This is a genomic window from Allobosea sp. R86505 (assembly GCF_042466375.1).
Lineage (GTDB): Bacteria > Pseudomonadota > Alphaproteobacteria > Rhizobiales > Beijerinckiaceae > Allobosea.
Genome location: NZ_JAXHPY010000001.1, coordinates 4416299 through 4473969, shown reverse-complemented (window position 1 = coordinate 4473969; position 57671 = coordinate 4416299). Strand labels below are relative to the sequence as shown.

Sequence of the window (57671 nt, the reverse complement as noted above, 5' to 3'; positions counted from 1 at the left end):
GACCGGCGGCAATCGGTCACCAGCGGCCGCAAGGGCGGTGTCTTCATGCGGGCCGAATTCACCGGCAAGCCGGCCCATTCCGGCGCGAATTACGAGAAGGGCGCCTCGGCCATTGTCGATCTCGGCCACAAGATTCCCAAGCTCCAGGGCCTCACCGATCTGGCGAAGGGCGTCACGGTCAATGTCGGGCTGATCGGCGGTGGCCAGACGGTCAACACCGTCGCCCCCCATGCATGGTGCGAGATCGACCTGCGTTACGTCACCGCCGCCCAGCGCAGCGAACTGGTCGACGCCATCCGCAGCTTCGTCGAAACGCCGATCGTCGCGGGCACCGGCGCCGTGCTCTCGATCAAGGGCGAGTTCCTGCCGCTGGAAGGAACACCGGACTCGCAGAAGCTGTTCGAGACCTATCGCTCGGCGTCCGCAGGTCTCGGCATCGCGACCATTGCAGAGTTCACCGGCGGCTGCGCCGATTCGGGCTTTACCGCGGCCCAAGGCTGCCCGACGCTCTGCAGCGTCGGCCCCATCGGCGGCATGGCGCATACGCCCGACGAGTTCCTCGAGGTCGAGAGCATCGTGCCGGCCGCGCAGGTTCTGGCGCTGTCGGTGATGCGCGCGGCCAAGCTGATGGAGTGAGGCCGGTCGGGCGCCTCCTCTTCGTCATGGTCGCCCTTGTGGCGACCATCCACGTCTTCGCTGGTCGAGCCCCGAGTGGAAGACGGGGAAGCTCGAGACAGGCCCGAGCATGACGCTTGTAGCCTTTGGGGGGATCTTCGTCAGAACGCCTCTTCCCAGTTGCGGCTCAGCCGCATCGCCGAGTTGATCAGGCCGACATGGGAATAGGTCTGCGGGAAGTTGCCCCAGAGTTCGCCCGTCTCCAGATCGGCATCCTCCGACAAGAGGCCGAAGCTGTTGCGCCGCTGCAGGATGCGGCCGAACAGGGCCTTCGCCTCCTCGCGCCGGCCGATCGCGTGCAGCGCATCGACATACCAGAAGGCACAGATCAGGAAGCCGGTGTGCATGTAGCCGAAATCGTCTTGCGTCGCGTAGCGCAGCAGCAGGTCGCCGCGCGTCAGGTCGCGGCCGATCGCCTCGACGGTCGCGACATAGCGCGGGTCGTCGGCCTTGAGGAATCCCAGCTCCGCGATGAGCAGCAGCGTCGCATCGAGGTCCTCCCCGCCGAAGGTCGAGACCAGATGGCCCTTTCCGGCATTCCAGATGTTGTCGAGGATGACCGTCTTGAGCCGCGCGGCCTGCTCTTCCCAGTACTCGCTCCGATCGGCGCGGCCGAGCGTCGTCGCGATGCGGGCCAGACGATCGCAGGCCGCCCAGCACATGACGCTGGAGAACGCATGGACCGCTTCCTTCTCGCGCAGTTCCCAGGGGCCGGCATCGGGCTTGTCGAAATAGGCGATGGCCAGTTCGCCCATCCGCTCGAGCTGCGCGAACAGCGATTCCTTGCCGGGCTGGATCAGGCGCTGGTCGAAGAAGGCGTGGGTCGCTGCCAGAACGACCGCTCCGTAGCCGTCGTTCTGGATCTGGATCGCCGCCCCGTTGCCGAAGCGCACGGGCTGATGCCCGCGATAGCCAGACAGCGTCGGCGCCTCGAATTCGCGCAGCGTGCCGCCCCGTGTGATCGGGTAGAGCGGCGGCAGATGCTCGGCGCCGCTTTCGGTGAAGCTGTCGACGATGTTGGTGATGAAGCCGAGATAATCCTCCATCGTCCGGGTCGTGCCGAGCCGGTTCAGCGCATGAACGACGAAATAGGCGTCGCGCAGCCAGCAGTAGCGATAGTCCCAGTTGCGCTGCGTTCCCGGCGCCTCGGGGATCGAGGTGGTCAGGGCTGCGACGATCGCACCCGTCTCCTCGAAGGCGCAGAGCTTCAACGTGATTGCGGCACGAATCACCTCGCGCTGGTATTCGAAAGGCAGCGAGAGAGAGCGCACCCAGTCGCGCCAGTAGTCGGTCGTCTTGTCCAGGAACTCGCGCGAGGTTTCCTCGATCTCGGCGCGCAAGGCCTCGTCCGAGCCGATGAAGAAGGAAAAGGGGCGCTCCACGGCGAAGGGCACGCCGTCGACGACATAGGAGATCGGCGCGTCCGTCGTCAGCCGGACGGTCTGGTCGGCTCCGACGAAGCGCACATGGTTGGAACCGCGGGTGACCTCGTCGGCACCCTCGCCGAGACCGAGCGCCGGCTTGACGACGACACGAATGCGGGGCCGTCCCGAAATCCGGCGCACACGGCGCACGATCTGCGGCGGTCGAAAGAAGCGCTCATAGCGCACGAAGCGCGGCGCGAAATCCAGGATCTCGATGGCGTTGCCGTGATCGTCCGACAGGACCGACGACAGGATCGCCGTGTTGTCGAGATAGCTCTGCTCGCAGCGCGTCATACCGACCAGCTCGATCGCGAACACGCCCTTGCGCGGCATCGCGTCGCCATCGTCGGGCTGGTTGTCGATCAGCGCGCAAAAGACGGGGTCCCGGTCGAAGCGCGGGAAGCAGCCCCAGACGATCCGGGCGCGGCGGTCGATCAGCGCGGCGATCGAGCAATTGCCGATCACGCCGAGGTCGAGCGAGGCCGAATGGGGCCCCGCAGGCATCGTCGAAACAGTCATCGTCATCCTTGAAAGAAACTGGAGGCCGTCAGGCTGCCGCGCTCGGCGGCGCCCAGCAGTATGGCACGAAGCGCGGTCGGCGAGGCCAGTCGCAGATCGGCGCGCGTCTCGCCATCGCCGATGCGGATGGAAAGGCCGCCAAGGGCGTTCACCGCCTCGAAGCCGTGTTCATCGGTCACGTCGTCGCCGATGAAGACGGGCACGCGGCCGGCATAGGGCGGCGTCGCCATGAGCTGCGCGATCGCCGTCCCCTTGCTGGCGCCCGCGGGAACCAACTCGGCAACGGCCTTGCCTTCCTGCAGCCTGACGAGGGGGGCCATCCGTTCCGCGATGGCGCGCATCAGGTCGAGCGCCTCGTCATGCGCCTGCGGTGCCAGGCGCCAGTGCAGGGCGACCGAGATGTCCTTGTCCTCCACGATGATGCCGACATGGCTGTTGGCGAAGCGAACCAGATCGCGCACGGCCTGCCGCATCTCGGGCGACGGCCCGACCTGCGCCTGGACCCGGCCCCCGAGACGGATATCGGCGCCGTGCAGCGCCGCGATGTCGAATCTGTAGGGCTCGAGCACCGAATCGAGGAAGGAGATCGGCCGCCCGGATACCAGCGCCAGCGCGCCCGACAACCGGCTTCGGAGCGTGTCGAGCGCCGCTGGAACGCGACGGTCCAGCCGCACATCCGCAGGCGAGGGGGCAATCTCGACGAGCGTCCCGTCGAAGTCGAGGAACAGGGCGATGTCCCGATCGTCCAGGGCCCAGGGGGCGAGATGCTGCTCGGGAGGGGGGTCGCTCAAGATCATTGCAATAGCCTGCTCGAATTAAAGAGATTTTGGCCTCTGGGCGAAGTCCGCTGCATTCCTGCGTCGGCTATTGGTAGGCGTGAGACGCGTACCTTATCAACATTGCGATTTGACATTTCGTCGATCGCGCCGCCTTCTTCTGTCCACAGCTTGGCCGTCGCGATGCCGGAATCGTCCGCGGTTCGATCGAAACATTACGCCGCGGCAGGCGTTCTGTTCCTGACCCTCCTGCCGATTTCGGATCATTGCGGCAGCAGGGAGAACCACCACAGGAGACCACTGCCACCATGCGCCTCGTCATCGTCTCGAACCGTGTCACCATTCCCGAGCGGAGCGAGAAGGCCGCCGCCGGTGGATTGGCGGTGGCGCTGCGCGAGGCACTGGAGAAGCATGGAGGCCTCTGGTTCGGCTGGAGCGGAAACGTGAAGGAGGCGACGGCGGCACCGACGGTGGTCGAGCGTGGCAACGTCACCTATGCGGTGACCGACCTCACGGAGGCGGAACGCCAGTCCTACTATCTCGGGTTCTCGAACCGGGCCCTGTGGCCGCTGATGCATTATCGTCTCGGCCTTACGGAGTTCTCGCGGACGGACTATGCCGGCTATCTGGCGGTCAATCGACGTTTCGCCAAGACGCTGATGGGGTTGCTGAAGCCGGACGACATCATCTGGATCCACGATTATCATCTGATCCCGCTGGCCGCCGAACTCCGCCGTCGGGGCGTCACCAATCGGATCGGCTATTTCCACCACATTCCCTGGCCGCCGGCCGAGATGTTCGGCGCGTTGCCCTTTGCCTCCACGCTGGCGAGCACCGTGATGGCCTATGATCTCGTCGGCCTGCAGACGGCGACCGACGTTTCGAACCTGATCGGCTGTCTTTCGGCGATGAGCGGCGCCCGCAGCGATGGGCGCAAAGTCCGCGTCGGGCGACGCGAGACCATCATCCAGGCCTTCCCCATCGGCATCGATGTCGAAGCCTTCCGCAAGCTCGCGGCGGCCTCTGTTCGCTCGGCGACGACACCACTGAAGACGACGCGCCAGTCGCTGGGCGAGCGCAAGCTGGTGATCGGTGTCGATCGCCTCGACTACTCCAAGGGCATTGTTCAGAGACTGGAGGCTTTCGGTCACTTCCTGCGCAGTCACCCCGACCAGCGCGGTCGCGTCGGTCTGCTCCAGATCGCGCCGCCCTCGCGCACGGACGTGCCGGAATACGCCGAACTCGACAGGCAGTCGGATGAGGTCGCCGGCCGCCTCAACGCGGCGCTGGGCGAGTTCGACTGGACGCCGATTCGCGTGGTGAAGAAGGCCTATTCGCGCAACGCCTTGGCCGGCTTCTACCGCCGCGCCCAGGTCGGCCTCGTCACGCCGATGCGGGACGGGATGAACCTGGTCGCAAAGGAATATGTCGCGGCGCAGGACCCTGCCGATCCCGGCGTTCTCGTGCTGTCCCGCTTTGCGGGCTCTGCCCACCAGATGGGCGAGGCGCTGATCGTCAACCCCTACGATCTGCACGAGGTCGCCGAGGCCATCCGCACCGGGCTCGCCATGCCCAAATCGGAACGGATCCGTCGCTTCGAGCGGCTTTATGCGACCATCGAGGCGACGGATATCGAATGGTGGACGCAGCGCTATCTCGACGCGCTGTCGGGCATCGACATGGCGCCCCTGGAGATCGTGCCGCCGGGAATCGGAGCGAAGAGCAGGGCCAGATCACGGCCTGCGGCGGCGCCGTCTGCGAAAAGCGGCCGGCCCAAGGCGACGCTGCGCAGCGTCGGCACCCCCGAGGAACCCGTCACGACCCGCCGACCGGCGAGCGACCGCGCTCCGGCAAAACCCGGCCGCTCCTCGGCTTCGGCGCGGCCCGCCCCCCCTCCGGCTGAGGCGCGCCACCCCGGCCCTTGCCGAACCCCGCAGCCGGTGGCTAGAAGGCCCCGAGGCGGGAGCGCTTGCGACTCGGCCATGACGGGTGTCAGGTCTGCGATGCATGGCGGCCGTGACGGCCAGGCTGGCGGAGGACGATAGATCGATGCGAGGTGCTCTCGGAGGATCGGGCGTTCTGCTGCGCCGCCTTCGTGAGGTGATGGCGGCCTCGATCAGCCCGCAGGAGCGGCTGGATCGGCTCGTCGTTCTGATCGCCGGCAATCTCGTCGCCGAGGTCTGCTCTGTCTACGTCCTGCGCGAGGACGGCTCGCTCGAACTCTACGCCACCGAAGGTCTGAACCGCGAAGCGGTGCATCTGACCACCATGCGCGCCGGCGAGGGCCTCGTCGGCCTCATCGCGCGCGAAGCCGAGCCGCTGGCGCTGTCGGACGCGCAGAACCATCCCGCCTTCTCCTACCGGCCCGAGACGGGTGAAGAGATTTACCGCTCCTTCCTCGGCGTGCCGATCCTGCGCGGCGGCGCGGTGATGGGCGTGCTGGTCATCCAGAACCGCGCCTCGCGCCTCTACAGCGACGAGGAGATCGAGTCGCTTCAGACCACCGCCATGATCATGGCGGAGATGATCGCCGCCGGCGGGCTGAAATCGCTGGCGCGGCCGGGCGCCTCGATCGGCCTCGACCGTCCGATCCACAGCGTCGGCGTCTCGCTCGCCGACGGCGTCGGCCTCGGCCATGCCGTGCTGCACGAGCCCCGCGTCGCGATCACCAATCTCATCGCCGAGAACCCGGCCGCCGAGGTCAAGCGGCTGGAGGACGCCATCGCCGAGATGCGCGCCTCGATCGACGAACTGATCGAGCGCGGCGACATCGCCCATATCGGCGAGCATCGTGACGTGCTCGAAACGTTCCGCATGTTCGCTCATGACCAGGGCTGGCTGCGCCGCATGCGCGAGGTCGTGCTGACCGGCCTCACCGCCGAGGCGGCCGTCGAACGTGTCCAGTCCGACACGCGCGCCAAGATGCTGCGCCAGACGGACCCCTATCTGCGCGAGCGCCTGCACGATCTCGACGACCTCGCCAACCGGCTGCTGCGCACTCTCGTCGGCAAGGCCAACGGCGTCGCCCGCGAGGAGATGCCCGAGAACGCGATCCTGATCGCGCGCTCGATGGGCCCGGCCGCGCTGCTCGATTACGACCGCGCCCATCTGCGCGGGCTCGTTCTCGAAGAGGGGGGGCCGACCAGCCACATCGCCATCGTCGCCCGCGCGCTCGGCATTCCGGCTGTGGGCGAGATCGTCAATGCCACGGCGCTGATCCAGTCGGGCGATGCGGTCATTGTCGATGGCCAGGCCGGCGAGGTCCAGATCCGGCCCCAGCCCGACGTCGAAAACGCCTACAAGGACAAGGCGCGGCTGCGCGCCCGCAAGCAGGAACAGTATCGCAAGCTCAAGAGCCAGCCTGCCGTCACCCGCGACGGCGTGCCCATCGTGCTCCAGATCAATGCCGGCCTGCTGGTCGACATGCCGAATCTGGAAGCGACGGCGGCCGCCGGCATCGGCCTGTTCCGCACCGAACTGCAGTTCATGGTCGCCGAGCACATGCCGACGACGGGCGAGCAGCAGGCGCTTTATACGGCCGTCCTCGATCAGGCGCAGGGGCGCCCCGTCACCTTCCGCACGCTCGACATCGGCGGCGACAAGGTGCTGCCCTATATGGAGCGCGTCGAGGAGGAGAACCCCGCGCTGGGTTGGCGGGCGATCCGGATCGGCCTCGACAAGCCGCGCCTGCTCCGCGCCCAGATCCGGGCCCTGCTGAGGGCTGGATCGGGCCGCGACATGAAGATCATGCTGCCGATGATCGCGACGGTCGACGAGTTCCAGCGCGCCCGCACCATCGTGCGGCGCGAGCAGGCGATGCTGGAAAAGCAGGGGCATGTGCCGCCGCTGAGCCTGCAGCTCGGCGTCATGGTCGAGGTGCCGTCGCTCCTGTTCGAATTGCCGGAGATCGTGCGCGAGGCTGATTTCCTGTCGATCGGTACCAACGACCTGATGCAATTCCTGTTCGCGGCCGACCGCGAGAACAAGCGCGTGGCCGACCGGTTCGACCCCCTGGGGGCCGGCGCCTTGCGCGCGCTGCGCAGCATCGTCGAGGCGGCGTCCGAGGCGAACTGCCCTGTCACCGTCTGCGGCGAGATGGGCGGCAAGCCGCTCGAGACGATGGCGTTGATCGGGCTGGGCTACCGCGCCTTCTCGATGTCGGCGGCCTCCATCGGCCCGGTCAAGGCGATGCTGCGCGCGCTCGACGTCGCCAGGTTGACCGAACGGATCGACTGGATGCTGGCGTCGGGAGATGGGGCTGCCAGCCTGCGTCCGCAACTCGCTGCCTTCGCCGCCGAATGCAAGGTGCCGGTCTAGCGGGCCATCGTCCCGCGTGTACCGAGCCCTCCGATCGTCGTTTCGAGTTTCCCCATGTCGCTTCAGCTTCCCCAGGATCGCCTCGACGCCATCGTCGCCCGCCACGCCGCGGCGACGGCCGAGATCAACACCGCCACGGATGCGGCCCGCACGGTCGAACTCGCCAAGGAGCTGTCCGAGCTCGATCCGGTGGTGGCGGCGATCGCGGTCTGGCGCCAGGCGCAGACCGATCTGGCCGAGGCTGAACAGTTGATCGCGGACCCCGCGACCGATGCCGAGTTCCGGGACCTCGCCTATGAGGAGCGCGACGCGGCCCGTACCGAGATCGACGCCCGCGCCCGCGAAATCCTGATCGCATTGCTGCCCAGGGATGCCGCCGACGAGCGTGGCGTCATCCTCGAGATCCGGGCAGGAACGGGCGGCGACGAGGCCTCCCTGTTTGCGGGCGACCTGTTCAGGATGTACCAGCGCTATGCCGCCCAGAAGGGCTGGAGCGTCGATCTGCTCTCCGAAAGTGAGGGCACGGTCGGTGGCTTCAAGGAGGTCATCGCCGAAATCTCCGGCCGCGGCGTCTATGCCCGGCTGAAATACGAATCCGGCGTGCACCGCGTCCAGCGTGTGCCGGACACCGAGACCAGCGGCCGCATCCACACCTCCGCCGCGACGGTGGCCATGTTGCCGCTCGCCGGAGATGTCGACATCGTCCTCAACGACAGCGACATCCGGATCGACACGATGCGCGCCGGTGGCGCCGGCGGGCAGCACGTCAACAAGACCGAATCGGCGGTGCGCCTGACCCACATGCCGAGCGGTGTCGTGGTCGTGGTGCAGGACGAGCGCTCCCAGCACAAGAACAAGGCGCGCGCCTATGAACTGTTGCGCGCCAAGCTCTACGATCTCGAGCGAATCCGCCTCGATTCCGAGCGCTCGGCCGACCGGCGCTCGCAGGTCGGCTCGGGCGACCGATCCGAACGCATCCGCACCTACAACTTCCCGCAGGGGCGGATCACCGACCATCGCATCAACCTGACGCTCTACAAGCTGGACGAGATGATGCAGGGGCTGGTGCTCGACGACATCATCGATGCCCTCACCGCCGAGCATCAGGCCCGCCTGCTGGCCAGCGAGGGCATCTCGTGACCCAGGATCCCGCCGAGGCGATGAAACCTCCGGCCGCCGCTGGCGTTGTCCGGTCATCGACAGTGCAACAGGGGGGAGCCTCCCATGATCAAGATTCTATCAACTGCCGCTATCGCGGGACTGATGGCGACGATGGTCGCCGCGCCGGTTCAGGCCCAGGGCACGGCGGAGCGCATCGAACGCTCGATGGAGCGGGGCTTGAAGGGCATCACCAGCGGCCCGCCCGCGCGGATGAACAAGGCCATGACCCAGTCCCAGGCGCGCCGCGTTTGCCAGTCGGAGATGCGCGGTTCACGCGAGAGCCGCTCGTCGATCCGGACCAAGATGCGCTTCTGCATCAACGAGAAGATGCAGGGCAACTGACGGTTTCGCTCATCTCTGACGTCGCGTCGTCGTTGCCGGAGGCGCGGCGTCATGCTGTGCGGCGTCTGTTGAAGGCGGGCATCGACAACGCAGCTCTCGAAGCGCGATGGCTGGTCGAGCATCTCGTCGGCGGCGAGGCGGCGGCCGGCTGGACGCCCACAATGGCCGCCGCCTTGGACCAGGCGGTCGATCGCCGGCTGGCGGGGGAGCCGTTCTGGCGCATTCTGGGCGAGCGCGAGTTCTGGGGCCTGCCGTTTCGCCTGTCTCCCGCGACCCTGGAGCCGCGGCCCGACAGTGAAACAGTGATCGCGGCCGCTCTGGAGCAAATCGGAGCGAGACGGCAGGATCCGTTGCGCATCCTCGACCTCGGAACCGGGACCGGGTGCCTGCTGGTCACGCTCCTGACCGAATGCCCCGCCGCGACGGGTGTCGGTATCGATCTGTCGAGCGAAGCCTGCGAGACGGCGCGTTCCAACGCCGCGCTGAACGGCGTTGCCGGGCGCACCCTGTTCCGCGAAGGCTCCTGGACGATCGGTCTCGATGGCCGCTTCGACCTGATCGTCTCCAATCCGCCCTATATCCCCAGCGCCGACATCGCGATGCTCGACGCCGTGGTCCGCGATCACGATCCGCTGCTCGCGCTCGACGGCGGGTGCGACGGACTCGATCCCTACCGCATCTTCGCGGGGACGCTGCCCGACCGGCTGGCCGATGGCGGCCTCGTCCTGCTCGAGATCGGCGCCGGGCAGGAAGAGGATGTGAAGGCGATCATGCGGGAAGGTGGCTTCACCTGGCTCGGATCGCGCCGCGATCTCGGCGGCCACCCCCGCGCGCTGATCTTTGCTCTGCACTGAAAAGCGAGGGCATCGGTGTGATTTTGCTTGGAGCGTCCGGTAAAATCCTCTATGCACCTGACTAGCCGACGCTGGTGTCGTCAGGCCGGAGCCTCGGGTTGAGTCCTGTGGCGACCGATCGTTTCTTCCGGACATGTCCGTGAATCGACGGAACTGACCAGCCAGATTGGATACCGAAGGCGCCGCGGCGCCCATCGGCTCATGGGACCAAGAGGTCCCTTTTGGAAAGAGCGCGTGAAGACCAGGATCGGCGCGACGCCACTTCAGGTCAAATCTTCCCGGTGCAGCGCCGCAACCCGCTGTGCGCCGGCCCACGCATGATGACCCCACGGTTGCCTTGAGCACAGAGCGCGAGATTCACGCGAATGAGACCAGGTCAGAACCGGCGCATGCGCGGCCGTAACAACAACAATAACAATAACAACAACAACGGTAACCGGAAGGCGCCGAATCCGCTGCAGCGGAGCTACGAGTCGAACGGTCCGGACGTCAAGGTGCGCGGGACCGCGCAGCATGTCGCGGAAAAGTATCTGCAGCTCGCGCGAGACGCCCAGTCCTCCGGCGATCCGGTCTCGGCTGAGAACTATTTCCAGCATGCTGAACATTATTATCGCATCCTTCTGGCTGCCCAGGAGCAGATGGCCCAGCAGTTTGGCCACAGCTTCCCGCCCAATCGCGCCTTCAACGAGGACGCCGATGACGGAGAGGAAGAGGGTGACGAGGACGGCCAGGGCATGCAGCCGGGTGGGCCTCAGCCTGACGGTCGCAACGCCCAGGGCGGTGCTGTCAACGGCAACGGCTACAACGGCAACGGCGCCGCGCGGCAGGATGGCGAAGGCCAGGACGGTCAGCGCTTCGATCGCCCGCCCCGCAATAACGATCGCCCGCCGAACGACCGCTTCGGCAGCGACCGCCCCGGCAATGACCGCAATGGCAACCGGCGCTTTGACCGCAACGATCGGCCCGAGCGCAATGACAGGCCCGCCCGCGATGGCGAGCGTCGCTTCGACCGGCCGGAGGGCGGCCAGCCCGTGCAGGGCGGCTACGCGCCCCGTCCCGATGCGCCGCGCTCCGACATCCCCGTGACCGGCGAGCAGCCCGAAACGGCGCCGCAGCCCGTCCAGGGCGAGCGTCGCTTTGATCGGCCCGAGCGTGGCCCGCGGCCTGAGCGCCGCCCCCGCCGCGAGCGCGAGGCTGAACTCGACGCAGACCAGCCGGGCGATGTCGCCGCGGCGCTGCCGTCCTTCCTGACCACGCCGGTGCGGGTGCCGTCGGCCGAGCCGGCTCCCGCCGCCATCGAGCCGGTCGCCCCGGAGGGCGGCGATTCCGCTCCGACGGAAGGGGCCGTGAAGCGCCCGCGCCGCCGCCGCTCGCCCCGCGAGGTCATGGATGCGCTGGGGTCCGAGACGGACGGCTCTCCCGAGTGAGCCGACCGGCGACTGAACAACAAGAAGGGGCCCGTAAGGGCCCCTTTTCCTTGTCAGGAAGGATGAGCCCGGCCTGCGTCAGGCGATGCCGAGCGGCGCCGGCCTGTCGATGAGGTCGAAGCGCTCGCCCTCGGCCACCCGGCCCCCCGCCATGATCTGGCAGTAGATCCCGCAATCGACATGCCCGAAGGCGGTCATCAGCGCCTTCGGCAGCTGCAGGTCGCGGGCTCCGGTTTGCGGATCGACATTCGTGGCCGCACAGCGCTCGATCCGCTTGATGACCTGCAGCTTCACACCGGACGCGGTGGTCAACTCGCGGCCGACGAGGTCGAGTTCGCTCCAGGGGGCCAGCCCCTCGATCATGATGTTGCCGCGGAACCGCAGCGGATCGACGGCTGAGCCGATACGCTTCTCAAGATCGGCGACGCTGGCGAGGTTGATCAGCGAGACGAAGCCCGAGCGCGAATCGGTGAAGCGGTAGCCCGCCGGCGCCCGCAGCAGACGCGGCTGGCCGCGCAGAGCCTCCGGCATGAACGTCTCGAAGAACGCGCTGATGGCGCCTTGCCCCGCGGCCGTCTGCGTGTCGGCCCGCAGCACCTCCTGGCCGTCCCGGGCAATGACAAGCTCGCCGCTGGGGTCGTCATAACGGGTGCGCAGGGTCGCCAGCGCCTCGTGCCGCATCAGCATCAGATACTTGATCTTGGGCTGATGGACGGGCTCGGCCGGGTCAAAGCCCGAAGGCCCGTTCTCGATCGCAAACAGCCGGTCGCCGGGAAAATAGGCGTTCGCCTCGAGCTGCGCCGAGGTCAGGCGTTCGGGCGACAGGCCCTTGACGGGATAGCGGTACAGCGAGGCGATGCGCATGGGGAGGGACCTGAAGCAAGACGGATCGCGAGACTAGCGCGACCGAGCCGCGGAGAGCGATGAATTCCTGGCATGGCAGCGATCAGCCCCGCGAAATGCGGGTCCGGACAGCCGCCTCCTCGACCTCGGGCAGTTCCGCGACCGAGCGCTGGCAACCCCAGCCCGCCAGCACGGAATCGGTCTCCTCCACGACGAAGAAACGGGCCGCCTCGCGGTCGTAGCCATCGGCCAGCAACTGCTCGTAGTCGGTGTGGACGTGGCGGACATGGCTCCCCAGCGCGAGCCAGAGCGCGGTGGAGGGCGGCAGATCCTTCATGTGACGTCGCTCGGCCAGTTCCACCACCGCCTCCGCGTCGGCGAGCGGAATGCCCGGCGCCAGAGCCCGGAGCGCCCTGCGGATCGACTGCTGTCGCTGAGTGCCTGCCATGGCCCATGGTGCCCGCGGGATTTGACCCAGGTCAATTCGGTTTCACAGCCTCTTCCGTTGCGGGAATGCCACACTATCTAAGTCGCGAGGGGCGGCCCGAACGGGCGCTCCATCCTGACGAAAGGCGACCGGTCGACGCTGCTACGGGGCGTGCCGGTGGGCGGAGTGAACAGATGAACATCGAAAAATACACCGATCGCGCCAAGGGCTTCCTGCAGGCCGCGCAGACCATCGCGCTCCGCGAGGGCCATCAGCAGTTCACGCCGGAGCATCTGCTCAAGGCGCTGCTGGACGACAATGAGGGCATGGCGGCCGGGCTGATCGACCGCTCGGGCGGCAATGCCAAGCTCGCACTCCAGCTCACCGATGCCGCGCTGGCTCGGCTCCCGAAGGTGAGCGGCGCCGGTGCCGGCGGGGTCAGCCTGACGCAGGGCCTGGCGCGTGTCTTCGACACCGCCGAGAAGGCGGCCGACAAGGCGGGCGATTCCTTCGTGACCGTCGAACGGCTCCTGCTTGCTCTGGCGATCGAGAAGGACAGCGAGGCCGGCAAGGCGCTCGGCAAGGCCGGTGTCACGCCACAGGCGCTCAACGCCGCCGTCGAGGCGATCCGCAAGGGCCGCACCGCCGACTCCGCCAGCGCCGAGCAGAGCTATGACGCCCTGAAGAAATACGCGCGCGACCTCACCGCCGCGGCCCGCGAGGGCAAGCTCGATCCGGTCATCGGCCGCGATGAGGAGATCCGCCGCACGATCCAGGTGCTCTCGCGTCGGACCAAGAACAACCCCGTCCTGATCGGCGAGCCCGGCGTCGGCAAGACCGCCATCGCCGAGGGGCTGGCGCTGCGCATCGTCAATGGCGACGTGCCCGAGGGCCTGAAGGACAAGGACCTGCTGTCGCTCGACATGGGCTCCCTGATCGCCGGCGCGAAGTATCGCGGCGAGTTCGAGGAGCGGCTGAAGGCCGTGCTGAACGAGGTCTCGGCGGCCGAGGGAGGCATCATCCTCTTCATCGACGAGATGCACACCCTCGTCGGCGCCGGCAAGAGCGACGGGGCGATGGACGCCTCGAACCTGCTCAAGCCCGCTCTGGCCCGCGGCGACCTGCACTGCATCGGCGCCACCACGCTCGACGAGTACCGCAAATATGTCGAGAAGGACGCCGCCCTGGCGCGGCGCTTCCAGCCCGTCTTCGTCGACGAGCCCTCGGTTGAGGACACCGTTTCGATCCTGCGCGGGCTGAAGGAGAAGTACGAGCAGCACCATCGCGTCCGCATCACGGATTCGGCACTGGTCTCGGCCGCGACGCTGTCCAACCGCTACATCACTGACCGCTTCCTGCCCGACAAGGCGATCGACCTTGTCGACGAGGCCTCGGCGCGCCTGCGCATGCAGGTCGATTCCAAGCCCGAGGAGCTGGACTCGATCGACCGCGAGATCGTCCGCCTCAAGATCGAGCAGGAGGCGCTCAAGAAGGAGAGCGATACCGGCTCGAAGGAGCGGCTGAAGCGGCTCGAATCCGAGCTCGCCGATCTGGAGTCGCGCTCGGCCACGATCACGGCGAAGTGGAAGGCCGAGAAAGACAAGCTCGGTGCCGCCGCCGAGCTGAAGACCAAGCTCGACAACGCCCGCACCGAACTGGCCCAGGCCCAGCGCAAGGGCGAGTATCAGCGCGCCGGCGAACTCGCCTATGGCGAAATCCCGCAGCTCGAGAAGACCCTGGCCGAGATCGAGGCCATCGGCGACAATTCGGGCATGGTCGAGGAGGCCGTAACGGCCGACCATGTCGCGCAGGTTGTCAGCCGCTGGACAGGCGTTCCGGTCGACCGGATGCTCGAGGGCGAGAAGGACAAGCTCCTGCGCATGGAGCAGGTGCTGGCCTCGCGCGTCGTCGGCCAGCGCGAGGCGGTCGAGGCCGTCTCGACGGCCGTCCGTCGCGCCCGCGCCGGTCTGCAGGATCCCAACCGTCCGATCGGCTCATTCATGTTCCTGGGGCCGACCGGCGTTGGCAAGACCGAGCTGACCAAGGCGCTGGCCGCGTTCCTGTTCGATGACGACACTGCGATGGTGCGCCTCGACATGTCCGAATACATGGAGAAGCACTCCGTCGCCCGGCTGATCGGCGCGCCTCCCGGCTATGTCGGCTATGAGGAGGGCGGGGCGCTCACCGAAGCCGTCCGTCGCCGGCCCTATCAGGTCGTGCTGTTCGACGAGGTCGAGAAGGCGCATCCCGACGTGTTCAACGTCCTGCTGCAGGTCCTTGACGACGGGCGCCTGACCGACGGCCAGGGCCGCACGGTCGACTTCCGCAACGTGCTGATCATCATGACCTCGAATCTGGGCTCCGACTATCTGGTCAACCAGCCCGAGGGCCAGGATTCCGAAGAGGTCCGCGACGAGGTCATGGGCGTGGTCAGGCAGGCCTTCCGGCCGGAGTTCCTGAACCGCATCGACGACATCATCCTGTTCCACCGGCTACGCCGGGAGGACATGGGCGCGATCGTCGACATCCAGATGGCCCGGCTCGCCAAGCTCCTGACCGACCGCAAGATCGTGCTGGAGCTGTCGAAGGATGCTCGACAGTGGCTCGCCGACAAGGGCTACGATCCGGCCTATGGCGCGCGCCCGCTCAAGCGCGTCATCCAGAAGTCGGTCCAGGACCCGCTGGCCGAGATGCTGCTGGCCGGCAAGGTCCATGACGGCGAGACGGTGCCGGTCACGGTCGGCCCCGCCAGCCTGATGCTGGGCGATATCGCGGCCGTGAAGGAAAAGCGGCCGGCGGGCGTGCCGTTGAACTGACGGGCGTAATCCACGTCTTCCTCGGGCGGCGCGCAGCGCCGACCCGGGGATCTAGCGCCGACCCGGGGATCTCCGGCGGGATCAACCTTCGCCCGAGCATGACGGCGGCGAGCTATCCCCGCTTCAGCAAAAACACCGCCTGTGCGCCAAAGAGGTTCCAGAACCACCACGGCGCACTGACGCCGACGCGGCCGCCCGCCGCGTCGAGCGCCACCGCGCGCTCCTTTTCCGCGCCGATCGTGTCGCACAGCGTCACGAAATCGCGGATCGTGCAGAAGTGGATGTTGGGCGTGTCCCACCACGCATAGGGCAGCGAATCCGTCACCGGCATGCGCCCGAGGAAGAAGACCTGGCTGCGCATCTTCCAGTGTCCGAAATTCGGGAAGGAGATGATCGCGCGCCGGCCGATCCGCAGCATCTGCTCCAGCACGAAGCGCGGGTTGCGCGTAGCCTGGATCGTCTGGGACAGGATGACGTAGTCGAAGGCGTCGTCGGGATATTCCGTCAGGTCGGTGTCGGCATCGCCCTGGATCACCGAGAGTCCGCGCGCGACGCACCCGGCCACGCCCTCGCGCGATAGTTCGATGCCGCGCGCATCGACATTGCGGGTCTCCGCCAGCAGCGCCAGCAGCGCGCCGTCCCCGCAGCCGACATCGAGCACGCGCGAGCCGGGCGTCACCATTTCGGCGACGAGCTTCAGGTCGATGCGGTTGGTGTGGGTGTCCATCGTCGTCAAGCGAATCTCCACCTGTCATTCCGGGGCGGCCCGGAGGGCCGAACCCGGAACCCACGACCGGGCGAGCCTGATTGCTTGAGGATGAGGCCGCTTGGAGCCCGGTCGTGGGTTCCGGGTTCTTCGCTGCGCGAAGCCCCGGAATGACAGGGAAGGCCGCCGGTCATCAGATCCCCCGTGCCCGCGCCGCCGCGCCGATGAAGCCGCGCGTCGTGGCGAACAGGTTGGGCTCCTCCAGCAGAAAGGCGTCGTGGCCCTTGTCGCTCTCGAGCTCGACGAAGGAGACCGAGGCGCCCGCCGCGTTGAGCGCATGCACGATGGCGCGCGAATCCGCGGTCGGGAACAGCCAGTCGGAGGTGAAAGACGCTACGCAGAAGCGCGTCTTCGTGCCGGTGAAGGCCTTGGCGAGCACGCCGTCATGGTCGGCGGCGAGATCGAAATAGTCCATCGCCCGCGTCACGTAGAGATAGGAATTGGCGTCGAAGCGCTCGACGAAGGACAGCCCCTGATAGCGCAGATAGCTCTCGACCTGGAAATCCGCGTCGAAGGAGAAGGTCGGCGCCTCCCGGTCCTGCAGCTTGCGGCCGAATTTGCGGTGCAGCGCCGGCTCCGAGAGATAGGTGATGTGAGCGCCCATGCGGGCCACCGAGAGCCCCTTGGAGGGGCGCGTGCCCTCTTCGAGATAGCGCCCGGCCCGCCAGTCGGGGTCGGCCATCACGGCCTGGCGGCCGACCTCGTGGAAGGCGATGTTCTGGGCCGAATGCTTGGCCGCCGTCGCCAGAGGCAGCGCCGCGAAGACGCGCTCGGGATAGCTCGCCGCCCATTGCAGCACCTGCATCCCGCCCATCGAGCCGCCGGCGACGCAGAACAGGGTTTCGATCCCCAGGCTGTCGATCAGGTGCCGCTGGGCCCGCACCATGTCGCGGATCGTCACCATCGGGAAACCGAGCCCCCAGGGCTTGCCCGTCTCGGGGTTGGTCGAGGCTGGGCCGGTCGTGCCGGTGCAGCCGCCGACGACATTGGCGCAGATCACGAAGAAGCGGTCGATGTCTACAGGCTTGCCGGGGCCGACCATGGCCGTCCACCAGCCGCCCTTGCCGGTGATCGGGTTGCGGCTGGCGACATGCTGGTCGCCGGTGAGGGCATGGCAGACCAGGATGGCGTTCGACCGCGACACGTTCAAAGTGCCGTAAGTCTGGTAGGCGATCTGCCAATGGCCGAGGCTGACGCCGCAATCCATCCGCAACGGCGTATCGGGGCCAAAGCGCGCCACCGCGCTCGTCGGCTCGTTCGCTTCCTTCAGGGGGTCGGCCAGGTTCGCGGAAAAGTCGCTCATTCTTGTCCGTTTCGACGCGATAATCTGTCTTGCCGGTCAGCTCGTTCGGAAGATCGAACCCTAGCGATGCCGCGACGCGTGCGTCATGTCAACGCGGCGTTGCGCCCGCGGCTTTGCCAAGGGCGGGTTGCGGCGCTAAGAGCCTCCATCCACACCAGGTCCTCGGGACGAGGGCCGTTCCTCGCGATCGCGCTGCCATCATGACTGAAGCCGCCCCGACCACCCTTGCTGATCTGCGCGCCGAGATCGATCGCATCGATACGCAGATGCATGGCCTGCTGATGGAGCGGTCCGCAATCATCGAGACGCTGATCTCGGTCAAGAAGACGCAGGTGTCGGGTTCGGCCTTCCGCCCCGGCCGCGAGGCCGACATGATGAAGCGCCTCGCGCTGCGCCATCAGGGCCTTCTGCCGCTCGATACGATCGAGGGCATCTGGCGCATCATCATCGCCACCTTCACCTATGTGCAGGCGAACTACGCCGTCCATGCCGACGTCTCGGGTGGCGATGCGGCGATGCGCGATTCCGCCCGCTTCCATTTCGGCTTCACCGTGCCCTTCGTCACCCATGCGGATGCGCGCGCCGTCATCCGCGCGGTGGCGGATTCGGCCGGCGATCTCGGCATCTTCCGCATGGACCAGGGCGCCAGCGCCGGCATCTGGTGGCGCGATCTCGTGGGCGCCGACGCCCCCAAGATCATCGCGCGACTGCCCTTCATCGAGCGGCCGAACCACCCGGCCGGCACGCCGGTCTACTGCATCGCCAAGCCGCTGGCGGATGCCGCCGTGCGCGAGATCGTGCTCTATGCCGCCCGCGTCGAGCGCTGGTCCGAGACGCTGCGGGCCGGGCTCGCCCAGCATCTCGCCGAGGTCTCGGCCTCGGCCGCCGACGGCTCGCATCTCTCGCTGCTGGTGGCCGCCTCGGGCGAGGTCGACCAGGCCACGATCCGCGCCTCGCTGGAACCCGCCGGCCTCAGCGACTTCGCCGAGATCGGCAGCCACGCCGCCCGTTTCGCCTTCAAGCCCGTCCGTTCGTGAACCCGATTATGTCTCTCGCCTGATCCACCACCGTCATCCCGGACGAAGCGAAGCGGAGCTCCGGGATCCATCGTAGAGTGCGGTGCCCTCCGATGGATTCCGGGTCTCCCTCCGGTCGCCCGGAATGATGGAGAGGGTCGTCAACGCCGAAAGCCAAGACCATGTCCGCAGCCACCCGCCCCATGCCCCGCCCCGGCGTCCTCGACATCGAGGCCTATGTTCCCGGTAAATCGGCCGCTCCGGCCGGCGTGAAGCTGCACAAGCTCTCCTCGAACGAGACGCCGCTGGGCCCCAGCCCCAAGGCCGTCGAGGCCTATGGCAAGATCGCCGGCAAGCTCGAGCTCTATCCGGACGGCTCCTCGACCAAGCTGCGCGAGGCGATCGCCGCCCGCTACGGGCTCGACGCCGGCCGCATCCTCTGCGGCACCGGCTCGGACGAACTGCTCCAGCTCATCACCAAGGCCTATCTCGGCGACGGCGACGAGGGCGTCTTCACCCAGCACGGCTTCCTCGTCTACCGCATCGCGATCCTGGCGGCCGGCGGCAAGCCGGTCGTGGTCGACGAGACGAACTTCACCGCCGATGTCGACGCCATCCTGGCGGCCGTGACGCCGCGCACCAGAATCGTCTTCCTCGCCAACCCCAACAACCCGACCGGGACCTACATTCCCTTCGACGAGGTCAAGCGCCTGCATGCCGGGCTGCCGTCGGATGTGATCCTGGTGCTGGACGCGGCCTATGCCGAATATGTCCGCCGCAACGACTATGCGTCGGGCCTCGAACTGGTCGCCGAGAGCGAGAACGTCGTGATGACGCGCACCTTCTCGAAGATCTATGGCCTCGCCAATCTCCGCATCGGCTGGATGTACGGCCCCGCCCACATCATCGACGCGCTGGAGCGCATCCGCGGCCCGTTCAACGTCAACGGCGCGGCGATCGAGGCCGGTGCGGCGGCAATCGCCGACGAGGCCCATGTCGCGGCCGCGATCGAGCACAATGACACATGGCTGGCCTGGACCACCGCCGAGCTGGAGAAGCTCGGCCTGATGGTCACGCCTTCGGTCGGCAACTTCGTCCTGGTCCATTTCCCCGCGACGCCCGGCCGCACGGCGAAGGAGGCCGACGCCTTCCTGACGCAGCGCGGTCTGATCCTGCGGGGCGTCGGCGCCTACGGGCTGCCCGGCGCGCTGCGCATGACCATCGGCACGCAGGAGCAGAACCGGCTCGTGGTCGCCGCGCTCAGCGACTTCCTGGCGGCGTGATGGCGCCGTCGCAGGACAGCTTCGCCCCGCGGCGGGACGCCCCGCTCTTCGGGCGGCTCGCGATCATCGGCATCGGGCTGATCGGCTCCTCGATCGCCCATGCCGCCAAGGCGCTGAACCTCGCCGGCCGCGTCGTGCTCTATGACCGCGAGCCGGAGGTGCGGCAGCGGGCCCGCGAACTCGGTCTCGGCCACGAGATCGCAGACACGGCCGCCGCCGCCGTCGCGGACGCTGACCACATCATCCTCTGCGTGCCGGTCGGTGCCTGCGGGCCGGTCGCAGCCGAGATCGCCTCTGCGCTGAAGCCGGGCGCGATCCTCTCCGATGTCGGCTCGGTCAAGAAATCCGTTGTCGATGCGGTGACGCCGCATCTGCCGCAGGGCGTGCATTTCGTCCCGGCGCATCCGGTGGCGGGCACGGAGAATTCCGGCCCCGACGCCGGTTTCCCCAGCCTCTTCCTCAACCGCTGGTGCATCCTGACGCCGGCGGAGGACGCCGATCCGGCCGCCATCGCCGCGACGCGCCAGTTCTGGGAGGGCATGGGCGCGATCGTCGAGGTGATGACCGCGAGCCATCATGACCTCGTGCTCGCCGTCACCAGCCATCTGCCGCATCTGATCGCCTACAACATCGTCGGCACGGCGGAGGATCTGGCGGCGGTGACGCAGTCGGAGGTGATCAAGTTCTCGGCCGGCGGGTTCCGCGACTTCACCCGCATCGCGGCCTCCGACCCGACGATGTGGCGCGACGTCTTCCTGCACAACAAGGATGCGGTGCTGGAGATGCTCGGCCGCTTCAGCGAGGATCTGGCGGTGCTGACCCGTGCCATCCGCTTCGGCGATGGCGACACGCTGCACAAGCACTTCACCCGCACCCGCGCCATCCGCCGCGGCATCGTCGCGCTCGGCCAGGAGAAGCCCGAGACGGAGAAGCTCCGCAAGGACTGACTAAGAAGCCGGATTTTCCGGCCCGCGCCCCGCGCCGTCGCCTTGCCAAGAATCGGCCGGGCTGGTAGAGGCTCCCGCATCGCCGCTTTAGCTCAGCTGGTAGAGCACCTCATTCGTAATGAGGGGGTCGGGGGTTCGAATCCCTCAAGCGGCACCACTCCCTATCTCGCGCAGCGTCATCTGACCGAGCCTTGCTCAGCGAGCGAGCACGCGCGATGCTGCCCATCTCTTCATCGCCGGACTGGCGCATTTTGCTGCGCGCCCCGCGATTGCCCGGAGATTTTTTTGATGCCATGAATTGGTTCCCGGAGGAACTAATTCCATGCCTAGCCTGCCCCACGCCGATCTTATTCTCCAGAATGGCCCGGTCTATCTCGGGCTGAAGGAGGGTTACGCCTCGGCTGTCGCGCTCTGGGCGGGCAAGGTTCTGGCGACCGGTACGCCGGCCGATATGGCGCCGCTGATCGGCCCCGGCACGCAGGTGATCGACCTCGCCGGCCGCATGGCGACGCCGGGTCTCTACGAGGCGCATCTGCATCTGCTGCCGCTCGGGCTGACGATGAAGGAACTCGACATCCGGCCGCGCTTCGTACGCACGCTCGACGGCCTGCTGGAGATGATCGCGCAGGCGGCGGCCAAGGCGAAGCCGGGCGAATGGATCCTGGCGCGCGGCTACGACCATTTCGAACTCGACGTGAAGCGCCATCCGCATCGCACGGAGCTCGACCGCGCCGCCCCGAACAACCCGGTCTACATCGTGCGCGCCTGCGGCCATCTCTCGGTCGCCAATTCGCGGGCGCTGAAGCTCGCCGGCGTCGACGAGACGACCCCCGTTCCCGCCGGCGGCGCGATCGAGCAGGTCAATGGCGTGCTGACCGGATTGATGGCCGAGAACGGCCGCGACGCCGTCAAGAAGGTCATCCCCGATCCGACCGACGAGGAACTCGTCGCGGCGATCGAGCGGGCCGGGCGCTACTGCAACTCCTTTGGCATCACCTCGGTGATGGATGCCGCCGTCGGCATGCGCTCGCAATACCGCGAGGTCGCGGCCTACCGCACGGCGCAGCGCACCGGCCGCCTGCCGGTGCGCACCAATATGTGCCTGCTCGGCGGGCACAACGGCATCGTCGAGCAGTGCTTCGCCGACGGGCTGGTGACGGGGGCGGGCGACGACTGGCTCAGCGTCGGCCCGGTCAAGATCTTCACCGACGGCTCGGCCGGCGGCAAGACGGCGGCGATGAGCCTGCCCTATCTCGGCGAGCCCGAGACCAAGGGCATCTTCTGCCTGACCGATGACGAGATGGACGCGCTGACCCGCGACTATCACGCCAAGGGCTATCAGCTCGCCGTCCACGCCATCGGCGATGCCGCGATCGAGCAGACGCTGAACGCGATGGAAAACGGCCTGAACGACCACCCCGATGCCGACCGCCGCCACCGCATCGAGCATTGCGGCTTCAACTCGAAGGATCAGATCGCCCGCATGGTCGCGCTCGGCATCGAGCCCGTGCCGCAGCCGGTCTTCATCTATGATTTCGGCGATCTCTACCTCTCGGTGCTGGAGGCCGAGCGCGTCGAGGCCTGCTATCCGATGCGGGACTGGATCGAAGCCGGCCTGAAGCCGGCCGCCTCCTCGGATGCGCCGGTCTGCGACGCGAACATCTGGCCCAACATCTACACCATGCTGACCCGCAAGACCGCGCGCGGCACGGTGATCTCGCCGGACCAGACCCTGACGATCGACGAGGTCATCTCCGCCTATACCGAGTTCGGCGCCTATGTGAACCGCTGCGAGGACAGCCGCGGCCGCCTCCTGCCGGGCATGGCCGCGGATGTCGCGATCTTCTCCCGCGATTTGTCCACCGCCACGCCGGAACAGCTCTTGCACGAGACCCGCTGCGACATGACGATCATCGCGGGCAAGGTCGTGTACGAGGCGGAAGCGTGATGGTGTTGAGAGCATTGTCGTCATTGCGAGCGCAGCGAAGCAATCCAGAAGTGCGTCGCGCGCGCGCTGGATGGCTTCGTCGGCTTCGCCTCCTCGCCATGACGATGACGGTTCGCCCATGCTGAATCACATCGCCCGGCGTATCGCCATGTCGGTACCGGTCCTGCTCGGGGTGCTGCTGTTCGGCTTCCTGCTGTTGCAACTCGTCCCGGCCGACCCCGCCGCCATCGTCGCCGGCCCCATGGCGAGCCCCGAACTGGTCGAGCAGATTCGCAAGGATCTCGGGCTCGATCGGCCGGTCTTCATCCAGTTCGGCATTTATCTCGCCCGCGTCCTGCAGGGCGATCTCGGTGTCTCGCTGATCTCCAACACCAGTGTCGTCGCCGAACTGGGCGAGGCGATCGGCCCCACGGCCGAGCTGATGTTCGCCTGCCTGGTCTGGGCCGTGCCGCTCGGTATTGCGCTGGGCACGCTTGCCGCGGCCTATCGTGGCCGCCTGCTCGACCGCCTCGTGATCGCGATCTCGGTCGCGGGCGTCTCGACCCCCGTCTTCTTCATCGGCCTGATCCTGATGCAGTATGTCGGCTACCATTGGGGGCTGCTGCCCTTCATCGGGCGCGGCGGGCCGCTCTGGAGCCTCGACGGTCTCGCCGCCATCGCGCTGCCGGCGCTGACGCTCGGCCTCGTCTTCATCGGCCCGATCGCGCGGATGACGCGCACCGCCGCGCTGGAGGTGCTGAGCGCCGACCATGTCCGCACCGCCCGCGCAAAGGGCCTGTCGGAGAGTGCGGTGGTGTTGCGCCATGTGCTGCGCAACGCGCTGATCCCGGTGGTGACGCTGATCGGCCTGCAGGCCGGCTACCTGCTCGGCGGCGCCGTCGTCACCGAGACGATCTATTCCTGGCCTGGCGTCGGGCGGCTGGCCGTCGGCGCGATCCTCGCCAGCGACTTCCCGCTGGCGCAGGGCGCCATCCTTGTCTTGGCGCTGGCCTTCCTGGTGATCAATCTGACCGTCGACATGCTCTACGCCGTGCTCGATCCGCGGGTGGAAAAACATGGCTGACATCGCCGTCACCGCACCGGTCGCAAGCCGCCCGCTCAAGGCCTTCGGCCGCCGCATCCTGCGCGACAAGCTCGCCTTGCTGGCGGCGGTCCTGCTGCTGCTGATCGTGCTGGCGGCGCTGTTTGCGCCCTGGCTCGCTCCCTTCGACCCCTACAACACCACGCGCCGCCCCTTCATCCCGCCGATCTGGAGCGAGGGCTCGCTGCCGCAGCACTGGCTCGGAACCGACGGGCAGGGCCGCGACATGCTCTCGCGCCTGCTCTACGGCACGCGGCTGACGCTGGTGATGGGCCTGGCCTCGATCGTCATCGGCGGGGGGCTGGGTGCTCTGGTCGCCCTGCTGGGCGTCTATTACCGTCGGCTCGACCCCTACATCATGCGCGCCGCCGACATCCTTCTGTCCTTCCCGGCGATTCTGCTCGGGCTGGCGCTCGCCGCCGTCGTCGGCCCTGGCCTGACGGCCATCGTGATCGCGCTCTCGATCGCGACCATCCCCGACGTCGCCCGCATCACCCGCAGCGCCGCCATCGTCATCATGGGGCAGGATTACATGGAGGCCGGCCGCGCCATGGGCCTGCCGGACCGCACCCTGATCTGGCGATATCTCGCGCTGAACTGCCTGTCGCCGGTCTTCGTCTTCATGACGCTGCGCTTCGGCCAGATCATCCTGATCGGTGCGGCCTTGTCCTTCCTCGGGCTCGGCGTGCGGACGCCCGAGGCCGAACTCGGCATGATGGCGTCGCTCGGCCGCGATGCGCTCTTCTTCGCGCCGCACATCTCGCTTTTGCCAAGCCTCGTGATCATCGCCATCGTGCTCTGCGTCAATCTGCTCGGCGATGCCCTGCGCGACCTGCTCAACCCGCGCATGCGGAACCAGTGAACCACCCAATCCAACCGCTCGTTTCAGAACAACAGGGGAGAACGATCGTGAAGCATCTGACATCCATCGCCACGGGCGCGCTGCTGGGCCTCGCGGCCCTCGCCGGCCCGGCGGCTGCGCAGGGGTCCAACGCTAGCCTGACCATCGTGCGCGAGGTCGACAGCGACCGCTACGATCCGCACCGCTCGACCGCGCGCGCGGCCTCCGAGGTCATCTTCATGATGGCCGACACGCTGGTCTCGCTCGACCATGACATGTCGACGATCAAGCCCGGCCTCGCCACCTCCTGGTCGGTTTCGCCGGACGGCAAGACCTACACCTTCAAGCTGCGCAACGACGTCTCCTTCTGCGACGGGAAGAAGATGACGGCGCAGGACGTGGTCTATTCGATCAAGCGCTGGGTCGATCCCGCGACGCGCTCGCCCGTGCGCTGGCGCGCCGGCAAGGTCGACGACATCGTTGCGGTCGACGACACCACGGTCGAGTACAAGCTGACGGCACCCTTCTCCGAGCTGCTCTACCAGCTCACCCAGAGCTTTGCGGTCATCGTCGACAAGGCCAATGTCGAGGCGCTCGGCGCCGATTTCGGCGTCAAGGGCTTCAACGGCACCGGCCCCTATTGCTGGGGCGACTGGAAGCCGCGCAACGAATTCCGCCTGAAGAAGCACGCCGCCTACAAGTGGGGCCCGCCGATCTACGAGAACAAGGGCGCCGCCCAGATCGAGGAGATCGTCTGGCGCATCGTGCCGGAGGAGAACACCCGCCTCGCCGCGGTGATGACCGGCCAGAGCCAGGTCACGCAGTATGTGCCCTATTCCGGCCTGTCGCAGATCCGCGCCAACCGCAACCTCAAGCTCGTCGACTCCAAGGAAGCCTTCTGGACTTATTTCGTCGGCTTCAAGATCGACAAGGACGGCGTCAACGATCCCGCCGTGCGCAAGGCGATGGTCATGGCGGTCGACCAGAAGGCGATCGCCGACAACCTCTATTTCGGCGAGGTCGAGCCGGCCTACAGCTACATCTCGACCGAGGCGCTCGACTGGAACAAGGCGGTGACGCCGATCAAGACCAATGTCGCGGAAGCCAACAAGATCCTCGACGCCGCCGGCTGGGTGAAGGGTGCCGACGGCTTCCGCGCCAAGGACGGCAAGAAGCTCTCCCCGGTCGCCTACGGCTTCACCGGCTCGACCTGGCAGAAGCTGATGGAGGCGATCCAGGGTGACCTGCGCAAGATCGGCGTCGATCTCAGGGTCCAGCTGTTCGATGCCACGATCGCTTGGGGCAAGCTGGCGACGCAGGAATTCGACATGTTCGGGATGAGCTTCCCCTACATCTCGGCCGGCGACGCGCTGAACCTCTACTTCCCCTCGACCAATGCGCCGACGCCCAACCGGATGAACTGGAAGGACGCCGAGACGGATGCGCTGCTGAGCAAGGGCATGACGGCGCTGAACGAGGCCGATCGCGCCGCCGCCTATGGCGAGGTGCTGAAGAAGGTTCACGAGGCGGCGGTCTGGCTGCCGCTCTATCACGAGCCGATGAAGATCGCGGCCTCGGCGCGGCTCGCCCCCTTCAAGGCCCACAACATCTATGGCTGTGGGCTTTATAAGGGGCTGGACCTGAAGTTCGTGCGCTGATCCGCCATTCCCCTCCCCCTTGTGGGGAGGGGCCAGGGGTGGGGGCGCAAAGCCAGAGCGAGCCCTGCAGCGTCCGCCGGGACACTCTTGCAACGTCGTCTGGCGATCGATCGCCAGGCGGGACCACCCCCATCCCTCTCCCTTCCCCACAAGGGGGGAAGGGAAGCACCATCTCCCTTATGGGCCGCCCAAGCCGGAGACTGCCATGCCCATCACCCTCATTGCCAACGCCAGCTGGATCGTCGCCTACGATCCCAAGGCCAAGGGGCATGTCTATCTGCGCGATGGCGACGTCGCCTATGACGGCGACCGCATCGTCCATGTCGGCGGCAGCTACAAGGGCAAGGCCGACGCGACCATCGACGGGCGCGGCAAGATGGTGATGCCGGGTCTCGTCAACATCCATTCCCATCCCTCCTCCGAGGCGATGACCAAGGGCTGGAACGACGAGCTCGGCTCGCCGAAAATGTACGGCACGGCTCTCTACGAGTTCATGCCGCTGTTCCGCTGCGATGCGCAGGGCATCAAGTCCTGCGCGCAGGTGACCTATTCCGAGCTCTTGATGTCCGGCGTCACCACGCTGGTCGACATGTCGGTGGCCTGGGATGGCTGGCTCGAGACCTTCAAGGCCTCGGGCCTGCGCGGCGTGTTTTCGCCGATGTACCGCTCGGCCCGCTGGTACACCGACAACGGCCATCTCGCGAAATACGAATGGGACGAGAAGGCGGGCGAGGCGGCGATGGCCGCCGCGATGAAGCTTCTCGACCAGGTCGCTGCAGACGACAGCGGACGCCTCTCGGGCATGGTCTCGCCCTCGCAGATCGACACCTGCACGCCCGAGCTGATCCAGGCGAGCTACGCCGAGGCCGAGAAGCGCAAGGTTCCCTTCCAGATCCACGCCGCTCAGAGCGTCGTCGAGTTCCACGAGATCACCCGCCGCCACGGCATGACGCCGGTCGAATGGCTGGAATCGCTCGATGTGCTCGGGCCGTTCTCGATCATCGGCCACGGCATCTTCCTCGACCACCACTCCTCGGTGAAATGGCCGGCGACCGACGATCTCGGCTGCCTCGTCGAGACCGGCACGAATGTCGCCCATTGCCCGATCGTGTTCCAGCGCCGCGGCATCGCGATGCAGAGCTTCGGCCAATATGTCGCCGCCGGCGTCAATGTCGGCATCGGCACCGACACCTATCCCCACCACATGCTGGAAGAGTTGCGCGCCGTCTGCATCGGCTCGCGCATGATGGCGGAGGACGTGTTCGACCTGCGCACCTCGGACGCCTTCAACGCCGCGACGCTGGGCAGCGCCAAGGCGCTCGGCCGCGACGACATCGGCCGCCTCGCCAAGGGCGCCAAGGCCGACATCGTGCTGGTCGACGTCACCCACCCGATGATGCGCCCGCTGCGCGATCCGATCCGCAGCCTGATCTATGCCGCGGGCGAGCGCGCCGTTACGACCGTCATCGTCGACGGCGTCACGGTCGTCGCCAACGGCAAGGTTTTGACCATGGACTACGCCGCCGCCGCCGCCGAACTCGAGGAGGCCCAGCGCCGCGCTGAGCCCAAGGTCAAGGACCTCGACTGGGCCAAGCGCGACCATCTCGAGATTTCGCCGCTCACCTTCCCGACGCGCAACTGATCGCACTCTGCTCCGCATCGACGGCGACGGCAGCCGAGAGGGCCGCTGCCGTCGCGACAGGGGCGGCCTGCGGCGGATCGCTTCTTGATCTCTCCGGATCGGCGCCCTACCGTCCGGTAGGTTGGTGCATCGGGAGAGGAGGCCGCCATGTCCGCAGTCGAAAGGATCGGAGCCGAGGGCGCGCCCGCTCGCTCGCCCTATTTCACCGAGGAGCACGAGGCGCTGCGCGACCAGGTCCGCCGCTTCGTCGAGACGGAGATCAAGCCGCACGCCCATGCCTGGGAGGAGGCGGGCTTCGTCCCGCGCGAGGTCCTCCGCAAGATGGGCTCGCTCGGCTTCCTCGGCATCCGCTACCCGGCCGAATATGGCGGCTCCGAGATGGACACGATGGCCACCGTCGTCTTCGCGGAAGAGCTCGGCCGCTCGACCTTCTCGGGCGTCGCGATCACCGCACTCGTCCACACCGACATGGCCTCGGTCCATATCGCCAACGCTGGCAGCAACGCCCAGCGCGACCGGTTGATGCCGGCGATCATCGCGGGTGAGAAGATCGTCGCCGTGGCCGTCACCGAGCCCGATGCCGGCTCCGATGTGAAGGGCATCCGCACCACCGCGCGCCGCGAGGGCGACAGCTATGTGCTGAACGGCGCCAAGGTCTACATCACCAATGGCGTCCATGCCGATCTCTACTGCGTCGCCGCCAAGACGGACCTCGCGGCCAAGCCCTCGCAATCGGTCTCGATCTTCCTGGTCGAGAAGGGCACGCCCGGTTTCCGCGTCGCCCGCGAACTCGACAAGCATGGCTGGCGGTCGTCGGACACGGCCGAACTCGTCTTCGAGGATTGCCGGATCCCCGCCGAGAACCTGCTCGGGCAGGAGGGCCGCGGCTTCTATGCGATCATGAGCAATTTCCAGAACGAGCGCACGGTGATCGGCGCCATGGCGATGGGCGAGGCGCAGGCTGCGATCGACCTGACGCTGGACTATGTGAAGACCCGGAAAGCCTTCGGCGCCCCGCTCTGGGACAAGCAGGCGATCCGCCAGAAGCTCGCCATGCTGGCGGCGAAGGTCGAGGCGGGACGGCAACTCGTCTACCACGCCGCCTGGCTCGACGCGCAGGGCGTCGATGCCACGCGCGAGGTCTCGATGGTCAAGGCCTACTGCGGCGAACTCGTCAACGAGGTCATGTATGCCTGCCTGCAGTTTCATGGCGGCATGGGCTATATGCGCGAAAGCACGATCGAGCGCATGACGCGCGACGCCCGGGTGCAGGCCATCGGCGGCGGCGCCACCGAGGTCATGCTGGAAGAGGTCGCCAAGCGGCTGTGAGCGCGGCGACCGACAGTCTCGCGCGGGACGCGGCCCCCGGCGGATCGCGCCGCCTGATCCTCGACACGGCGGCGCGGCTGCTGCGTTCGGGCGGTTATCATCAGACGACCTTGCGCGAGATCGCCGAGGCCGTCGGCATCCGCAAGGCCAGCCTTTATCACCACTTCGCCTCGAAGGAGGAGATCGTCGAGGCCGTGGTCAATGACGGCGTTCGCTTCGTGCATGACGCGGTCGTCGCCGCGCTCGCCGAGATGGAAGGCGCGCCGTCCCGGCAACGGCTCGAGGCGGCGATCACGGCCCATCTCACCGCCCTCCATGGCCAGCGCGACTACACCACCGCGAGCTTCCGCGTCTTCACCTTCGGCGCGACGCCGGTGCCCGACAGCGTGCGGGCGGCGAGGCGGGCCTATGAGGATGTCTGGCGTGGCCTCATCGCGGAGCTTCAGACCGCCGGAGCCCTTCGGCCGGAGCGCTCGCCCGATCTGATGCGCTATATGATCCTGGGCGCCATGAACGGCTCGATCGACTGGTTTCGTCCCGGGCGCTTCGTCATCGCGGATGTGGCACAGGAGTTTGCGAGCCTCGTCCTGGCGAACTGATGCAAATCGCAGTCGCATCGGAAGCGATGCGTCAATTTAACTCGCTTTTGAGGGGTTATCGCCGAAAAGCGCTGCATGGTTGGGGATAAACTGAAGTTCGGCGGCGAGTTTCGCGATGCCGCCATGGAGCGCGCCTTCAACATCGCACGCTTCGACGAGACGCTCCGGCAATGCCGGCTGCTGTTTCTGCTGTCTGCGGCGCTCAATACCCTGTTTCTGCTGAGCGACTGGCGCTTCGCCGGAACCCCGCATTTCTTCGTCGCGGTGCCGGCCCGGCTTTGCGTCGTCGCTTTCTCGCTGCTCTGCTTCGTCATGGTCAGGCGCGCGACCAGCGTCGGCCGCGCCCTGTCGGCGACGCTGCTCTGGGAGGTGACGACGGCGGTGGCCGTCGCCTTCCTCGTCAGCTCGCGCAGCGATCTGGCGCTCTTCGTCGTGTTGCTGCTGCCCTCGATCTTCTATCTCGTCGCACCCACACCTTTCCGCTTCACGCTGCTCATGGGCGTCGGGGCCAGCGTTCTGATGCTGGCGGGCTATCTCGGCCGCGGTCCCTATCCCTCTACATTGCTCGGCCTCGTGCTGGTGCTGGCCATGCTGAACTTCGCGCTCAGCCTCGTCGTCATCCACGCCAACCGCCTGCGTCGCCTGGAGTGGCTGGCGACCCGGTCGGAGCGGACGGCGCGCGAGGCGCTGGAAGCGAGCCAGGCCCTGCTGGAGCGCGTCTTCATGGCGGTCCCCATCCCACTGGTCGTCACGGCGCTCGCCGACGGCAGCTATCTGCGCGCCAACGAGGCGGCCATACGCTATCTGGCGCCGCCGGGCGCGACGGGGCTGGCCGGACACACGATCGCCGACAGCATCGGGATCGAGGACCGGCGCCGCGCGTTCGCCGCGTTGCGGGATCGCGGACGCATCGAAGCACTCGAGGTGCCCCTTCGGGATGGACAGGGCCGGATGCGGGACGCCGTCATCACCGCGGCGTCCGTCCCGATCGGGCCGAGCCAGGGATTCGTGGCGGGAATCGTCGACATCACCGAGCGCAATGCCGCCGCCGCGCAGATGCGCTGGCAGGCCACCCACGACTCCCTCACCGGCCTGCCGAACCGGCTGATGTTCCAGGAGAGGCTGACCGAGATGCTCGGTCGTAGTGCTTCTGGCGTCGTTGCCCTGTTCCTGATCGATCTCGATGACTTCAAGGCGGTCAACGACACGCTCGGTCACGACGTCGGCGACCAGTTGCTGGTCGCCGTAGGCGACCGGCTGAGCGCGGTGCTCCAGCCCGGCGAGGTGGTGGCACGGCTGGGCGGCGACGAGTTCGTGGTCATCGCCGAACTGCCGGACGGCTTCGACGCCGCCGCCAAGGCGCAGCAGCTCCTGCAGGCCGTGCGTCAGCCCCTGCTTGGTGTCGAGATCGCCGGCCCCATGCGGGCCAGCATCGGCTTCGCCCTTGCGCCGCAGCACCATGACGAGGCGGGCGAGTTGCTGAAGGATGCCGATCTCGCGCTGTATCGGGCCAAGGCGCTCGGCCGCAACATGGCCGTGGTTTACGAGCCGGCGATGCGTGAGGCGATGAACGCACGCGTCGAGATCTGCGGCGCGATCTGCGAGGCGGTTGCGCAGGGGCGGATCCTGCCCTTCTACCAGCCGCAGATCGATCTGAGCAGCGGTGCCATCGACGGCCTCGAGGTGCTGGCGCGCTGGGATCATCCCGACCGCGGCATCGTGCCCGCCGGTTCCTTCCTGCTCGCCCTGCAGGACCCCGAGACGGCGCGCCAAATCGGCGAGGCGGTGCTGGCGCGCGTTCTGGCGGACCGGTGCCGCTGGCGCGACGAGGGTCTGGCTGTGCCGCGGCTCTGGCTCAACCTGGCGCCCGGCGTGTTCCGCGACCCGCAATTCGCCGAAGGCCTGCTCGACCGCTTCCGCAGCGAAGGCCTCTCGGCGGAGCAATTCGGTGTCGAGGTCACGGAGAACGTGCTGCTGACCCGCAAGGGCGATCAGGCCGGACCGGCGCTGCACCGGCTGCGCGCCGCCGGGATCAGTGTCGCGCTCGACGATTTCGGCACGGGCTACGCCTCGTTGACCCATCTGCGGCGGTTCCCCGTCGACGTCGTGAAGATCGACCGTTCCTTTGTCGCGCGGATCGGCGAGCAGGGGGAGGATGCGGCGATCGTGCGCGCGGTTGTGGCGCTCACGGCCGAACTGGGGCTGGACGTCGTCGCCGAAGGCATCGAGGCGGTGTCGCAGCAGGAGTTCCTGCACGCCCATGGCTGCCGCTACGGCCAGGGCTATCTCTACGCGCCGGCCGTGGCGGCCGGAGAGGTGCCCGGCCTGCTCGCACGAGCCGATCTGCGGCCCGCCGTCGACGCAGGGCAGGGCGGCGTCGTTCCGGCCTGACGCGGCGGCGCAGGCTTTGCTAGCCTTGCGCCATTCGGGCCGCGACCGGCCCGTCCCCGGAGACCTGTCGACCCATGCGCGCCTTCTATCATCCTGACCAGTCGATGCACGATCCGCAGCAATATCTGCGATATGGCGCGGTCGTATCGCCGAAGGATCTGCCGGAGCGCACAGCCCGGCTGCTGGCGGCGCTGGAGCGGCACGGCATCGCGCCCGAGCGGCCGGCTTCGCACGGCACCGGGCCGGTGCTGGCGATTCACGACGCGGGTTTCGTCCGCTTTCTGGAGACGGCCTGGGGGCGCTGGCAGGATCTGCCGGCCGAGCGCGGCCCCGAGGTCTGGCCCAGCACCTTCCCCTATTGGAGCGGACGCCCGGAAGAGGCCGTCCGCCCGCCCTGCCGCCCGACCGGCTTCATCGGCCAGCTCGGCTGGTATCTCGGCGACATGTCGGTGCCGATCGGCGAGCATTGCTGGCGCTCGACGCTGCTCTCCGCCGAGACGGCGGTGACGGCCGCCGATGCCGTCATCGCCGGGGAGCGCGCCGTCTACTCGCTCTGCCGCCCCTCGGGCCACCACGCCCGCGCCGACCGTGCCAGCGGCTTCTGCTATCTCAACAACACCGCCATCGCGGCCCAGCGCCTGCGCTCGAAGTTCAGCAAGGTCGCGATCCTCGACGTCGATGCCCATCACGGCGACGGCACTCAGCAGATCTTCTATCGCCGCGACGATGTGCTGACGATCTCGGTCCATGCCGACCCGTCGAACTACTATCCGTTCTACACCGGTTATGAGGACGAGCGCGGCAACGGCTCGGGCGAGGGCTTCAACCTCAACCTGCCTTTGCCGCATGGCGCCGGCGGCGCCGAGATGGCCGCGGCCGTCGACAGGGCGGGCGAGGCGATCAAGGTCTTCGGCGCCGACGTCGTCATCGTCGCGCTCGGCTACGACGCGCACAGGGATGATCCCATCGGCGTCTTGAAGCTGGACGCCGCCGATTTCGGTACCATCGCCAGCAAGGTGAAGAGCTTCGGCCTGCCCACATTGGTCGTGCAGGAGGGCGGCTACGCGATCGAGGCGATCGGCGAATGCCTGGATGCGTTTCTGGGTGGGTTCAGGTAGGCAGCGAACCGCGAGGTCGGCGGGACGTTGGAAACGGGCGGGTCATGAGGCATGATGGAGTATGCCTCTCCAGACGCGAGCCGATCGATGGACAGCCAGCTGGCCTTTCGGGTCTTCGTTTCCCACGACGCAGACAATGCCGTGTGGTTCGTGGTGGAATCGGACATTCCCGGGCTGAACGTCGAGGCTCCAACCCTGGATGCGCTGGTCGAAGCAGTGACCGACCTCGCGCCACACCTGATCGACGAGAACATCCGCGATCGCGTCGGCAGCTCGCGTGAGATCGCGATCTCCATCAGCCATCTCGTGACCGTGAAGCCGCTCCAAGCCGCTTGAGATGGGCGGCAACCTCTATCCCGACCTGATCCGGCTGCTGAAGGCGGCCGGCTGCGAATTGATCCGTCAGGGCAAGGGGTCTCACGAAATCTGGTACAGCCCCAAGACAGGGCGCAAGTTCACGGTGCCTCGCAACACCGTGAAACCTCACACTGCCAACAACGCGCTCAAGGATGCGGGCTTGCCGAAGGCCTTCTGAGCGCGTTGGTCTTCAGCCTTCAGTGTCTCAGATCACCGCCTCGATCAGGAACGGGCCCTTCCGGCCGAGCGCGCCCTTGAACAGCTTGGTGAACTCTTCGGCTGTGGTCGCCCGCGCCGCTTCCACGCCCATGCCGCGCGCCATGGCGACCCAGTCCAGCGCCGGCTCGTCGAGGTTGAGCATCAGCGTGGCGTTGCGGCCGAAATCATTGACGCCGACGGCGCGCATCTCGCCATGCAGGATCGCATAGGTCCGGTTGGCGAAGATCACGGTGACGATGTCGAGGTTCTCGCGCGCCTGCGTCCACAGGCCTTGGACCGTGTACATGCCGGACCCGTCGGCCTGCATGCCGATGACCTTGCGATCGGGGCAGGCCACCGCCGCGCCGACGCACATCGGGATGCCTTCGCCGATCGCGCCTCCGGTCAGCTGCAGATAATCGTGCTGCGGTGCGTTGTGGCACTGCTGGTAGAAGACGCGCCCCGACGAGACCGACTCGTCGCAGATGATCGCGTTCTCGGGCAGCAGGCGCGCCACGATGGTGCAGACCTTGTCGGCGTCGAGGTCGCCCGTGGGCAGCGCCGTCTCGGACTGCGCCTTGGCGATGAAGGCGGGCTCGACCTTGGTGGCGCCCGTTTCTTCCGCGAGCGCATCGAGCGCGCCGACGAGGTCGTCGCCCATCTTGCCCAGTGTTGTGACGATGCAGCCGTCATGGATGAGGCGGCCGGGCTTTCCGGGATAGGCGAAGAAGCCGACCGGAATCTGGGCGCCGACCAGCACCAGCAGGTCGACGTCCTTCAACTGCTCCAGCGCCATGTCGACGGGGTAGAACACCTTGGGGATCGCGACGCGCCCGGCGCCACGCTCGATCCGCCCGTTCGACATCTGCCCATACATTTTGCAGCCGGTGGCCGCGCAGATGCGCGCTGCCGTCTCCAGCGCCCCGGCGCGCAGAGACGCGCCCGTCATCATCAGTGCGGCGCGCGAGCCATGCTGCCGCAGCGCCGCGGCGACCTCGCGGATGGTCTCGGCCTCGACCGTCCGGAACGCCGGTACGGGCGTCGCCTTGACCTCGGCCGGCTCGACCGAGCCCCAGGCGCAGTCGCCGGGCAGGATCACGGTGGCGACGCCCGGCAGCGACATCGCCGCCGCATAGGCCTGGCCGATCGCCGGCCCGACATCCTCGGGTGTCGCGATCCGGTGCACGTAATGCGACATCGGCCGCGCCAGGCTCTCGATGTCGCTGGTCAGCGGCGCATCGTTGACGAGGTGATAGGTCGCGTGGTCGCCGACGACGTTGAGCATCGGCGTCCAGGCGCGCCGCGCGTTGTGCATGTTCGCGAGCGCGTTGGCCATGCCCGGCCCGCAATGCAGCAGCGTCGCCGCCGGCTTGTCGGCCATGCGGGCATAGCCGTCGGCCGCGCCCGTGACCACGCCCTCGAACAGGCCCAGCACGCAGCGCATCTCCGGCTTGCGGTCGAGCGCCGCGACGAAATGCATCTCGGATGTGCCGGGATTGGCGAAACAGACATCCACGCCGTTGACGAGCAGCGTGTCGCAGAGGCGGTCGGCACCGTTCATTCGGATCATTCCTGGCGGGAGAGAGGCGGGGCGTTGAAAGGGCGCTCAGGGGAATGGATGTTCCCGTTCCTGTCAAACGAGAGAATGTCATCGCTGTCCCCAGCCGCGGTGATCGACGGCTTGACGGATTTGCATATGCATTTAACCTCCGCTGGAACGAAGGTTGCATCCGGCCGCGCCATACGCTGCGATGGGCTCCGGCCCTCGGGCAGCGGGTTGGACATCACAACAGGGGAAGGGTTTCGTCATGACGGGTTTGAAGCGGTGGGGAACGGCGGCAGGTCTCGGTCTCGCGGCGGCGCTGGTCGCCGGCGGCGCGCAGGCGCAGACCAAGGTCAATATCGGCATTTCGGGCTGGACCGGATTCGCGCCGCTGACGCTGGCCAAGGAGGCCGGCATCTTCGCCAAGAACGGCCTCGACGTCACGATCAAGAAGATCCCGCAGAAGGACCGCCACCTCGCCATCGCCTCGGGCGACATCCAGTGCGCGGCCACGACGGTCGAGACCTGGATCGTCTGGGACGCCGCGGGTGTGAAGACCAAGCAGATCTTCCAGCTCGACAAGAGCTACGGAGCCGACGGCATGGTGACGCGCAACGCCACCGCTTCGATCAAGGATCTCAAGGGCAAGACGGTCGCCGCCTCGGCGCCCGGCACCTCGCCCTATTTCGCGCTCGCCTGGTTCCTCAAGGAAAACGGCATGTCGATGAAGGACGTGACCGTGGTCAACATGGAACCCGGGCCCGCCGCGCAGGCCTTCATCGCCGGCCAGAACGACGCCGCCATGACCTATGAGCCCTATCTCTCGGCCGTGCGCGGCAAGCCCGAGGCCGGCAAGATCATCGCCACCACGCTCGATTATCCGATGGTGATGGATACCTTCGGCTGCACCCCGGCCTTCCTTGCCGCCAATGACGCGGCCGCCGCGGCTCTGACGAAGAGCTATTTCGAGGCGCTCGACATGATCGCCAAGGAGAAGGACAAGGCCTTCGGCATCATGGGCGCCGATGTGAAGCAGTCCGGCGAGCAGTTCGGCAAGTCGGCCGCCTTCCTCAAATGGTCGGACGCGGCCGGCAACAAGGCCTTCTTCTCGGGCGAATGGCAGGCCTTCTCGGCCAAGGCCGCCGACCTGCTGCTCGAGATCGGCCTGATCAAGTCCAAGCCCGACCTGGCCAGCCTCGTCGAGACGAAATACGTCGCCGGCAAGTGAGCTGACTTTTCTGAAACCCTCCGCCGTCATCCCGGACGCAGCGAAGCGGAGCCCGGGATCCATCGTAAGGCGCGACACGGCCCTATGATGGATCCCGGATCTGCGCTGCTGCGCAGCTTGTCCGGGATGACGGCGCGGATCTGACAACGATGAAACCCCTCCAGCCCGTCTCCGCGCCATCGCGCATCGCCTATGGCGTTGCCTTCTTCGCGCTGTTCGTCGCGCTGTGGTCGGTCGCGACCTTCGGCGGCTATGTCCAGAAGCTGTTCCTGGCCGACCCGATCACGATGGTCCAGGAGGGCTACAACCTTCTCTTCCTGTATGGATTCGCCTTCGACATCGGCATGACGATCTGGCGCGTCGTCGGCGGCTTCGTGCTGGCGGCTCTCGTCGCCCTGCCGCTCGGCATCGCCATGGGCGCCTACAAGCCGGTCGAGGCCTTCCTCGAGCCTTTCGTCTCCTTCGCCCGCTATCTTCCGGCTTCGGCCTTCATTCCTCTCCTGATCCTCTGGGCCGGCATCGGCGAGGCGCAGAAGCTGCTCGTCATCTTTATCGGCTCGGTCTTCCAACTCATCCTGATGATCGCGGTCGCAGTCGGCTCGATCCGGCGCGATCTCGTCGATGCCGCCTATACGCTGGGCGCCACCGACACCTCGGTGGTGCGGCGGGTGCTCCTGCCCAACGCGGCGCCCGAGATCGCCGAGATCTTCCGCCTCGTCCTGGGCTGGGCCTGGACCTATGTCATCGTCGCCGAGCTGATCGGTTCGTCCTCCGGCATCGGCCACATGATCACCGACAGCCAAGCGCTGCTGAACACCGGCCAGATCATCTTCGGCATCATCGTGATCGGGCTGATCGGCCTGGTGTCGGACTTCCTTTTCAAGGCGGTCAACCAGCGCCTGTTTCCGTGGGCGCAAAGGTAGTCGGTCGCGAAGATGAGCAAGCTCCTCGTCGAGAATGTCGGGAAGATCTTCCCGCCCCAGCGCGGCGGCCAGCCGACGCGTGCCCTGATGCCGACCTCGCTGAGCGTCGGCGACAACGACTTCATCGCCATTCTCGGTCCCTCCGGCTGCGGCAAGTCCACCTTGCTGCGCATTATCGGGGGGCTGGAGACGGCGAGTGAGGGCCGCATCATGCTCGACGGCGCGGCGGTGACCGGCCCGGGCGCCGACCGCGGCTTCGTCTTCCAGAGCTACACGCTCTTCCCCTGGCTGACGGTCGTCCAGAACATCGCCTTCGGCCTGCGCGAGAAGGGAATCTCCGAGCGCGAGCGTCTCGACATCGCCCGCGGCTGGGCCGAGCGGGTCGGGCTTTCGAGCTTCGTCGATCATTTTCCCAAGCAGCTCTCCGGCGGCATGCAGCAGCGCACCGCCATCGCCCGCGCGCTCGCCAACGATCCCAAGATCCTGCTGCTCGACGAACCTTTCGGAGCCCTCGACAACCAGACGCGCGCGCTGATGCAGGAGATGCTGCTCGGCATCTGGGAGCGCGAGCGCAAGACCGTGCTCTTCGTCACCCACGACATCGAGGAGGCGATCTTCGTCGGCTCGCGCGTCGTGGTGATGAGCGCCAGGCCCGGCCGCATCAAGGCCGACATCGTGGTGGATCTGCCGCATCCGCGGCCCTACACCATCAAGACGAGCCCTGAATTCGTGGCGCTGAAGGAACGCCTCGTCGAGGAAATCCGCTCCGAGGTGATGGCGGCCGAGCATTGAGCGGGTCGCGGCCCGCCGCCGCGACCCGCGCGGCTCATTGACACGCCCCCGTGATGATGCTTGTTTCAATTCCAATTGGTCTGACCACATGGCCAAAGAGAGCTTCCCGCCAGAGGAAGCCTGGGATGGAAACCGGGAGCAGACAGTGCCGCTCGAAACTGTCGAGTCGCCACGCCTTTATCGCCAGATCGCCGACCAGCTGCGCCATCTCATCGATCGGCGCGAGTATCCGGTGGGCGGCCGGCTGCCGCCGGAGCGCGAACTGGCGGAGAAGCTGGGCGTGTCCCGTCCCTCGGTGCGAGAAGCCCTGATCGCGCTCGAGGTCGAAGGGCGGGTCCGGATCCGCATGGGATCGGGCGTCTACGTCATCGACAGACCCGCCGGTCTTCCGGCTCTGGCCCCATTGGCTGACGAGGCGCCGGAGGGGCCTTTCGAGGTTCTCAAGGCCCGCGAGCTGATCGAGAGCGCCGTCTGCGCCGAGGCAGGCTCACAGGCCGGTCCCCGCGAGGTCGCCGGTCTCGACGAGATTCTCGCGCAGATGGAGAATTCCGAACTCACGGGCGACGACTTGGTTGCGCTCGATCGGGCCTTCCATGTCGCGATAGCCTCGATCCTCGGCAACGCCGTGCTGGCGCGCTTCGTCGGCCTGCTCTTCGACCAGCGCATCAACCCCTATTTCCGGCAGCTCGCGAGCTATTTCGAGAACGCCGACTCCTGGCGCGAGGCCGTGGCGGAGCATCGCGAGATCCGCGACGCCATTGCCGAAGGGCGCGGGGAGGCGGCGCAGGCGGCGATGCGGCGGCATCTGCAGCGCTCGCAGGAGCGGTTCTCGCAGAGCTTCGGCGAAGGCCCCGCTCCGGCGGGGACGGCGCGGCGGGAAAGCGTGCAGGCCAGCACGCGGCAAGGCGGGCGTGAGAGCGTCGTGACCCGCCTCGTCAGGAAGAACTGACGCTCGAAGACGACGACAACAAGAAGACTTTTACGACCAAGGCAACGAGAGCGATCCCACGGGAGGGACCAACATGATGAAGACCTATCTGACGATGGCGGCGGTTGCCGCGAGCCTGATCGCCGTCGGCGCGCCGGCGCAGGCACAGACCAAGCTGAAATGGGCCCATGTCTACGAGACCTCGGAGCCCTTCCACACCGAGTCGGTCTGGGCGGCGGACGAGTTCAAGAAGCGCACCAATGGCCGCTACGAGATCACCGTCTATCCGGCCTCGCAGCTCGGCAAGGAGACCGACATCAACCAGGGCCTCACCCTGGGCACGGTCGACATCATCATCTCGGGCTCGAGCTTCGCCGCGCGCTCCTTCGCGCCGATCGGGGTGACCTACTACCCCTTCACCTTCCGCAGCCCCGAGCATCTGCTCGCTTACACCAAGAGCGATGTCTTCAAGGACATGGCCAAGGGCTACCAGGACAAGACCGGGCACCAGATCGTCTCGGTCACCTATTACGGCACGCGCCACACCACCTCGAACAAGGCGATCAAGAGCTGCGCCGACATGAAGGGGCTCAAGATCCGCGTGCCCGACGTGCCGGCCTATCTCGCCATGCCGCGCGCCTGCGGCGCCAACACGGCGCCGATCGCTTTCGCCGAGGTCTATCTCGCGCTGCAGAACGGCACGGTCGAGGCTCAGGAGAACCCGCTGACCACCATCGAGGCGAAGAAGTTCTACGAGGTGCAGAAGCACATCGTGCTGACCGGCCACATCGTCGACCATCTCAACACGGTCGCCGCCAAGCAGCTCTGGGACAAGCTCTCGCCCGAGGATCGCAAGATCTTCACCGAGGTCGCGCAGGAGGCCTCCGCCCGCGCCACCAAGCAGATCCAGGCCTCCGAGGCCAAGCTCGTCCAGTTCTTCAAGGACAAGGGTCTGACCGTGACCGAGGTCGACAAGGCCGAGTTCCTCGCCAACGTCCAGAAGAACGTCACCTTCGAGCAGTTCGGCTACCGCAAGGCCGACTGGGAGCGCATCCAGGCGATCAAGTAACTCGCCTCCAGCCTCCTCGTGATGGCGTTTTCGTCATTGCGAGGAGGCGCAGCCGACGAAGCAATCCAGAGTTGCTGAGCCAGCCCCCTGGATTGCTTCGCTGCGCTCGCAATGACGATGGCCCCCTCGGCCGAGTTCCTCACGACTGGACCAGCCTATGACCACAGCCCCCGAAATCCATACGCCCGTGACCGGTGAGGAACTCGCCCACGTCTTCGACGAGGCGCCGCCGCCGGCCGATCTCTCGGTCTATGGTGTGGAGGACTGGGTCACGATGGCCGCCTTCTGGGTCATGGTCGGCTGCGTCATCCTGCAGTTCTTCACCCGCTACGTCCTGAACAACTCCTTCGCCTGGACCGAGGAGATCGCCATCAACGCGCTGGTGGTCGTCGTCTTCCTGGGTGCCTCGCTCTGCGTGCGGGCCTCCCGGCACATCCAGGTGGATTTCCTCTACCGCTACATGTCGGCGCGTGCAGGCCGCTTCATGGCGACCTTCGTCGATGCTGTCCGCATCGGCTTCTTCGCCTACGCGACCTGGCTGATGTACAAATACGCCTCGCTGATCCCCGACGAGATGATGACGACGGTCGACCTGCCGAAGTCGATCATCTTCAACACCGTCGTCCTCGCCTTCGCGCTGATGACGCTGCGGGCGCTTCATGTCGCCTGGCAGAACATGCGCCGCGGCTATTCCGTGCTGGAAAAGCCGGAAGCCTTCGACGGCTCGGAGGCCTGAGAACCACCATGCTGATCCTGCTCGGTTCCTTTCTCGGCTTGATGATCCTCGGCGTGCCCGTGGCGATCGCCATGGCCGTCGCTTCGCTCGCCTTCATCATCATCTCGGGCACCGTGCCCGACGTCATCCTGGCGCAGCGCATGATCGCGGGCGTCGAGAGCTTCCCGCTGCTCGCCGTGCCCTTCTTCATCCTGGCCGGCAATCTCATGAACATCGCCGGCGTGACCGGGCGCATCTATGCCTTCGCCGTCGCGCTGGTGGGCTGGATGCGCGGTGGGCTCGCGCAGGTGAATATCATCGGCTCGGTGATCTTCTCGGGCATGTCGGGCACCGCGATCGCCGATGCCGCGGGCATCGGCACGATCGAGATCAAGGCGATGAAGGACCATGGCTACCCGACCGAGGTGGCCGTCGGCGTCACGGCGGCCTCCGCCACGCTCGGGCCGATCATTCCGCCCTCCCTGCCCTTCGTCATCTACGGCATGATGTCGAACACCTCGATCGGCGCGCTCTTCCTCGCCGGCGTGGTGCCCGGCGTGATGATGACGCTGTTCATGATGGTGACGGTCGCGATCTTCGCCCGCATCTATAAATGGGGCTCGGACGCCACCTTCTCGCTGCGCGAGATCGGAAGCGCCGGCATCGAGGTCGCCGTCGTGCTCGGCTTCCCGTTGTTGGCCTATGGCCTGCTCTGGGCGGGCCTGCCGGACAACATGGCGATCGGCATCGCGCTCGCCGTGCTGCTCGGCCTCGACTACTATTTCGACTTCTCGGCCGTGATGGCGCTGATGACGCCGGTCATCCTGATCGGCGGCATGACCATGGGCTGGTTCACGCCGACCGAGGCCGCCGCGGCCGCCGTGATCTGGTCGCTCTTCCTCGGCCTCGTCCGCTATCGCTCGATGACCCTGCGCAGCCTGACGAAGGCGACCTTCGATACGATCGAGACCACGGCCTCCGTGCTCTTCATCGTCACGGCGGCGTCAATCTTCGCCTGGCTTTTGACGGTCTCCAACACGGCCCAGATCCTGTCGGACCTGATCCTCAGCCTGACCCAGAACAAATGGGTCTTCCTCGTCCTGGTCAATCTGCTGCTGCTGTTCATCGGCTGCTTCCTCGACACCATCGCCGCCATCACCATCGTGGTGCCGATCCTGCTGCCGATCGCGCTCAAGCTCGGCGTCGACCCGATCCATTTCGGGCTGATCATGGTGCTGAACCTGATGATCGGGCTGCTGCACCCGCCGCTCGGCATGGTGCTGTTCGTGCTCTCGCGTGTCGCCAAGCTCTCGGTCGAGCGCACCACCATGGCGATCCTGCCCTGGCTGGTCCCGCTCTTCGCCGCGCTGATCGCGATCACCTTCATCCCGGAGCTGACGCTCTGGCTGCCGCGGCAGATGGGGATGGTGCGATAGCGGACGCCGCTCCGAGAGCCCGGGGCCTGGGTCAGCCAGGAGCCGGGCCGCTATAGCGCGCACGGGGGCGGATCAGCCGCCCCGTCTCGTTCTGCTCGAGGGCATGCGCCAGCCAGCCCGTGGCGCGGGCCGCGGCGAAGATCTGGAAGGGCGCGTCCTCCCCGAGGCCGAGATGGGCGGCGAGCGCTGTTAGGGCGAAGTCGATGTTCGGCTCGGCTCCCGTCAGACGCGTGATGACGGTCCTTGCTTCCGCATAGGCGCCCGGGACCTCGAAGCCCGCCAGCAGCGAGCCCGCGCGCGGATCGCCGTCGGGATAGAGCGGGTGCCCGAAACCCGGCACGCTGGCTCCGGCGGCCAGTCTTTCGGAGACGGTGGCCGCGACGCCGCCCGCCTGGGCCTCCCGCATCAGCCCGACTACGCGGCGCGCCATGCCGCCATGCAGCGGGCCGGAGAGAGCCGACAATCCGGCCGTGACGCAGGCCGCCAGCGAGGCTCCGGTCGAGGCGGTGACGCGGACCGCGAAGGTCGAGGCGTTGAGCTCGTGATCGGCCAGCAGGACGAGCGCCCGCCGGATCAGGTCCGCGCCTTCGTCGCCCTGGCCCCAGGCCGCCGCCAGCCGCACATGGATCGGACCCTCGCCCGGCCCGCCGGCGATGGCGTCGACCAGCGTATCGAGAACGGCAGCGGCTTCGAGGTAGAGCGCTTTCTTGGTCCGGCCCGCCATCGCGGTGTCGCTGGCAGCGCGGGACGCGGTCGCCGTGAACATGCGGGTCAGCGGTGCGCCGGCCGGCACAGGCCGCGTCAGTGTGGGAAAGCGCTGAGCCCCGCAGTCCCAGAGGAGACGCGCCACGTCCTCCAGCCGCGCCGTCTCGGCCAACAGGCCGGCATCCTGTCCGCGATACCAGAGCCTGCCACCGGCGATCGTGGTGATGCTCGATGTCAGGACCGGCTCGCCCCAGGCGATGGCGTCCTCGGCGATGGCCGCACGGCGCCGTCCTCGCATCTTGCGCTGTTCGAGGCGTGCCACGTCCTGCGCGCGGTAGAGCTTGCGGCGCGAGTCGCCACCCTCCTGACGGGTCTCGATCAGGCCGCGGCTGACATAGGCGTAGAGCGTCTGCGGCTTGAGCTTGAGCCGTGCCATCGCCTCTGACGCTGTCAGCCAATCGCTCATCGAAATAGATTGATTATATTGTTCAAGATTGATCGTACTGCCCGATCCGCTGATCCTCAAGGCCTTGCTCTGAAGGAGTCCAGCCCATGTCCGATGGCCTTGAAGACGTCGTCGCCGCCCACACCACCCTGTCCGACGTCGATGGCGGCGCTGGTCGCCTGGTGATCCGCGGCCGCAGCCTCGACGATCTGGCCGGGCGCATGGCCTTCGAGGAGATGGTCACCCTTATGCTTGGTGGGCTGTTGCCCGGTCTGCCCAGTGGAACCGCGCTGAGCGCCGCCCTCGGGGCGGCTCGCACAGCACTCTTCCCGATCGTGCTGCGCATGCCGCTTCCGGCAAACCTTTCGCCCGTCGAGGCCCTGCGCGCCTGGACCGCCCTGATCCCCGATGGCGAGGATGCCGGCACGGCGCTGACGCTGCTGGCCGCACCCGCCGTGTTCACCGCCGCCGCGGTCAGGCGGGCCCGCGGTCTCGAACCGATCGCTCCGAACGCGGGCCTGTCTCAGGCGGCCGATACGCTGCGCATGCTGCGCGGAGACCGGCCGAGCGCTGCCGAGGCGGCGGCGCTCGATGCCTATCTCGTCACGGTGGCCGATCACGGCCTCAACGCCTCGACCTTCGCGGCCCGGGTCGTCGCCTCCACGCGCGCAGGGCTCGTCTCGGCCGAACTCGCCGGCATCAGCGCGTTGAAAGGCCCGCTCCATGGCGGCGCACCGGGACCGGTGATCGACATGCTCGACGCGATCGGCGAGCCGGGCGACGCGCGCGCCTGGCTCGAGGCGGCGCTCGACCGGGGCGAGCGGCTGATGGGCTTCGGCCACCGCGTCTACCGCGTGCGCGACCCGCGAGCCGATGCGCTGAAGGCGGCGCTCCGGCGGCTTGGTGCCGATTCCAAAAGGCTTGCCCTCGCCGAGGCGGTGGAGCAGGCGGCGCTCGCCATCCTGCGCGAGCGCAAACCGAACCGGCCCCTCGACACCAATGTCGAGTTCTACACGGCGCTGCTGCTCGAGGCGCTGGGCTTCCCGCCCGAGGCCTTCACCTGCGTCTTCGCCATGGGTCGCACGATCGGCTGGCTCGCCCATGCGCAGGAGCAGATCGCCGGCGGCAGGCTGATCCGCCCGCAATCGGTCTATGTCGGGCCGAGGCCGATGCAGGCGGCGTGAGACGACCCGTCAAGGCGAGGAGCGCAGCGACGAAGCATCTGGGGGACACCGAGCGCAGCCGCCTCTGGATTGCTTCGCTGCGCTCGGAATGACGGCGCGCGCGATCAGCGCTGGGGTGCCAGCCGGATCACATAGAGCGCGTGCCCACCATCATCGGAGAGACAGGTCATCTCGGCCTGCCCTCGGATGAGGGCGCTGTCGCCCAAGGAGAGCGTCCCCTTGTCAATGCTCCAGCCGCCTTCGGGGGCGACCAGCAGCAGGACGGCCTCGCCCGCGATGCGGTGTTCGCCCGGGCCGGTGATCCGCTCGACGCTGTGCGTCCAGGCGCCGCGCCGGCTCATCACATTGAGATCGATGATCGGCCCGTCGATCAGGAGGCCATCGACAGCCCGGTCGGCGGCGAAGGCGAAGGGCGGGGAGGTGTGGTCGAGCGCCACCGTCTCGCCATCGCCGAAGGCCAGCCGAATGCCGGCCCCGGTCAGAACGCATAGCGTCCGGTCGAGTCCCGGGAAGGCGGAGAACGGCCCGTCCGCTCCGACCTGCGCCATCGAGACCCGCCACTCGAAATCGCTCAGGGAAGCTCCCTCGGGAGAAACCACGATCTCGGTCGTGATCCCCTGGCCGTTCTTCCACGGCATGGTCCGGCAATCGGTGGCGCGGATGATGCGCATGGGTTTCCTGTTGTCATTCTGGGGCTCCGCGCAGCGGAGAACCCGGAAACCACGACTGGGTTACATCACTGACACGGGCAAAACATACCCCCGCCGGCTCACCCGGTCGTGGGTTCCGGGATCGCCCTTCGGGCGCCCCGGAATGACGATCGGCTCACCCCAGAATCCCCGGCAGCCTCAGCCCCTTCTCCTTCGCGCACTCCACCGCGATCTCGTAGCCCGCATCGGCATGGCGCATCACGCCCGTGGCCGGGTCGTTCCAGAGCACGCGCTCCAGCCGCTTGGCCGCTTCCGGCGTGCCGTCGGCGACGATGACCACGCCCGAATGCTGGGAATAGCCCATGCCGACGCCGCCGCCATGATGCAGCGAGACCCAGGTCGCGCCGCCGGCCGTGTTGAGCAGGGCGTTGAGCAGCGGCCAGTCGGAGACCGCGTCCGAGCCGTCCTTCATCGCCTCGGTCTCGCGATTGGGCGAGGCGACGGAGCCTGAATCGAGATGGTCGCGGCCGATCACGACCGGCGCCTTCAGCTCGCCCTTGGCCACCATCTCGTTGAAGGCGAGGCCGAGCCGATGCCGGTCGCCCAGCCCCACCCAGCAGATGCGCGCGGGCAGGCCCTGGAACTGGATGCGCTCGCGCGCCATGTCGAGCCAGTTGTGCAGATGCGCGTCGTCGGGCATCAGCTCCTTCACCTTGGCGTCGGTCTTGTAGATATCCTCGGGATCGCCCGAGAGGGCCGCCCAGCGGAACGGGCCGATGCCCCGGCAGAACAGCGGGCGGATATAGGCGGGCACGAAGCCCGGGAAATCGAAGGCGTTCTCGACGCCCATGTCCTTCGCCATCTGGCGGATGTTGTTGCCGTAGTCGAGCGTCGGCACGCCCATGCGCTGGAAGTCGAGCATCGCCTTGACGTGCTCGGCCATGGAGCGCTTGGCGGCCTGGATAGTCCCTGCCGGGTCGCGCTCCTTGCGCTCCTCCCACTCTGCAATCGTCCAGCCGGCCGGCAGATAGCCGTTGAGCGGGTCATGCGCCGAGGTCTGGTCGGTGACGACGTCGGGGCGGATGCCGCGGCGGACCATGTCGGGGAAGATCTTGGCGGCATTGCCGAGCACGCCGACCGAGACCGCCTTGCCCTTCGCATGCGCCGCCTCGACGATTCTGAGCGCCTCGTCGATGCTGTCGGCCTTTTCGTCGAGATAGCGCGTGCGCAGGCGGAACTCGATCGATGAGGGCTTGCACTCGACGGCGATCATCGAGGCGCCCGCCATGGTCGCGGCCAGCGGCTGGGCCCCGCCCATGCCACCGAGCCCGCCGGTGAGGATCCACTTGCCCTTGAGCGAGCCGCCGTAATGCTGCCGGCCGACCTCGACGAAGGTCTCGTAGGTGCCCTGAACGATGCCCTGCGTGCCGATATAGATCCAGGAGCCGGCCGTCATCTGGCCGTACATCATCAGCCCGAGCTTATCGAGATGGTGGAAATGCTCCCAGTTCGCATAGGCCGGGACGAGGTTGGAGTTCGCGATCAGCACCCGCGGCGCGTCAGTGTGCGTCCTGAAGATCCCGACCGGCTTGCCGGACTGGACGAGCAGCGTCTCGTCGGCCTCCAGAGAGCGCAGCGAGGCGCAGATCCGGTCGAAATCCTCCCAGGTCCGGGCGGCGCGGCCGATGCCGCCATAGACCACGAGCTCGCCGGGCTTCTCGGCGACGTCGGGGTCGAGGTTGTTCATCAGCATGCGCAGCGGCGCTTCGGTCAGCCAGCTCTTGGCGGAGAGCTCCGTGCCGTGGGGGCTGCGGATGACGCGGCTGTTGTCGATGCGGGTCATGAACGGCTCCGTTCGTGCTGGGCCGCGGCGTCGAGCGTGGCGGCGATGATGGCGGAGAGGGCGGATTGCAGCGGCGCGGCGATCGCGGCATCGAAGGTCCAGGGCGGCGCCTCGGTCGCGAGATAAGCTGAGAGCGCCTTCTCCATCTGGAGCGCATGAACGTGCGCGTCGGGCCGGCCGTAATGCCGGGTGATCCAGCCGCCCTTGAAGCGGCCGTTGACGACATGGGTGAGCGGCTGCGCGGCCATCGCCGCCGCTGCGGCGGCTTCCACGGCGGGCGCGCAGCTCTCTCCCGAATTCGTGCCGAGATTGAGCGTCGGCAGCGTGCCGGGAAACAGCCGGGGGATCACCGACTTGATCGAGTGGCAGTCCCACAGCACGACATAGCCATGGGCGGCCTTCACCCGGTCGATCTCGGCCGCGAGCGCGTCGTGATAGGGCCGGAAATAGGCGGCGCGACGCCGTTCGATCTCGGCCGCATCGGGCGGCGTGATCCAGATGGGCGCGCCGTCGAAGGTCGTCGTCGGCACGAGTTCGGTCGTCGCCTGCCCCGGATAAAGCGAGACGCCGGACGGATCGCGGTTCAGGTCGATGACATAGCGCGAGAGCTGCGCCTCGACGATCGTCGGCTGGAAACGCTCCGCGAAGGCATAGACCTCGCGCATGTGCCAGTCGGTGTCCTCGACCAGCCGCCCGCGCTCGTTCAGCGTGGAATGAACCTCCGGCGGCAGCCCGGTGCCGGGATGCGGCATGGAGAGGATGAGCGGGGAGGGGCCCCGGGTGACGGTGACGATCGAGGTCATGCGTTCAAAGCTCCGTCATGCTCGACCCGCTCCCTTCCCCCCTGTGGGGAAGGGTTGGGGATGGGGGTGGTGCAGCTTGGCGATCGCTCACCGAGCGGCCCGACCCCCACCCCTGCCCCTCCCCACAAGGGGGAGGGGTTCCCCGCGCTCGTCACTGAGAAGCTCACGCCCCGAACTCCGCAAACCCATCCAGCCCCGCCGCCCGGCCCACAGCCCCCGACAGAACCAGTTCCGTCGCTGCCGCGAGATCGGGCGCGAGGTAGCGATCCTCCGTCAGCGGCGCGATCTGGCCGCGCAGCAGCGCCAGCACCGGCTCCAGCCGCGGGCTCGTCGTCATCGGGCGATGATGCTCGATCGCCTCCGCCGCCGCCATCAGCTCGACGCCGATGATGCTCGCGGCATTCGCCGCCATGTCCAGCAGGCGATAGGCGCCATGCGTCGCCATCGAGACATGGTCTTCCTGGTTGGCCGAGGTCGGGATGGTGTCGACCGAGGCCGGATAGGCCTTCTGCTTGTTCTCGGAGGCGAGCGCGGCGGCCGTCACCTGCGCGATCATGAAGCCGGAGTTGAGCCCCGCATCGCGCGCCAGGAAGGGCGGCAGGCCGCTCATCACGGGGTCGACCAGGAGCGCGATCCGCCGCTCCGAGAGATTGCCGATCTCGCACAGTCCCATCGCCAGCATGTCGGCGGCAAAGGCCACCGGCTCGGCATGGAAGTTCCCGCCCGAGACGACCTCGCCCGGCCCCAGCACCAGCGGGTTGTCGGTGACGGCATTGGCCTCGATCGCGAGTGTCGCCGCGGCATTGGCGAGCAGGTCGCGCACCGCGCCCATGACCTGCGGCTGGCAGCGCAGCGAATAGGGGTCCTGCACCTTGCTGTCGCCGAAGCGGTGGCTGTCGCGGATCTGGCTGCCGGCGATCAGCTCGAGCAGCAGCGCCGCGACGCGGATCTGGCCGGGCTGGCCGCGCAGTGCCTGGATGCGCGGGTCGAACGGCGTGTCGGAGCCCTTCAGCGCATCGACCGAGAGCGCGCCGGCGACCAGCGCGGCATCGAACACTCGCGCCATGGCAGTGAGGCCGCTGAGCGCCAGTGCGGTCGAGACCTGCGTGCCGTTGATCAGCGCCAGCCCCTCCTTGGGGCCGAGCGCCAGCGGCGCCTGGCCGATCCGCAGGAGCGCGTCCGCAGCCGGCATCACCTCGCCCTTAAGCCTGATCTCGCCGACGCCCATCAGCGCGGCGGTGAGATGGGCGAGCGGCGCCAGGTCGCCGGAGGCGCCGACAGAGCCCTTGGCCGGCACCATCGGCAGGGCGTCGGCGCGCATAGCGCCGAGCAGCGCCTCGACCACCACCGGCCGCACGCCGGATGCCCCGCGCGCCAGGCTCGCCGCCTTCATCGCGAGGATCAGCCGCACCACGCCATCGGGCAGTGCAGGCCCGGTGCCGACCGCGTGCGACAGGATCAGATTGCGCTGCAGGGTGGCGAGGTCGCCATCCGCGATCCGCACGCTGGCGAGCTTCCCGAAGCCTGTGTTGACGCCATAGGTCACGGTGCCCGCCGCGACGATGTCGTCGACGATGGCCTGGGCGGCACGGATCGCGCCCGCACTCGCCGCCGAAAGCGTGATCGACGCACCGTCGATCACGTCGCGCCAGTGAGTTAGGGCGGCATGGCCGGGGTCGAGGAGAAGGGGCGTGCTCATTGTCCGTTCCAGATCCGGGCGTGAAGCGGGTTGAAGCCGATGCGGTAGGCGAGTTCGGCCGGGCGCTCGATGTCCCAGATCGCCAGGTCGCAGGCCTTGCCCGCCTCCAGCGTTCCGATCTCGGCCTGAAGACCGAGCGCCTGGGCGGCATGGCGGGTCAGCCCCGCCAGCGCCTCCTCCGGCGTCAGCCGGAACAGCGTGCAGGCCATGTTCATCACGAGCAGCGGCGAGGTCAGGGGCGAAGAGCCGGGATTGGCGTCGGTCGCCAGCGCGATCGCCACGCCATGTCGGCGCAGCAACTCGATCGGCGGCTTCTGCGTCTCGCGCAGGAAGTAGAAGGCGCCGGGCAGCACGACCGCGACCGTGCCGGCCTTCGCCATGGCGATGACGCCGGCCTCGTCGAGATATTCGAGATGATCCGCCGAGAGCGCGCCCATCTCGGCCGCCAGCGCCGCGCCACCGAGATTAGACAGCTGCTCGGCGTGGATCTTGATCGCCAGCCCCTTGGCCTTCGCCGCCTCGAACACGGCCCGCGTTTCGTCGGGCGAGAAGGCGATGCCCTCGCAGAAGACATCGACCGCGTCCGCCAGCCCCTCAGCCGCGATGGCACCCAGAATCGGTCCGGCGACGAGGGCGGTGTAGTCCCCCGAGCGACCCTTGAATTCGGGTGGCACGGCATGGGCGCCGAGAAAGGTCGTGCGCACCCGCACCGGCCGCTCGCGCCCGATCCGGCGCGCGACGCGCAGCGTCTTCACCTCGGCTTTAAGTTCCAATCCATAACCGGACTTGATCTCGACGGTGGTGACGCCCTCCGACAGCAGCGCGGAGAGCCGCCGGTCGGCGCTGGCGAACAGCGCGTCCTCGCTCGCCGCGCGCGTCGCGGTCACCGTGGAGAGGATGCCGCCGCCGGCGCGCGCGATCTCCTCATAGCTCGCGCCCTGCAGGCGCAGCTCGAATTCATGGGCGCGGTCGCCGCCATAGACGAGATGGGTGTGGCAATCGATCAGGCCCGGCGTGATCCAGCGCCCGCCGCAGTCGATCGTCTCGGTGGCCGCGAAGGCCGGCGCCTCGCTGCGCGGCCCGGCATAGAGAATGCGGCCGTCGCGGGCCGCGACGACGCCATCCTCGACGGCGCCATAGGGAGCCGCCACCGAGGCCGACATCGTCGCCAGCCGCGCCTGTGTCCAGAGCCTGTCGCAGGTCGGGGTCTCAGCCGACATCGTCGCCATGCCGCATCCTCTCGACTATCCTCGAATGGTGAGTATGCTAGCTAATTGCATATGCAAATGACAAGCCCTTAATTGCCTATGCAATTGGACGCTGGAGAGACGCCGTGACCCTGACCCTGCATCTGCAGCAGGCCCTGCTGCCGGACGGTTTTGCCGAGAATGTGCGCCTGACCCATTCGGGGGGAACGATTACGGCGGTCGAGCCGGGCGTCGCGGCGCAATCAGGCGACACCAGGCTCTCCGGGCTGGCTCTGCCCGGCATGCCGAACCTCCACAGCCACGCCTTCCAGCGCGGCATGGCCGGCCTATCGGAGCGCCGGGGCGCGAGCGAGGATTCGTTCTGGACCTGGCGCGAGGTGATGTACCGTTTCCTCGACCGTCTCGATCCCGACGACGTCCAGGCACTCGCCGCCCAGGCCTTCGTCGAGATGCTGGAAGGCGGCTTCACGGCGCTGGCCGAGTTCCACTATCTCCATCACGACAGGGACGGTCGCCCCTATGCCGACATCGCCGCGATGGGGGCCGCCATCGCCGCCGCCGCGGACGAGACCGGGCTCGGCCTGACGCTGCTGCCGGTGCTTTACCGCTTCGGCAATTTCGGCCAGGCGCCCTCGGTCCACGGCCAGCGCCGCTTCGTCAACGACCGCGACTCCTATCTCAGGCTGATCGAGGCGAGCGAGGCCGCGATCCGCCCTCTGCCCGACGCCCGCCTCGGCCTCGCGCCGCATTCGCTGCGCGCGGTCGCGCTGGAGGATCTGGACTGGCTCGCGGGCCTGCGCCGAGGCACGCCCCTGCACATCCATGTCGCCGAGCAGATGCGCGAGGTCGAGGATTCGATCGCGATCACGGGGCGCCGGCCCGTCGCCCTGCTGGCGGACACGATCGCGCTCGACGCGCGCTGGTGCCTGATCCACGCCACCCATCTCGACGCTGCCGAGCGCGATGCGATCGCCGCCAGCGGCGCCGTCGCAGGTCTCTGCCCCATCACCGAGGCGAGCCTCGGCGACGGCTTCTTCGATGGCGTTCGCTACCGGGCGTCGGGCGGGCGCTACGGCGTCGGCAGCGATTCCAACATCCAGATCGACGCTGGCTCCGAACTGCGCCTTCTCGAATACTCGCAGCGCCTGCGCGATCGCCGCCGCGCGTTGCTGGCAGAAGAGGATGCCTCGACCGGCGTCGCCCTGTGGCGCGCCGCCGCCGCCGGCGGGGCCCAGGCCTGCGGGCGGGCGCTGGGGGCCCTCGCGCCGGGGATGAGGGCCGATCTCGTAACGCTCGATCCAGACCATCCGGCCCTCATCGGCAAGATGGGTGAGGCGGCCCTCGACAGCGCGATCTTCGCCACCAACGCGCTGCCGGTGCGGGATGTCGTCGTCGGCGGCCGGCATCTCGTCGCGGAGGGGCAGCACCGCGCCCGCGTCGCGGTGAAGGCACGCTTCGGCGCCGTCATGCGCAAGCTTCTGGCGGCGCTGTGACGGCGGTGGCTCATGACCGGCTCGATGCGGTGAAGCTGGATGGCACCGGTCCGATCTATGATCAGATCCGCCGGTCGATCCGCGATCTCATCCTCGGCGGCACCTGGCCGCCCGGCACACCGGTCCCGCCCGAGCACGGGCTGATGGAACAGCTCGGCGCCTCCCGCATGACCGTCCACCGCGCGCTCGTGCAACTGGCGCGCGAGGGGCTGATCACCCGCCGGCGCCGCTCGGGCACCGTGGTGGCGAGCCCGCCGACAACTCATGCCATGCTCGACATCCTGTCGATCCCGGCGGAGGTGGAGCGGCTCGGGCAGCGCTATGCCTACGAGGTCCTGACGCGGCATGACGGGCGGCCCTCGCCAGAACTGGCGCTGCGCTTCGGGTTGAAGCGGGGCGAGAAGATCGTCCATCTCGTGACGCTGCACCGGGCCGACGACCGGCCTCATGTGTTGGAGGAGCGCATCATCCACCTCGCGACCGTGCCGACCGCGGCATTGGAGGATTTCGCGCGGACGCCACCGGGCGACTGGCTGCTGCAGCACAGCCTCTGGTCGCAAGCGGAACATGCGATCAGCGCGGTTCCGGCCGAGCCTGACGATGCTGCCCTGCTCGGCATCGCCGCCGGGGAAGCCTGCCTTCTGATCGAGCGGCGGACCTGGAACCAAGCCGCCCCCGTCACGGCGGTGCGGCTGCTCTACCCCGGGAACCGCCACCGTTTCGTCGGCCGCTTCGGACCTTATGGTGCTGTCTGACGCCGAGACGAAAAAACCCGGCCGACGCATCGCGCCAGCCGGGCTCGACGTCACCGCAACAGCGGCGGCGTTGCTCAGCAATCGTAGCGGAAGCGACGGCCGTATTCGTCGCGGCCGACGCAGGTGCGCCGCGGGCTCGTCGCGTTGCCGATAATCGCGCCACCGGCGCCGCCGATGGCGGCACCCGCCAGCGCGCCGCCGGCGCGGCCCGTTGCGAGGCCGCCGATCACGGCACCGGTGCCGGCACCGATCAGGGCGCCGCCCGCGGTGCGCTCTTCTCGGGCTGTACAGGCGCCCAGTGTGGCGGCCATCGCAGCGATGATCAGAATTTTCTTCATGGGTTGGTTTCCTCGGCGCTCTCGTTTGACAGCAAGGGCTACGCGTCTCTCAGACTATGACGCATGAAATGGCACGGCCATGGCCGACCGTCCCAGCCTAACGTCCGCCCGTCCCAAAGGTTCCTGCGCGTCGCTCGCGCCTCTATCCGGGGCATCTGCACGGCCAGGGTATCCGGGGCATCTGCGCGCGGGCAGGGTTTGGCCTCACGATAGCGTCGGAACCTTTCCGTCGGACGCTGCGTTGTCCCGGCAATCGGCAGCCGAGACGGCTGCTGCAGGCGGAGGAACTCTTCATGACCCTGAACGACACCGCTTCGGCGTCCATCGCCACGTCGTCAAACCCGCTGATTGCCGGCGCCCGGGTGGCCGGGACCGAGGTCTACAACACCGCAGGCGAGCATCTCGGCGAAATCTATGACGTCATGCTCGACAAGAAGACCGGCAAGGTCGCCTACGCGATCATGTCCTTCGGCGGTTTCCTGGGGCTGGGCGAGAAGTACCACCCCATCCCCTGGAGCGTGCTCGACTTCGACCCCGGGCGCGGTGGCTACGTGGTCCCCATGACCAAGGACAAGCTCGAGGCGGCCCCGATGTACGACAGTCAGGGCGAGCCCGATTGGGACGATCGCATCTATGGCAAGCGCGTCCACGATTATTACGGCACGATGCCCTACTGGATGATGTAGGCGACGCCCAGACGCAGGTCGCGGCGGTTGCTATCCCCCCAGCCGAACCGTCGTGGCGGCGGGATGCGGGCCGAAAGGCCCGCATCTTCCGTTTTATGAGAGTGCATGCTCGGGGGCCTCTGGCAGCCGGAGAGCACCCGCGAGCCGCCGGCCCCCGTGGCTGGCTGAATGGCGGCGCTGCCGCCCCTATGCGAACCCGTGAGAGCGCCATGCGCATCCGTTACGGCTACAACATCGAGATCCTGTGCGGTCCGGATCTGCCGCTCGTCACGTTGCTCGACGTCCATCCGTCCCGCAGGCACGATCTGGTCAAGCCGGACAGGATGGTCGTCACATCGCTCCTCGATCCCGACACGGTCGTTCCTTCCACCCAATACATCGACCAGTTCGGCAACATCTGCCGCAGGATCACGGCTCCGGCCGGTGGCATCGTCCTGCGTGCCGAAGGCATCGTGCAGGATTCCGGTAGCCTTGATCCGGTCGATCCCGCGGCAGCCGAGGTCGCGCCCTCGCGGCTGCCGGACGATGCCCTGGTCTACCTGATGGGCAGCCGCTACTGCGAGACCGACAAGCTTTCGGCGCAGGCCTGGAGCCTGTTCGGGCATATTCCGGGCGGCTGGCAGCGGGTGCAGGCGATCGTCGACTTCGTCCACAACCACCTGACGTTCGGCTATGATTTCGCGCGCAGCACCCGCACCGCCGCCGAGGCCTTCGAGGAACGCGTCGGCGTCTGCCGGGATTTCGCCCATCTCGCCGTGGCCCTGTGCCGCTGCATGAACATCCCGGCGCGTTACTGCAACGGCTATCTCGGCGATATCGGTGTGCCACGCGACCCTGCACCGATGGATTTCAACGCCTGGATCGAGGTTTATCTCGGCGGGCGCTGGTTCACCTTCGACGCGCGTCACAACATGCCGCGGATCGGGCGGGTCGTGATCGCGCGCGGCCGCGACGCGACGGATGTCGCGATGGTGAGTTCCTTCGGGCCGCATACGCTGCAGCGGTTCGAGGTCGTGACGGAAGAGATCGAGGAGGTCGCGAGCATGCCCGCGATGCGAACCACCCCGTTGCAGGGGCGGAGCCCGGCCACGGCCCATATTTGAACGACGCGCTGCGAAATTCCCGCTTCACGGAGCGCTGTCGCGCCCTTAAATCGACCGGATCATGCAGCACACCGTCGTCGTCAATGCCCGGGCCGGCACCGTTCTCGAGGCAGGGGCGGAGGCGTTCGAAGCCCGCATCGTCGCGGCCTTCGAGGCCGCCGGGTGCTCCGCGCAGGTGCGCATGGTCCATCCCCGCGAACTCGACGATGCGCTGGCGCTGGCGATCGAAGATGCCGGGACCGTCCCCGTGATCGCCGGGGGCGACGGCACGCTGAACGGGGTGCTTCCGCTCCTGATGCATGCCGGCCGGCCCGTCGGAGTCCTGCCTCTGGGAACGGTCAACGTTCTGGGCCGCGATCTCGGCTTGACCGGCACGCTGGAGGAGCAGATCGCCGCGCTCTGCAAGGGAGAGCCGGTGACGCTCGATGTCGGCAGCGTCAACGATCGCCTGTTTCACTCGCTGTCGGGCATGGGGTTCTTCAGCCTGATGGCTCGCGAGCGAGAAACTGCGCGGCGGCGTTTCCCGTTCAGTCGCGCCATCGCCTTTGTCGTCGCCGCCCTGCGCTCGATCCTGTTCACGCGTCCGATCACGGTCGCCGTCAATATCGGCGTCGGCGGCCAGGGTCGCGTTGTCGAGGCCGATGGGGTTTTGGTCACCGTCAATGGTTTCGAGGGCAGCGAATGGCGCCGCCCGCATCTCGATGGCGGTGTCTTCGAGGTCTATATCCTCAAAGCGGGGGGGCTCTATTCGCGCTGCAAGGCGGCGCTGTCGGTCGTCTCCGGCCAGTGGCGCACATCGCCTCACCTGACATCCTTCACCGGCGCCGAGGTGACCCTGACGCGTCGGGACAAGCGTCGGGGCCACATCACCTTCGACGGGGAGGTCGAGCGCAAGGCCGGCCCCCTGGTCTATCGGCTCCAGCCCGCCGCCATTCGCCTCATCGCGGCGCGCGACAGGCTCGGCCCAGCGGTCTGACCGTTGCGGCCGGGCGCGACCACCCCATCTGCTGTCGAATGTCCCAACGGAGGAAACGCCTTCTTGCTCCAGCCGCGAATCCTCATTCCCGTCGCCGCCGCCTTCGGCTTTCTGAGCCTGGCGCTGTTCATCGCATCGGGCCGCAGTTTCGCCTTCGACCGGAGCGTCGTCCTGTTCTTCCGCGAGACGGGCGATCCGTCGATGCCGATCGGTCCCGCCTGGCTGCGGGAGGCGGTGCGCGACGTCACCGCCTTCGGCAGCACCGTCGGGCTCGGACTGATGACGATCGCCGCGGGACTGACCCTGTGGCTCTGCCGCCATCGACATCTGGCGGTCGGTCTCGTCCTGACCGTGATCGGGGCGACGGCGGTTTCGACCGTGCTGAAGATCGTGATCGGACGGGACCGTCCCGACATCGTCGAACATGCGGCCCTGACCTTCACGGCCAGCTTCCCGAGCGGTCACGCCTTCCTCTCGGCCGTCACCTTGCTCAGCATCGCGGGCTTCGTCGGCCTCGCGGCGCGGCGCGACGACATCACCCGTCTGTGCCTCGTGCTCGCCTGGGGAATGATCGTGATGATCGGAATGAGCCGCATCTATCTCGGCGTCCACTGGCCGACCGACGTCATCGGCGGCTGGTGCCTCGGCATTGCCTGGTCGAGCCTGTCGGTCGCGCTGCTCGGTCGCAGCATGGCGAAGGCGGAGGGCCTGAATCCCGATTCCGTGCGCGCCTCCGGCTGAGAGCGGCCTGTCGGCGCGACTTCAGCGCATGTCGATCGTCGCGTTGACGCCGAGATCTGGCTGCCGTCCGAGCAGGCGGGCCGTTGCGAGTTTGAACGCGACGAGGACGCCGCTCGACAGTCCGTTCCAGATATCGGCCGAGACGGGCGCCAGTGCCAGCAGGGTCGCGTCGGGATCCTCCGGGCCGCCGGGAAACCAGGCTCCCGTCATCGGCGTCCAGATCGACGCCAGCAGCTCGCGATCCTCGATCTCGACGGCCGAGCAGCGGATCGCCGCATGGAAGTTCCGGTGCTCCTCGCTGAGCGCGATCGAAACGCCGGCAGACTGCCCCGCCTCGGTGACGATCCCGG

At 67.6% G+C, this 57671-nt stretch carries 51 protein-coding genes and 1 tRNA gene (2 of these 52 running past the window's edge); 37 read left to right on the top strand and 15 right to left on the bottom strand.

Going from position 1 to position 57671, the window contains the following annotated elements; all coding sequences use genetic code 11:
- On the top strand, window positions 1-636 hold the 3' portion of the coding sequence (locus SJY11_RS21590; RefSeq protein ID WP_376989389.1) for a M20 family metallopeptidase. Its footprint begins 564 nt before the window's first position; the window shows 636 of its 1200 coding nt (coding positions 565-1200); its start codon lies off the left edge, out of view; it ends in the stop codon at window positions 634-636.
- A 140-nt stretch (window positions 637-776) separates the two neighbouring features.
- Here SJY11_RS21590 and SJY11_RS21585 read toward each other — a convergent pair whose 3' ends face one another.
- Both SJY11_RS21585 and otsB read right to left on the bottom strand, forming a co-directional pair.
- Window positions 777-2618: a glycoside hydrolase family 15 protein gene (locus tag SJY11_RS21585; protein ID WP_376988788.1), complete on the bottom strand. Its 1842-nt coding sequence runs from the start codon at window positions 2616-2618 to the stop codon at window positions 777-779.
- Window positions 2619-2620: 2 nt separating this feature from the next.
- Entirely contained in the window at window positions 2621-3409 is a 789-nt protein-coding gene (gene otsB, locus SJY11_RS21580) for a trehalose-phosphatase (protein WP_376988787.1), read from the bottom strand.
- Window positions 3410-3702: 293 nt separating this feature from the next.
- Here otsB and SJY11_RS21575 point away from each other — a divergent pair, with 293 nt between their 5' ends.
- The 6 genes from SJY11_RS21575 (at window position 3703) to SJY11_RS21550 (ending at window position 11495) form a co-directional block, all read left to right on the top strand.
- Window positions 3703-5439 (top strand): alpha,alpha-trehalose-phosphate synthase (UDP-forming), encoded by a 1737-nt coding sequence (locus SJY11_RS21575; RefSeq protein ID WP_465247442.1) that lies wholly within the window; start codon window positions 3703-3705, stop codon window positions 5437-5439.
- 4 nt (window positions 5440-5443) lie between these two features.
- Window positions 5444-7711 (top strand): phosphoenolpyruvate--protein phosphotransferase, encoded by a 2268-nt coding sequence (gene ptsP / locus SJY11_RS21570; protein WP_326908172.1) that lies wholly within the window; start codon window positions 5444-5446, stop codon window positions 7709-7711.
- A 54-nt stretch (window positions 7712-7765) separates the two neighbouring features.
- Window positions 7766-8851, top strand: coding sequence for a peptide chain release factor 1 (gene prfA / locus SJY11_RS21565; protein ID WP_326908170.1), 1086 nt, complete (start codon window positions 7766-7768; stop codon window positions 8849-8851).
- A gap of 84 nt (window positions 8852-8935) precedes the next feature.
- Window positions 8936-9214: a hypothetical protein gene (locus tag SJY11_RS21560; RefSeq protein WP_376988786.1), complete on the top strand. Its 279-nt coding sequence runs from the start codon at window positions 8936-8938 to the stop codon at window positions 9212-9214.
- The gene (gene prmC / locus SJY11_RS21555) at window positions 9121-10068 is read left to right on the top strand and encodes a peptide chain release factor N(5)-glutamine methyltransferase (protein WP_376988785.1); all 948 of its coding nucleotides are present in this window, start codon (window positions 9121-9123) and stop codon (window positions 10066-10068) included. The genes SJY11_RS21560 and prmC overlap by 94 nt, the downstream gene beginning before the upstream one ends.
- A 389-nt stretch (window positions 10069-10457) precedes the next feature.
- Window positions 10458-11495 (top strand): DUF4167 domain-containing protein, encoded by a 1038-nt coding sequence (locus SJY11_RS21550; protein ID WP_376988784.1) that lies wholly within the window; start codon window positions 10458-10460, stop codon window positions 11493-11495.
- Window positions 11496-11573: 78 nt separating this feature from the next.
- Here the strand turns inward: SJY11_RS21550 and SJY11_RS21545 are convergent, their stop codons facing one another.
- On the bottom strand, window positions 11574-12359 hold the full coding sequence (locus SJY11_RS21545) for an MOSC domain-containing protein (protein WP_376988782.1): 786 nt from the start codon (window positions 12357-12359) through the stop codon (window positions 11574-11576).
- An 82-nt stretch (window positions 12360-12441) separates the two neighbouring features.
- Window positions 12442-12786, bottom strand: coding sequence for a DUF2293 domain-containing protein (locus tag SJY11_RS21540; protein ID WP_376988781.1), 345 nt, complete (start codon window positions 12784-12786; stop codon window positions 12442-12444).
- 173 nt (window positions 12787-12959) lie between these two features.
- Here SJY11_RS21540 and clpB point away from each other — a divergent pair, with 173 nt between their 5' ends.
- A complete protein-coding gene (gene clpB / locus SJY11_RS21535) occupies window positions 12960-15581 on the top strand; it encodes an ATP-dependent chaperone ClpB (protein ID WP_376988780.1) in 2622 nt (873 codons plus the stop codon).
- 112 nt (window positions 15582-15693) lie between these two features.
- Here the strand turns inward: clpB and metW are convergent, their stop codons facing one another.
- Together metW and metX are read right to left on the bottom strand one after the other, a co-directional pair.
- Entirely contained in the window at window positions 15694-16308 is a 615-nt protein-coding gene (gene metW, locus SJY11_RS21530; protein ID WP_376989388.1) for a methionine biosynthesis protein MetW, read from the bottom strand.
- A 172-nt stretch (window positions 16309-16480) separates the two neighbouring features.
- The gene (gene metX, locus SJY11_RS21525; RefSeq protein WP_376988779.1) at window positions 16481-17650 is read right to left on the bottom strand and encodes a homoserine O-acetyltransferase MetX; all 1170 of its coding nucleotides are present in this window, start codon (window positions 17648-17650) and stop codon (window positions 16481-16483) included.
- 200 nt (window positions 17651-17850) lie between these two features.
- Between metX and SJY11_RS21520 the strand changes: the two genes are divergently transcribed.
- The 15 genes from SJY11_RS21520 (at window position 17851) to SJY11_RS21450 (ending at window position 34038) form a co-directional block, all read left to right on the top strand.
- The gene (locus tag SJY11_RS21520; RefSeq protein ID WP_376988778.1) at window positions 17851-18687 is read left to right on the top strand and encodes a chorismate mutase; all 837 of its coding nucleotides are present in this window, start codon (window positions 17851-17853) and stop codon (window positions 18685-18687) included.
- 161 nt (window positions 18688-18848) lie between these two features.
- Window positions 18849-19949, top strand: coding sequence for a histidinol-phosphate transaminase (gene hisC, locus SJY11_RS21515; RefSeq protein WP_376988776.1), 1101 nt, complete (start codon window positions 18849-18851; stop codon window positions 19947-19949).
- Window positions 19949-20896 (top strand): prephenate/arogenate dehydrogenase family protein, encoded by a 948-nt coding sequence (locus SJY11_RS21510; RefSeq protein ID WP_376988774.1) that lies wholly within the window; start codon window positions 19949-19951, stop codon window positions 20894-20896. Before hisC ends, SJY11_RS21510 begins: the two co-directional genes overlap by 1 nt.
- An 81-nt stretch (window positions 20897-20977) precedes the next feature.
- Window positions 20978-21053: transfer RNA gene (locus SJY11_RS21505), tRNA-Thr, on the top strand.
- A 165-nt stretch (window positions 21054-21218) separates the two neighbouring features.
- Complete coding sequence (locus SJY11_RS21500; protein ID WP_376988773.1) at window positions 21219-22844, top strand: amidohydrolase; 1626 nt, start codon at window positions 21219-21221, stop codon at window positions 22842-22844.
- A gap of 118 nt (window positions 22845-22962) precedes the next feature.
- Entirely contained in the window at window positions 22963-23907 is a 945-nt protein-coding gene (locus SJY11_RS21495; protein WP_376988772.1) for an ABC transporter permease, read from the top strand.
- Entirely contained in the window at window positions 23900-24787 is an 888-nt protein-coding gene (locus SJY11_RS21490) for an ABC transporter permease (RefSeq protein ID WP_376988771.1), read from the top strand. Before SJY11_RS21495 ends, SJY11_RS21490 begins: the two co-directional genes overlap by 8 nt.
- A gap of 47 nt (window positions 24788-24834) precedes the next feature.
- Window positions 24835-26424 carry an ABC transporter substrate-binding protein gene (locus tag SJY11_RS21485; protein ID WP_376988770.1) on the top strand — a complete coding sequence of 530 codons (1590 nt, stop codon included), beginning with the start codon at window positions 24835-24837 and terminating at the stop codon, window positions 26422-26424.
- 205 nt (window positions 26425-26629) lie between these two features.
- On the top strand, window positions 26630-28066 hold the full coding sequence (locus tag SJY11_RS21480; protein WP_376988768.1) for an amidohydrolase family protein: 1437 nt from the start codon (window positions 26630-26632) through the stop codon (window positions 28064-28066).
- A gap of 147 nt (window positions 28067-28213) precedes the next feature.
- Entirely contained in the window at window positions 28214-29395 is a 1182-nt protein-coding gene (locus tag SJY11_RS21475) for an acyl-CoA dehydrogenase family protein (RefSeq protein ID WP_376988767.1), read from the top strand.
- Complete coding sequence (locus tag SJY11_RS21470; RefSeq protein WP_376988766.1) at window positions 29392-29994, top strand: TetR/AcrR family transcriptional regulator; 603 nt, start codon at window positions 29392-29394, stop codon at window positions 29992-29994. Before SJY11_RS21475 ends, SJY11_RS21470 begins: the two co-directional genes overlap by 4 nt.
- 75 nt (window positions 29995-30069) lie before the next feature.
- Window positions 30070-32385, top strand: coding sequence for a putative bifunctional diguanylate cyclase/phosphodiesterase (locus tag SJY11_RS21465; protein WP_376988764.1), 2316 nt, complete (start codon window positions 30070-30072; stop codon window positions 32383-32385).
- A 74-nt stretch (window positions 32386-32459) separates the two neighbouring features.
- Window positions 32460-33503, top strand: coding sequence for a histone deacetylase family protein (locus tag SJY11_RS21460; protein WP_376988763.1), 1044 nt, complete (start codon window positions 32460-32462; stop codon window positions 33501-33503).
- An 87-nt stretch (window positions 33504-33590) separates the two neighbouring features.
- A complete protein-coding gene (locus SJY11_RS21455; protein WP_376988762.1) occupies window positions 33591-33839 on the top strand; it encodes a DUF1902 domain-containing protein in 249 nt (82 codons plus the stop codon).
- Between the two features lies 1 nt (window position 33840).
- Window positions 33841-34038, top strand: coding sequence for a type II toxin-antitoxin system HicA family toxin (locus SJY11_RS21450; RefSeq protein ID WP_376988761.1), 198 nt, complete (start codon window positions 33841-33843; stop codon window positions 34036-34038).
- 27 nt (window positions 34039-34065) lie between these two features.
- Here the strand turns inward: SJY11_RS21450 and SJY11_RS21445 are convergent, their stop codons facing one another.
- Complete coding sequence (locus SJY11_RS21445) at window positions 34066-35619, bottom strand: acetolactate synthase large subunit (protein ID WP_376988760.1); 1554 nt, start codon at window positions 35617-35619, stop codon at window positions 34066-34068.
- A gap of 247 nt (window positions 35620-35866) precedes the next feature.
- Here SJY11_RS21445 and SJY11_RS21440 point away from each other — a divergent pair, with 247 nt between their 5' ends.
- The 7 genes from SJY11_RS21440 (at window position 35867) to SJY11_RS21410 (ending at window position 42692) form a co-directional block, all read left to right on the top strand.
- Window positions 35867-36829: an ABC transporter substrate-binding protein gene (locus tag SJY11_RS21440; RefSeq protein WP_376988758.1), complete on the top strand. Its 963-nt coding sequence runs from the start codon at window positions 35867-35869 to the stop codon at window positions 36827-36829.
- A gap of 149 nt (window positions 36830-36978) precedes the next feature.
- The gene (locus SJY11_RS21435; protein ID WP_326908124.1) at window positions 36979-37752 is read left to right on the top strand and encodes an ABC transporter permease; all 774 of its coding nucleotides are present in this window, start codon (window positions 36979-36981) and stop codon (window positions 37750-37752) included.
- A gap of 12 nt (window positions 37753-37764) precedes the next feature.
- Window positions 37765-38544 carry an ABC transporter ATP-binding protein gene (locus SJY11_RS21430; protein WP_376988756.1) on the top strand — a complete coding sequence of 260 codons (780 nt, stop codon included), beginning with the start codon at window positions 37765-37767 and terminating at the stop codon, window positions 38542-38544.
- 145 nt (window positions 38545-38689) lie between these two features.
- Entirely contained in the window at window positions 38690-39493 is an 804-nt protein-coding gene (locus SJY11_RS21425) for a FadR/GntR family transcriptional regulator (RefSeq protein WP_376988755.1), read from the top strand.
- 76 nt (window positions 39494-39569) lie between these two features.
- Window positions 39570-40541, top strand: a complete 972-nt coding sequence (locus tag SJY11_RS21420; RefSeq protein ID WP_376989387.1) for a sialic acid TRAP transporter substrate-binding protein SiaP — start codon at window positions 39570-39572, stop codon at window positions 40539-40541.
- Window positions 40542-40698: 157 nt separating this feature from the next.
- Window positions 40699-41277, top strand: coding sequence for a TRAP transporter small permease (locus SJY11_RS21415; RefSeq protein ID WP_376988754.1), 579 nt, complete (start codon window positions 40699-40701; stop codon window positions 41275-41277).
- An 8-nt stretch (window positions 41278-41285) separates the two neighbouring features.
- Window positions 41286-42692 carry a TRAP transporter large permease gene (locus SJY11_RS21410; protein WP_376988752.1) on the top strand — a complete coding sequence of 469 codons (1407 nt, stop codon included), beginning with the start codon at window positions 41286-41288 and terminating at the stop codon, window positions 42690-42692.
- A 31-nt stretch (window positions 42693-42723) separates the two neighbouring features.
- Here the strand turns inward: SJY11_RS21410 and SJY11_RS21405 are convergent, their stop codons facing one another.
- The gene (locus tag SJY11_RS21405; protein WP_376988751.1) at window positions 42724-43863 is read right to left on the bottom strand and encodes a citrate synthase family protein; all 1140 of its coding nucleotides are present in this window, start codon (window positions 43861-43863) and stop codon (window positions 42724-42726) included.
- 86 nt (window positions 43864-43949) lie between these two features.
- Here SJY11_RS21405 and SJY11_RS21400 point away from each other — a divergent pair, with 86 nt between their 5' ends.
- A complete protein-coding gene (locus SJY11_RS21400) occupies window positions 43950-45026 on the top strand; it encodes a citrate synthase/methylcitrate synthase (protein ID WP_376988750.1) in 1077 nt (358 codons plus the stop codon).
- A gap of 104 nt (window positions 45027-45130) precedes the next feature.
- Here SJY11_RS21400 and SJY11_RS21395 read toward each other — a convergent pair whose 3' ends face one another.
- From SJY11_RS21395 to hutI, 5 genes are all read right to left on the bottom strand, one after another.
- The gene (locus SJY11_RS21395) at window positions 45131-45697 is read right to left on the bottom strand and encodes a HutD/Ves family protein (RefSeq protein WP_376988749.1); all 567 of its coding nucleotides are present in this window, start codon (window positions 45695-45697) and stop codon (window positions 45131-45133) included.
- Window positions 45698-45851: 154 nt separating this feature from the next.
- Window positions 45852-47519 (bottom strand): urocanate hydratase, encoded by a 1668-nt coding sequence (gene hutU / locus SJY11_RS21390; RefSeq protein ID WP_376988748.1) that lies wholly within the window; start codon window positions 47517-47519, stop codon window positions 45852-45854.
- Complete coding sequence (hutG, locus tag SJY11_RS21385; RefSeq protein ID WP_376988747.1) at window positions 47516-48322, bottom strand: N-formylglutamate deformylase; 807 nt, start codon at window positions 48320-48322, stop codon at window positions 47516-47518. Before hutG ends, hutU begins: the two co-directional genes overlap by 4 nt.
- A 163-nt stretch (window positions 48323-48485) precedes the next feature.
- A complete protein-coding gene (gene hutH, locus SJY11_RS21380; RefSeq protein WP_376988746.1) occupies window positions 48486-50021 on the bottom strand; it encodes a histidine ammonia-lyase in 1536 nt (511 codons plus the stop codon).
- Entirely contained in the window at window positions 50018-51250 is a 1233-nt protein-coding gene (hutI, locus tag SJY11_RS21375; RefSeq protein ID WP_376988745.1) for an imidazolonepropionase, read from the bottom strand. Before hutI ends, hutH begins: the two co-directional genes overlap by 4 nt.
- A 104-nt stretch (window positions 51251-51354) precedes the next feature.
- Here hutI and SJY11_RS21370 point away from each other — a divergent pair, with 104 nt between their 5' ends.
- Window positions 51355-52722 (top strand): formimidoylglutamate deiminase, encoded by a 1368-nt coding sequence (locus SJY11_RS21370; protein WP_376988744.1) that lies wholly within the window; start codon window positions 51355-51357, stop codon window positions 52720-52722.
- Entirely contained in the window at window positions 52719-53477 is a 759-nt protein-coding gene (gene hutC, locus SJY11_RS21365) for a histidine utilization repressor (RefSeq protein ID WP_376988743.1), read from the top strand. The genes SJY11_RS21370 and hutC overlap by 4 nt, the downstream gene beginning before the upstream one ends.
- 74 nt (window positions 53478-53551) lie before the next feature.
- Here hutC and SJY11_RS21360 read toward each other — a convergent pair whose 3' ends face one another.
- Entirely contained in the window at window positions 53552-53815 is a 264-nt protein-coding gene (locus SJY11_RS21360) for a glycine zipper domain-containing protein (protein ID WP_326908101.1), read from the bottom strand.
- A gap of 293 nt (window positions 53816-54108) precedes the next feature.
- On the opposite strand from SJY11_RS21360, the gene SJY11_RS21355 reads away from it, so the two are divergent.
- The 4 genes from SJY11_RS21355 to SJY11_RS21340 all read left to right on the top strand — a co-directional run bounded on the left by SJY11_RS21355 (window position 54109) and on the right by SJY11_RS21340 (window position 57321).
- Entirely contained in the window at window positions 54109-54501 is a 393-nt protein-coding gene (locus tag SJY11_RS21355; protein ID WP_376988742.1) for a PRC-barrel domain-containing protein, read from the top strand.
- Window positions 54502-54710: 209 nt separating this feature from the next.
- Window positions 54711-55604: a transglutaminase-like domain-containing protein gene (locus SJY11_RS21350; RefSeq protein ID WP_376988741.1), complete on the top strand. Its 894-nt coding sequence runs from the start codon at window positions 54711-54713 to the stop codon at window positions 55602-55604.
- Between the two features lie 61 nt (window positions 55605-55665).
- A complete protein-coding gene (locus SJY11_RS21345; RefSeq protein WP_376988740.1) occupies window positions 55666-56580 on the top strand; it encodes a diacylglycerol/lipid kinase family protein in 915 nt (304 codons plus the stop codon).
- 63 nt (window positions 56581-56643) lie between these two features.
- Entirely contained in the window at window positions 56644-57321 is a 678-nt protein-coding gene (locus SJY11_RS21340; protein WP_376988739.1) for a phosphatase PAP2 family protein, read from the top strand.
- 21 nt (window positions 57322-57342) lie between these two features.
- Here SJY11_RS21340 and SJY11_RS21335 read toward each other — a convergent pair whose 3' ends face one another.
- Window positions 57343-57671, bottom strand: the 3' portion of a protein-coding gene (locus tag SJY11_RS21335; RefSeq protein ID WP_376988738.1) for a pyridoxamine 5'-phosphate oxidase family protein. It continues 160 nt past the right edge of the window; the window shows 329 of its 489 coding nt (coding positions 161-489); the start codon falls outside the window, past its right edge; the stop codon is at window positions 57343-57345.

Coding starts and splice junctions, on each gene's coding strand:
- SJY11_RS21585 (WP_376988788.1), bottom strand. CDS start 2,618: ATGACTGTTTCGACGATGCCTGCGGGGCCCCATTCGGCCTCGCTCGAC.
- SJY11_RS21575 (WP_465247442.1), top strand. CDS start 3,703: ATGCGCCTCGTCATCGTCTCGAACCGTGTCACCATTCCCGAGCGGAGC.
- ptsP (WP_326908172.1), top strand. CDS start 5,444: ATGCGAGGTGCTCTCGGAGGATCGGGCGTTCTGCTGCGCCGCCTTCGT.
- prfA (WP_326908170.1), top strand. CDS start 7,766: ATGTCGCTTCAGCTTCCCCAGGATCGCCTCGACGCCATCGTCGCCCGC.
- SJY11_RS21560 (WP_376988786.1), top strand. CDS start 8,936: ATGATCAAGATTCTATCAACTGCCGCTATCGCGGGACTGATGGCGACG.
- SJY11_RS21550 (WP_376988784.1), top strand. CDS start 10,458: ATGCGCGGCCGTAACAACAACAATAACAATAACAACAACAACGGTAAC.
- SJY11_RS21545 (WP_376988782.1), bottom strand. CDS start 12,359: ATGCGCATCGCCTCGCTGTACCGCTATCCCGTCAAGGGCCTGTCGCCC.
- SJY11_RS21540 (WP_376988781.1), bottom strand. CDS start 12,786: ATGGCAGGCACTCAGCGACAGCAGTCGATCCGCAGGGCGCTCCGGGCT.
- clpB (WP_376988780.1), top strand. CDS start 12,960: ATGAACATCGAAAAATACACCGATCGCGCCAAGGGCTTCCTGCAGGCC.
- metW (WP_376989388.1), bottom strand. CDS start 16,308: ATGGACACCCACACCAACCGCATCGACCTGAAGCTCGTCGCCGAAATG.
- metX (WP_376988779.1), bottom strand. CDS start 17,650: ATGAGCGACTTTTCCGCGAACCTGGCCGACCCCCTGAAGGAAGCGAAC.
- SJY11_RS21520 (WP_376988778.1), top strand. CDS start 17,851: ATGACTGAAGCCGCCCCGACCACCCTTGCTGATCTGCGCGCCGAGATC.
- hisC (WP_376988776.1), top strand. CDS start 18,849: ATGTCCGCAGCCACCCGCCCCATGCCCCGCCCCGGCGTCCTCGACATC.
- SJY11_RS21510 (WP_376988774.1), top strand. CDS start 19,949: ATGGCGCCGTCGCAGGACAGCTTCGCCCCGCGGCGGGACGCCCCGCTC.
- SJY11_RS21500 (WP_376988773.1), top strand. CDS start 21,219: ATGCCTAGCCTGCCCCACGCCGATCTTATTCTCCAGAATGGCCCGGTC.
- SJY11_RS21495 (WP_376988772.1), top strand. CDS start 22,963: ATGCTGAATCACATCGCCCGGCGTATCGCCATGTCGGTACCGGTCCTG.
- SJY11_RS21490 (WP_376988771.1), top strand. CDS start 23,900: ATGGCTGACATCGCCGTCACCGCACCGGTCGCAAGCCGCCCGCTCAAG.
- SJY11_RS21480 (WP_376988768.1), top strand. CDS start 26,630: ATGCCCATCACCCTCATTGCCAACGCCAGCTGGATCGTCGCCTACGAT.
- SJY11_RS21475 (WP_376988767.1), top strand. CDS start 28,214: ATGTCCGCAGTCGAAAGGATCGGAGCCGAGGGCGCGCCCGCTCGCTCG.
- SJY11_RS21465 (WP_376988764.1), top strand. CDS start 30,070: ATGGTTGGGGATAAACTGAAGTTCGGCGGCGAGTTTCGCGATGCCGCC.
- SJY11_RS21460 (WP_376988763.1), top strand. CDS start 32,460: ATGCGCGCCTTCTATCATCCTGACCAGTCGATGCACGATCCGCAGCAA.
- SJY11_RS21455 (WP_376988762.1), top strand. CDS start 33,591: ATGGACAGCCAGCTGGCCTTTCGGGTCTTCGTTTCCCACGACGCAGAC.
- SJY11_RS21450 (WP_376988761.1), top strand. CDS start 33,841: ATGGGCGGCAACCTCTATCCCGACCTGATCCGGCTGCTGAAGGCGGCC.
- SJY11_RS21445 (WP_376988760.1), bottom strand. CDS start 35,619: ATGAACGGTGCCGACCGCCTCTGCGACACGCTGCTCGTCAACGGCGTG.
- SJY11_RS21440 (WP_376988758.1), top strand. CDS start 35,867: ATGACGGGTTTGAAGCGGTGGGGAACGGCGGCAGGTCTCGGTCTCGCG.
- SJY11_RS21435 (WP_326908124.1), top strand. CDS start 36,979: ATGAAACCCCTCCAGCCCGTCTCCGCGCCATCGCGCATCGCCTATGGC.
- SJY11_RS21430 (WP_376988756.1), top strand. CDS start 37,765: ATGAGCAAGCTCCTCGTCGAGAATGTCGGGAAGATCTTCCCGCCCCAG.
- SJY11_RS21420 (WP_376989387.1), top strand. CDS start 39,570: ATGAAGACCTATCTGACGATGGCGGCGGTTGCCGCGAGCCTGATCGCC.
- SJY11_RS21415 (WP_376988754.1), top strand. CDS start 40,699: ATGACCACAGCCCCCGAAATCCATACGCCCGTGACCGGTGAGGAACTC.
- SJY11_RS21410 (WP_376988752.1), top strand. CDS start 41,286: ATGCTGATCCTGCTCGGTTCCTTTCTCGGCTTGATGATCCTCGGCGTG.
- SJY11_RS21405 (WP_376988751.1), bottom strand. CDS start 43,863: ATGAGCGATTGGCTGACAGCGTCAGAGGCGATGGCACGGCTCAAGCTC.
- SJY11_RS21400 (WP_376988750.1), top strand. CDS start 43,950: ATGTCCGATGGCCTTGAAGACGTCGTCGCCGCCCACACCACCCTGTCC.
- SJY11_RS21395 (WP_376988749.1), bottom strand. CDS start 45,697: ATGCGCATCATCCGCGCCACCGATTGCCGGACCATGCCGTGGAAGAAC.
- hutU (WP_376988748.1), bottom strand. CDS start 47,519: ATGACCCGCATCGACAACAGCCGCGTCATCCGCAGCCCCCACGGCACG.
- hutG (WP_376988747.1), bottom strand. CDS start 48,322: ATGACCTCGATCGTCACCGTCACCCGGGGCCCCTCCCCGCTCATCCTC.
- hutH (WP_376988746.1), bottom strand. CDS start 50,021: ATGAGCACGCCCCTTCTCCTCGACCCCGGCCATGCCGCCCTAACTCAC.
- hutI (WP_376988745.1), bottom strand. CDS start 51,250: ATGGCGACGATGTCGGCTGAGACCCCGACCTGCGACAGGCTCTGGACA.
- SJY11_RS21360 (WP_326908101.1), bottom strand. CDS start 53,815: ATGAAGAAAATTCTGATCATCGCTGCGATGGCCGCCACACTGGGCGCC.
- SJY11_RS21355 (WP_376988742.1), top strand. CDS start 54,109: ATGACCCTGAACGACACCGCTTCGGCGTCCATCGCCACGTCGTCAAAC.
- SJY11_RS21350 (WP_376988741.1), top strand. CDS start 54,711: ATGCGCATCCGTTACGGCTACAACATCGAGATCCTGTGCGGTCCGGAT.
- SJY11_RS21345 (WP_376988740.1), top strand. CDS start 55,666: ATGCAGCACACCGTCGTCGTCAATGCCCGGGCCGGCACCGTTCTCGAG.